Raw genomic sequence first — 44,300 nt, 5'->3', positions numbered from 1 at the left:
ATGGTTAAACGTGGCTCTCCATATCTTAGATGGGCTTTCCTCAATGCTGCTAGGTTAGTAGCTATGAGAGATCCTTGCTTTAAAGAATATTATCAGAGAAAGAGAAAGGAAGGTAAACACCACTTCGTTGCTCTTACACACGTTGCTAAAAAGCTAATTAGAGTTATTTTTAAATTACTTAAAACAAACACTCAATTTGTTCCTCAGACTTAACTTCATCTTTTAAACTAGCCTTTTATTAAGGCTTATTTGTCATGCAAATTTTTATTAAATTGTCTTTTGGTATATCTTTCATAAAGTTATTTATTTTATACTTGACTTCATATAGTTAGTCTTATTTTGATGCATTTCCCGCTACATTTAATGGATCCCATGTAGGTGAGAATGGTGGTGAATATGGGAAATCCATAAATCCTAATTCATCAACAGTAACTTCTTTATGGATTGCTACAACCAATGCTGTAATTCTTTCAATTCCTTTTTTCCCAAATATTTGTCCACCTAATATTACTCTAGTTTCTTTATCATATATTAATTTTATAAATATATCTTCTTGGCCTTTTAAATATGAAGTTTGATTTTTTGCTTTTATAAATGTTGCTTTGTAATTTAATCCAAGCTCTTTAGCTTTTTCTTCTGTAAGCCCAGTAGATGTAGCTCCATATTCTCCAACTTTTATAGATGATGAACCAAGAGCCCCAATATATGATTTTTGATTTTCGGATACTATGTTTTCTCCTACCAATCTTCCCATTTTATTTGCATAAGTTGCAAGTGCTGCATAAAAATTATTTGTAAATTTATTATGAACTGTTGCACAGTCTCCAGCAGAATATACATCTTCAATACTTGTGCGACCGCAATCATCGACAATGATTGCACCATTTTTAATCTTTTCAAGTCTACTATCATCAATAAATGAAGTATTTGGTCTAAAACCTAAAGCCATTACCGCTGCATCACAAGGAATTTCTTCTTTATCGGTAATCACAGCAATTGCTTTATTTCCATCAGTTTTAAAACTTTCATATGTGTTTCCAAACTTGAATTTTATACCATGCTCAATAGCTTTTTCTTTTATCATTTCAGAGATTTCATCATCAAAAATATTTTTCAATAAATCATTTTCTCTATGAACTACTGTAACATTTTTTCCGATTGAAACTAATTGTTCAGCAACTTCTAGACCGATAAATCCAGCACCAATAACTACAATATTTTCTATTTCATCTAGCTTTGCTTTCAATCTATTAGCATCATCTTCTTTTACCATTGTAAATACATTTTCGCTGTCTGAACCTTCTCCAAATACTACAGGTGTAGCTCCTGTACATATAGCTAATTTATCATAAACTCTTTCAAACTCTTCACTATTTTCTAAATTTTTAATATTTACTTTTTTATTGTCAAAATCAATACTCAAAGCTTCATGTCGACTTAAAACTTCAATTCCTTGTTCTTTAGTTTTCTCGATTGATCTAGCATACATTCTATCTGCATTATCAAATTCTCCACCTAAATAGTAAGGAAGTCCACAAGCTCCAAATGAAAGATAGTCATTTTTTTCGATAATTGTAACATTTGCTTCAGGATTTGTTCTTTTAGCTTTCGCTGCTACAGAAGCTCCTGCTGCAATTCCTCCAATAATTAAAATATTCATAGATATTCCTTTCTTTTATCTCTTACATTTAATTATACATTATTGACGATTAAATTGATAATGTAATTTTAAAACTATAAATATAAAAAAAAATGTTAATCTATAATAAAAAAATGATGTTTTAAGATTATTTAATCCTAAAACATCATCTTAAAATTATTTATTCTTAAATCCAAGTAATCTTAAACCATTTAGAATTACCATTATTGTAGAACCTTCATGGAATACTACTCCTAATGGTAGATCTAAAATTCCAAATAGGTTTAACCCTATTAGAGCTATAATTACTGCTATTGAAAATATAATATTTTGATAAATAATTGTATTTAATTTTTTACTTAATTTGTAACTATGATATAGTTTATTCAAATCGTTTTTAACTATTACTATATCTGATGATTCCATTGCTATAGATGTACCTGAACCCATTGAAATTCCGATATCTGCATTGGCAAGTGCTGGAGCATCATTGATGCCATCTCCAATCATAGCTATAGTTTTTCCTTCTTGCATTTTTTCTTCTATAAATTTCATTTTATCTTCTGGATTCAATTCTGATCTATAATGTCTTATATTTAGATACTGCGCAACTTTATTTGCAACCTTTTGATTATCTCCTGTAAGCATTTCTATAATAATATTATCTTTATGAAAATCATTGATTGCTTCTTTTGCTGTTTCTCTAACTTTATCTAATAAAGCTATATATCCTACAACTTCATTATCTTTTGATACAAATGAAATTGTATTTCCTTCATTCTCCATTTCTAAATATTTATTCGGATCTTTATATCCTTCAAACATTGTCTTTTTACCTACTTTGATATCCCCCATTTGGACACCTTTTCCGGCTATTTCTTCAATATTTGATTCTTTAATTTCAGATATATCTAAATCAGAGAATTTGTTTACAATTCCTTGAGCTATTGGATGATTTGAATTATGTTCAATAAATACAACAGTTTTTAAAATCTCTTCATCTAATTTGTAGTCAACAACCTCAAATTCACCATAAGTAAGTGTTCCAGTCTTATCTGTAGCAATAATATCTACATCACTCAATACTTCCATCGCTCTACCATCTTTGAACAATATACCATTCTTAGCACCATTTGAAATTGATGATAATGTAGCTGGTGTAGCCGATGCAACTAATGCACAAGGGCTTGCAACTGTTAAAAGTACTATTCCTCTATAAAATGCTTCTTCAAAACTAAAACCATTTAAATAATATAGAGCCAATATAAATAATGGAACCACTACAAGTACCGATATTACATAAGTTGATTCTATTTTATCGATAATCTTAGCTTTTTTAGACGGTCTATTTTGAGCTTGTTCAACCATTCTTATAATATTGGAAAATACTGTATCTTTATTTTCTTTACTAACTTCAATTACAAATGAATTCCCTTCATTGATAGTTCCAGCAAATACTTCATCTCCTTCTGATTTAGTAACTGGAACTGACTCTCCAGTAAGTGATGCTTCATTTATTAATGATTCTCTATCTATAAAACCGTCAATTGGTAATTGATTCCCTTTTGACACTAAAACCTTATCTCCAATTTTTAGTTCATCTGTGCTTACTATTTCATAGTTTCCATCACTTGTAACTCTCTTAGCCTTATCTGGTAATTGTTGCATAAGCTCTTTGATCGCATTGCTAGATTTACCTGTTACATAGTCTTCTAATACCTCTGCACCAGCAAAAATAATCAAAAGCAATGCTCCTTCTGAAGCATAGTCAATTACTATTGCACCTAAAGCTGCCAGTATCATTAATAAATCGACATTTGGTGATTTATTTTTAATTGTATCTACGACAGCATTTTTAGTTGCATAATACCCTAAAAATAGGATTGCTATATAAAATATATATGTACTTAAGTTTTTATTGCTTGGTGATATAGCAAATCCCAATACGGTTAGTAGTATTCCTATGGAAAGAAATCTACCTTGCCTTTCTGAAATTAAATATTTTAACATTTTTATACCCCCTTGTTATTTTATGTAAAATATATTTCTAAAAAAAAAATCGCACTATAAGACAGTATGCTGTCTCACAGTGCGTTTAATAAACTTTCTGCTGCTACGCTTTTTGTAGCCCGGCTAGTAAACTTATACGTTTACCGCTTGTTTTAAATGAATCCTATCGGATTGTTTGTAACTATATTATAACATACACAAAAATAAATGCAAATTTTATTTAAATGCAAATAATATTGTTTTTATTTTATTAATGGTATAATGTATAAGAAATTATATTTGAGAATGGAGAAAATTATGAATTGTTTAATTGGACAGTCTGGTGGCCCATCTAGTGTAATAAATGCATCTCTTGCAGGTGTTATACAGGCAAGTATAGATAATGATTTGGATACAATTTATGTACTTAGACATGGAATCGAAGGATTATTATCCGATAATATTGCTGAAATAGATAAAGAGAAATATAAATCAAGTTTAGCAAATGACAGACTTAAAAGTCGCCCTTCGTCAATATTAGGATCTTGTCGATATAAATTACCAAATGATTTAGATTCTCCAATTTATGAAGACATATTTAATAAATTAAAAGAATTAAATATTTCATCTTTTATATATATTGGTGGTAATGATTCAATGGATACTGTAAAAAAATTAAATCAATATATTGAATATAAAAATATCGATTTTATAAATATAAATGGTTGTCCTAAAACAATAGATAATGATTTAATGCTTATGGACCACTCTCCAGGATTTGGGTCTGCAGCAAAATATATTGCAAATACAATACTTGATATACGTACTGATGTAGATATTTACGATGTAAATACAGTAACATTTGTTGAAATTATGGGAAGAAATGCCGGATGGTTGGCTGCCTCTGCACTTATAACAAATCTCCATCAAGATAGAGATGTAGTAAATTTACTCTATCTTTCCGAAAAATCTGTACACAAAGATCAGATAATAGAAGATATTAAATTAGCTTTTAAAAACGAAAAAAATCTTATAGTTGTTGTTTCTGAAGGATTTATGGATACCGAAAACTTTTTCAAAGAAGAAGTTTTTAGATCATATGATTTAGGATTCAATCATCCTATAATATCTGGTATATCTAGAAAATTAGCAGACTTTGTATATAAAGAACTTGATATTAAAACTAAAGCAGTAGAATTGTCTATAACTCAAAGAACAAATTACATGATTAGTAAAACAGATAGTGACGAAGCATTTAAATTAGGATATAAAGCTCTTGAACTGTCTATAGACAATACGAATTTAGTTCCTACACTGATAAGAAAAAATGACAGTCCTTATACAGTGGAATATTCACATGCTTATAGCTTTGATATAGCAAACAAGGAAAATTTAATTCCTGAAGAATGGCTATCAAATGAAAATACATTTAAAGAAAATATATATAAATATATACTTCCATTAATACAGGGAGAAATAAATCCTATTATAAAAAATGGACTACATAGTTATATTAAGTTAAACGAATTTACAAAATAATAGAAAAGGTAATCAGATTTCTTTCTGATTACCTTTTTTAATTCCATATATTAATAAGCATATTCATTTCCAGTTATATTGTTTAACCATTCTTTCTTTCTATATAGATTTATCATAAAGAAGAATTTAATAAACTCTTCTAAGCTTACAATTGTAAACACCCATTCTATAGGTAAATTCAATACTAAAACACCTATAAATGACATTGGAATTGCAAATAACCACATTGTGCATAATTCAAATATCAATGGTTTTTTTGTCAATCCACCAGCTCTAAAGAATCCAACAATCAATATACCATTAATAAATCTAAATGGTATGAATATTCCTCTAATAATTAATAATTTTATAGAAATATCATAAACATTTTTTTCTATACCTGTATACACTTTCATCAATAAATTTGGTAAACCAGATAAGGTTGCTAAAGATAAAAGTCCAATAATAACGGTTAATTGTATAAAATATCTAGCATGTCTTTCTACTCTATCTCGCTTAGATCTACCCAAATTATGTCCTATAATAACCGCAGCTGATGAATCAAGTGAGTTAACAATAATAAAGAAAACATTTTGTATGGTTCCTGTAAGTTGTATAGCAGCTGTTGCATCTTTTCCAATTCGTGAATATGCTATTGAAAACAATAATTGTCCCAATGACCAGAACATTTCAGCTACGATTATAGGTGTTGCAATAGGAAAGAATTTCTTTATTCTTTCTGTATCTATCTTTAATAAATCTATTGGTTTTACATTAAATAATTTATAATTATGTCTATTAATAAAAATTGTCAATAATATCACTTCAAAATATCTTGAAATTATTGTCCCTAAAGCTGCACCCGCTACTCCAAGAGCTGGAACTCCCAATTTCCCAAATATAAAAATATAATTAAAAAATACATTTAGAAAAAATGAAAGAACTGAAGCTAATAAAGGTTCTTTAACTCTATTTACTGATCTTAAAACTGCATTTAAACACATGGAAATAGCATTTGGTATAAAAGTTAATGCTACCAATGTAAGATATGAAACTCCATGAATTTTAACTTCATCATCAGGTATCAATATATGCATTATCTGATTAGGAAATATTAAAGAAACTACTGTAAAAATAACGGATACAATTAAAGAAATCTGAATTATTAAACTTAAATATTTCCTTACATTTTCTTCATCTTTTTTTCCATAATATTGTGAAAAGAACACTCCTCCTGCACTCGATACACCAAATATAATTACTGCAAAAAAGAATACATATTGATTGACTAAACCTACCGCTGCTATTTCAGAGCCACCCAATGAAGAAATCATCACTGTATCAGCCATATTAATAGACGTAGATATCAAAAATTGCAATGTTAATGGCAATGCAACGGCAATAAGTTGTCTTAAAAATCTTTTATCTTGAAAAAAATACTTTCTATTATCCATAATACACTCATCTCCTTAAAATATTAAAAAAATAGGCATAATGGATATTATATATTAAATTTATAGATTTATATAGTTTTGTTATTTATTTGTTTTATATTGTAAACGTACGCTTTCATGATACTGTATACTTAAATTTTAACTTTAGTAGTCTTAGGAATAGGAATTATAGAACCAAATAATGAGCTTTCTGTAAGGACGTGATTCTTGATTTTCTAAAGCTTAAAAATCTTATAATACTAATTCCTAAGATCACTAGCAAATTTCATTATGAGAACAAAAAATACATTGTTCAATAATTACTATAAAATAATCTTAAATTTTTGAGATGCCTTTTTTTATTATAAATTTTATTTTGTTTTTTATAATTATTATTCATATATAAAAAAATTCAATAAAACAAAACATATTATTGAAATGATAAAACCATCAAAAATAGGGCTTGCTAATATATATTCTATATTTTGAGATATCGTAATAACATTTGGAATAATCAAAACGCATGCTAAAATTAATAAGTAAATTGGGCTATTTTTTTTAAATTTAGAATCTTTATTAAAATAAATGGTGCTTATAAGTAATATAAAAAGTGGAATTGTATTTTTAAATGGAAAATTTGATTTGTTTAATAAAAAATATGAAAAAATCATCAAAGAAAAAATGATAGAATATATTTTTTTATTCATTATTTTACCCTCGTTATAATATTAAAGGCTTTAGGATAATCACCCTTTAAATTTTGATATATACACTGCCTAATAGCCTTTATTTTTTTAGTTTCTAACAAATAAAGATTTTGCAACCAATATTGATTTTGAGAATTTATAAACGATACACTGATATCTAAAAATAATAAAGGAAGTCCAGCTATAATTGCTTTAGCTCCTAATATACCTTTATAAGCCAGTAATGCTGCTAAACAAGTGATATAATACAACGGACTATTTTTTTAATTTGTGCATATGTCCTTAGTTTTTTTTGAAAATAATAAATTTATTATTTTCAACTTAATCATATAACAATGTTATGAAAATAACAATACTTTTTAATAAGTTTTAATCATCTGTAGAATTTAAGAATAATAGTTTTGAGAATTGACAGCTTGGACAATGAAATTAAAACAAAGTTTACATGTTGTTTACAGTTGGAGTTAATACCTATATGAGATTACATCATTCTCAAACCTGATATCATTATCTTCTCTAACATTCATCGTTTAATACCTATATGAAATTACATCATTCTCAAACATCATCATTGCACCTCTTCAAAATCTGCGTGTTTAATACCTATATGAAATTACATCATTCTCAAACTATCAGATGAGATATTATATGAAATATTTAAGTTTAATACCTATATGAAATTACATCATTCTCAAACTATTGTCTATTAGGTTCCTCCCTAACTCTTGTTTAATACCTATATGAAATTACATCATTCTCAAACAAACGGTCAAGCTTGATAGTGAAGATATAGGTTTAATACCTATATGAAATTACATCATTCTCAAACAATATGACATAATGTTTGGTAAAAAACGTAGTTTAATACCTATATGAAATTACATCATTCTCAAACTATCGTACTCGTTTAATTCATATGGTTTTAGTTTAATACCTATATGAAATTACATCATTCTCAAACTGACAGTAAAGCGTGGAAATCTTGTAGAGAGTTTAATACCTATATGAAATTACATCATTCTCAAACTAATAAAGTATTTGAATATACACATGCAAAGTTTAATACCTATATGAAATTACATCATTCTCAAACGTTGGTGAAGCACCTTTAGCACTTGCAATAGTTTAATACCTATATGAAATTACATCATTCTCAAACCTCAAATCCATGAGTAGAATCACTACATCATAAGTGGTAATTTCATATAAATATATTATTAAACTTCTAAATTATACGACATAAGTCGTTATCAAAAAGTATTCTATTAGAAATACTTTTATTCTCTATATAAATTGTATCATAGTTAATTATCAATATGTCATTTATTTCTATATAGTGTTTCAAATCCATTAATTCTTCTGATGTCAAATAATTAGATAAATTTATTGTATAGAAAATATATGTATTGAATATTTTTTGATACATATCTAAATATGAAATTAATTTATCTAAATACGAATCATAATCTACTTCTAGCTTTAATCCTACTGACTTAAATATATATGAAAAATCGACTTCATCATCTATATCTAAAGAATATGGGTAATCAAAAATAATCTCATTAATATAACTTACAATGTCACTATTTAATTCAATAGTATGTTTATAATGTTCTTCATTTTTAATAGTAGCAAGTAAATCTTTTATTACTTTATTTATTATTTTTTTATCTGAAAAATCTAAAAACAAAGCATTCGGTATAACATTATAATTCTTTACAACACTTTCACCCTCATACAAGCAAATAACTTCTTGATTATCTATATTTTCTACAATTCTTCTAAATTCTAATATGTTTTCCATTGTAAAATTACAATAATCACCATAATTTAATTCAAAACTTTCTGTTAACAATTCATAATACAAATTCATAATATTACCAAGCTCCTATCAGAATCTATAATATTAGTTTGTTTCTCCCCTACTATATATTCCATTGACTGAAACTGTTTTTCAGTTATAGTTAATATCTGGACTATTCCACTTTTAGGCTTTCTTTTTTCTATTCTCTCTTTCACAGTTCTAACATTAGTTTGATTCAAAGATAGCTTACAATATACGGATTCTTGCATCATAATAAAGCCTTCACTTAATAAAAACTTTCTAAAATCTCTATATTGCTTTTTGTCTTCTAATGTTATTGTAGGTAAATCAAAAAATACTATTGTTCTCATAAATCTATAACTCATAATCAATAAACTTTATTAATTCAGCATCTCCTTCTTCTAAAGCTTTAAATACTGACTTACAATACTCACTTATGGCATTTAATAATGTGTATTTTGTAGAACCAATTAATACTTCTTTTTCAAATATTGTAAGAATTTCCATTTTTTCTTCTCTACCAAAATATTCAGGATAACTTAAATATACAATTTTATCTATCATTGGTCTCAATGGCTCCATTAAATCACTTGCTAAATTATAATAATTAAATTGATTATCATGAAATATTCCAATTTGAGTCAAATATCCTGAAGCAATAATTTCTCTTGTAAAACTTGAAAGTAATAAAGTATAGCCATAATTCAACATTGCATTAATAGCATCGTCATCATTTCTTATAAAATCTTTTCCAAATAATGTATTAAAGTGAACTTTTGCTGCATGTCCTTCTCTATTACTTATATCACCTTCTTTGATTTCTAATACATAATTTAATAGTAAATTTGATTTTTCCTTACTTTCACAAGAAACCAAAACTGCCTGATTTTTTATCTTTTCTTTTATTATTTCTGTCCACACTTTTTTCTTAATAGACTCAGTCCAAGATATTTGCTTTCTAATAATCGCAACAGAATTATGCTTATTATAATAATTAACAATTTCTCCGATAGGATTATGATCTTTACCAGAAAAAATAATCTTTATTTTTTCTTCAACTAATCTTTCAATTAAAGCGGTAGTTATTGAAACTGTAGTAGACTCGATGATTAATATTGCAATATCTGGAATATGTACCTTTATTGTTTCATCTTTTCTTATTACCATATTATTTAATTTCAAGTCGAGTTTAGCTCGACCTGAAATTAATACTGTTCTCCAGCCCATTATATTATCCTTATTTTCTTTTCATATATACCTGAAATCGATTTTTGTATTATCATAAAAGAATTATATTTTTCTATATTTTTTGACAGTAAAGTTCTTCCAGATGCCTTAGCTAAACCAATTAAAGATAAATCTGAAGCCATTACAGTCTTATTTAATAAAATTAATAAATTATTTATTATAATAAATAATTCAGAAACTTTAACGTCATCAATTTTACTTTTATCTATCACCGGCATATTAATTCTATTAATATATGGTAATGATGATAATTTTTGTATAAGTTTATTCAATATTAATTTCATATTGAATATATCATTCTCTTCAATTTTATCCGTATTACTAAACATCCCCTTTTCATATTTATTTTGTAAAGTTTTTAATATGTTTAATTCTTCAATATTCCAGAAACTTTGCATATTAGGTTCTAATATAATTTGATTACCAGTCCTACCAGATATAAGATATCTAAAACCATTTACTTCTATTTCAGTTTTATACTTTATTTTTTTTATAATTATTTCAGGATTAATTAACCCTAATTCATCTGTCGAATATTTTAATAGTTTATCTTTATCTTCTTTTATCTCATTTGATAAATGTAATGGCACAAATTCAATAGTTTTTATTCTCTTTCCTTTTACAGTATGTTCTACCAAATAGAAATACGCACCGGTTAAGCTACTGTAACCACCATACTTGCTTATGTCGGATAATCTTTCATCTTTCTTAAGTGGTAGATATTTTGTATTTTTCTTAAAGTCTTTTTTACCTATAATTGTTGCATTATATAACGCACCCTTTTGTTCAAAAGCTTCACTACTAGTTAGAACAGAAGGTTTGTTTAACGTTTTTATAATTAATTCCTTACCCTTATCTGGCTCCCAAATAATTTTATCTCTAACTTTTTGTTGCTTCTCAAATATATGATTTAATGAATAATTTACTTGTTTAGATTTCCTATTTTCTTTTACAAAGTTTAATGGATTTGAAGTATATTTTTTGTTCCATACATCCCCAGCTATTATATTTAAGAATGCATCATGAGCATGATGTAAATCATTTGCTTCTCTAGATTTCAACACATTAAAATCATGTCTCAATTCACTAACTATTCCAGCCTTAACGGTAATAATCTTTATATCTGAATAATACTTTTCAAATAATTCTTTTACGACCTTTGTAGATTGTCTAGTTTCTACTAACTGTCTACTTATAAATCCTGCAAGTTCCTCATTAGTAAGTTCATCTTTTCTAATCAGTCTATTATATTTTTCTTTAGTTATAAATTCCTTATCTACAAGCAATTTCCACAAATTATATACTTTTGGATTATTTCTAATAGTACTTGGTACTGGATATATATCCTTTTTTTGATCCTGATTGGACTTTTTATTAACTAAAACCAAATTTGTTGTTATAGAATCATCTTTTTTCATACGTCTTGGTATTATATGGTCTATATCATATATCGTCTTATCAAACATATGGTTTAGATCAATATTCTCACCTGTATACATATCTTTACCAAGTTGAGAATAGTATAAGAATAAAACTTTACTTCTAAAATCAGATTCTTCTGTAGACTGAATTCCCTTTATTAATTTATCATATTCATAATCTGCTATTAATGATTCCTTATCATTCTTAATTGCTTTATATAGTTCAAGAAGTCTATTCTTTCTTGAAACAGTTTCTTTTTTTTCTTCATCAGATCTTGCCATTTCAATAAATATTTTTTTAGGTTTATATCCTTGCACTTTAACTAATTCTTCAGTTAATTTAAGTACTTGCCAGATCATTTTCTTGACTGAAGGTGATACATATAAAGAATCTATTACATCATAATCTAAATTATCTGAAAGTCCTGACAATCTTTCTTTTTCAATATAGCCTTTGAATGTGTATTTCGGTCCTTCAACGATTTGCATAAAATTATCATTCGTTAGTCGCATAAAATTAATAATGGAATCTTGTCTATTTGTTTCTAAATTAGTTTCTTTTATGCCTACTAAAAGCTTACGAGATAATCTTCCCCAATCCTTATATTTTAAACTAGTTATTTCTTTTATTTCATAAGCGGTTAAATTACTATATGTGTCTTTAATATATTTAGTTAAAAGTTTTTTATTACCTGTATGAATTGTTATTTTTTCAATTAAATCTTCAACCATTTCATAATCAAATTTATCTTTCAAAATATTAGTAAAATCAATATATGATTTTAAGTTTGATTTAATTTCTTGATTAGTTTCTCCTTTTTGAAAATCGTTTGGTTCAGCTTTATTTGTTCTTATTAAATATTCTCTAATTTTTTTCAAACTAACTCTAGGATCTTTTCTGTATAAATTTTCTAGAATATCAGCTTTAACATCAACAGATAAATAACTATCACCTATCTTTAATTTATTTAATTCGTTTAAAACCATATATTCTGAATATAGTAAAGAAGATTTTGGTAACACTGTTTCACTCGGTAAATAAGTGCATTTATTTAGCATACGTCTAATAAACTCATCTTCACTTTTATGAAGATTTACTACTTGTTCAAAATTCCACGGTTTGATCTTTTCATCGTTGTTTCTAAAAATCCACGCATTTCCACCATTATTTTTGTGATAGTCATTTAATGGTCCAACATAATATGGGATTCTAAATGAGAAAGTTTTGGATATTTTATCTCTTTTTGTAAAACCTTCTTCAATCTCATTGAATGAAGGATAGTCTTTTACTAAATTATCAAGTATACGTTCTAATTCAAATTGATGAATTTGATAAGGAATTACTGAGTTTTTAGATGAAATTTGTTTTAGTAGAAACTCATCTTTTTCAATTTTGTTCAAAATATCTTTTACATCATTATCATTTAAATCTGTATTTTCTTTAAGCATCTTTTTGATGTAATCTGCAAATTCTTGATTTGTAATCTTTTTGACTACAGTTTTCTTTCCGTTTTTTTCATGATGACCTAAATATGCCACATAACCTTTTGGATTATCAATACTCTTAAATATCTCGTTATATAACTTTCTTTCTTTAGTATTATCATATCTTTTTATAACTAGTTTTAACTTTTCTAAATATTTTTTATGTTCGTTATATCTTTCAACTTGTGCAAATGATAGAAACTCACTTCCACGTAATATATCTTGCAATAGTGTAAAATCATAAACGCTTTTTATTGTTGTAAATAATAAAATATCTTCACTTAAAACCGATTCGAAATAATCCAAATTTTCTTCATATGCTTCACCAGATAATAAAAAATCTTCTTTCTTATCATCTTTAAGTTTTTCAGCTATATTCTCATCATCAATAATATTTTTAACTTTTCCTTTTCCGGATATTATTAATTCAAAAATATTTTTTAAGACTTTACTTTCATCTTTGGAAAAACTATATCTATTAAGTAATTGTTTGATTTGATTCTTTTTATTTGTTTTCTTTTCATTAATATCGGAAATAATATCAAATGCTTCATCAATAAAATTTTCATCTATTTCTTCAATATATTTATCATTAAGTATGCTTATAAATTGCAATTTTAATGGCTCTATGTCTGTAACATTATTTAATTTTCCATCGATTAGAAAATGCCCTCTTCTTTTCATAATTTGATTAATAGCTAAGAAGTAAAGTCTAATATCAGCTTTCTTTTCATGTTTAATTAAGGATTTTCTTAAATGAAAAATTGTTGGATATTCTTTGAAATAATCTTTATCTGTGTAATTTTTGTCATTAAATAAAGAATACTTTCCACTTACTTTTTTATCTTCAACCCAATATTTACTTTCATCCATTCTTTCATAAAATTCTGGGTCTACTTTTGAAATTTCATCTTCAAAAATTTCTCTTAATATTTGTAGTCTTGAATTTCTTCTCATTAATCTTCTTCTATTAGATTTATGAACTCTTCTATCAGCAGCAGTTTGAGCTTCTTGAAAAAATCTTACACCCCATAAGTCCTTTCCTTTAGATCTCATTAAATTATATTCCTCATCAGTAACTGCCCACCCTATAGTGCTTGTACCTATATCTAACCCAATGTAATAATCTTTCTTTACCATTATTTCTCCTTATCATTGACAAAAACTATTTTATTTGAAATAATATAAGTATCTCATTAATACCTATATGAGATTACATCATAAGTTCAAATAAAAATTTATTCACATCGCTGTGAAGCTCGCATTGGCGGACTAAACAAATCTTCGGATTTGTTTTTTTATTTTAAATATTAAATATTTTATCAGTATAATATATATTTTAACATAATATTAATATATATTTAACTAAAAATGAAAACCTTTGCAATTTTTCAAAAAAATCTTTTTCAATATATTTTAGATAAGTTAAAAAGTAACTATAGTGATTTCTATTTTACTGCAGTTTATTAAGGTTTAAATGCTTAAAATGTAACTTAGAATTCTATTCGTCTCTTACTGTAAGATGTTTTGGATATAAAAAAAGCGTTGGAAATAAATCCAACGCTTTGTAATTTGTAATATAAAATTATCTCTTTGAAAATTGTGACCCTAGTAAACATCAGCATTTCAAAGGTTTTTTGTAACCTATGCGTAGACTATTCATTTTCTACTTCACGCAAATTCTCTTCTCGTTCTCTAATTAATAGTTTTAATTCTTCCAAGTCTTCAAGTGTAGCTCTGTTTCTTATAAAGCTTCTTGCTGATGACCTTTGACCTAAATAATTTCTTCTCTCTTTATTTTTTTCGTTCCATCTTTTATCCGCCTCTGGATTATATACCGCTTCTCTTTTTTTAGTCATATTTTCTCCTTTATATTGACTGTTCATTGCTCTTGATATATAATTTAATCAATCAGGAGGAGCAAGACTCCCGATTGATATTTGTTAAAGATTGAAATTTCTATTTGTTCAGTAGGCTTTCAATCTTTTTTATTGTTTCAGAATTTACATTATCATCTTTTAAGATTTGTATTATAGATTTTATTAACATTCTTACAATTTCATTAGTCATTTCAGTTTCAATTATTTCTCCATTCTCTTGCTCAAATTTCATTTTATCCCCCTTTCTATACTTATATTATATCATAGTAAGTTTACTATGTCAACACTTTTTTTTCAATTTTCGCATAAAAAAAAGAGTAGGGATATAACCTACTCTTTAACATTTTTAGCTATATAATTAATAACATATAATAATCTAAAAAATTTTATTTATGAGTTTTATGTTTAGGATCTATTCTAGTTATTACAAAATAATCGGACTTGTAATAACCAAATATTCTAAAAGGATCTCTATCTTTTCCTAAATGTATTTCTTCAACTTCTTTTCCATTAAATCGTCTACTATTTTTGAATTTTCCTTTAGTTCTTAAAAATAATTTTTCTACTTTAGTTATTGTTAATTCCTTATATATTGTTTCTTCTAAAAAATTGTGGAAAGACTTTATATGCTCTTGTTTCATTTTTTTGAAATCATATCCATTATCAAGCTTTTCTTCAATAGCGATTTTAAAAGTAATATCTTTTTTGCTCGTTAACCTAGTACCTTTTGGGCTTTGTATATTTTGACTTAGTTTAGTCACCCTGTTCACCTGCATAGATAGAGTAATAATAATTTTTCATATCTTCTGGTGATATTATATTGTTAGATAATTCGCTGTCATCAATCCCATTTCTAGCTTTAATCCATGGTGCTTCCTTGTGAGTTAAAGCTTCTAATTCATTTGCACTCTTATCTCCGTATGTTAACCACACAGACTCTAGCAACTCTTGTTCTTTTTCATTAAATTCATATGTTTTACCTTCATACTTAGGTATATAATTCCATCTATACTTTCTATATTTATCATATAAATCTGAATTTACGGGTCCATGTACCCAAGCTTTAAAATCGCAATTTTCTATCATAGGTTCTTCATATAGTGCAAATCCCCAAGCATAATAATAATAAGTTAATTTTTGTATTTTTTTGGGAGTCAAACTATCTTTTGTTAAAAACCAATTAGCCACATCATAAACGCTTGCCATATCTCTCCCTCCTTCTTTATTACTATTCACATTAATAATAACATTAAATTATGATTAATAATAGTACTACATGATGTGCACACTTGATAAACGTTTCTACATATTGTTTAAAACAAAAAAAGAGTAGGAATACAACCTACTCTTTACTAATATTTGTAAACTTACCTATTAAATCATATAAATAATTTGAACCCCTACTTGCAACTATACCAGTTAATACTATATCTGCATAGTGATTAACTTCCATTCCTAAACTATTAAATAGTGTTGCATTGAATAAGTATGCTATCACGATACCAACTGCAACAGTACCTATTAATACTGGTGTTTCTTTTATTTCTTTTGCATAAGTAACTAATGCTTCAATTAATATAGCTATTGATATTATTAATAATGTATTTTCCATAATATTATCTCCTTATTTTATCTTTGTTGTGTATGCAAGATGAATCCAACCTGCACCTGATTTTAACTTGCCCCAACTTCCTTTTACTTCAACAACTGTATATACACCTTTATCTCTAATAACCCCGTTTATTTCAGATTTTGAACTAGGTTTTTTTCTAATATTTAATGCTCTTGAAGTTATTTGATACAACCCAGTTGTATATTTTGAAGTTTTAAAATCTGTCATAGGTAAATAAATCCAACCTACACCCGATTTCAACTTGCCCCAATTTCCTTTTACTTCAACAATTGTATAAACTTCATTTTTCTTAACTACTGTTACTATCTTTGACTTAGTGTTTGGTTCTTTTCTAACATTAAGTGCTGATACTTTGATTGTTGCTAAATTGCTTTTATTTGAATTTGATTTTACTTTTACACTATTTCTCAATTTTAAATTGAAATGTTTAGCAATTACTTTAACAATTTCATTAGCTAACTTATCTCTGTTTTTAAGGTAACTATTAGTATCATTTATATTGTCATGGAAGAAATGCTCTACAAGCAATACACATTTAGCTTTGTTAAGATACAATTCATTCAACCAGTCATTCTTACTTGAATTTGCTTGAGGATATGTTTCGTATGATCCTGTATTTCTATTTTGAAATTTAACTCCACGATTATATATTCCTAAAGTTTTAGAGATAACTTCTGTTAGTTCTTTTGCAAAGTTATAATATTTAATTGACTTATAACTTAAAAACACTTCTACTCCAGTTGCCTGACCGTTAAAAGCGTTGGAGTGTGCTGAATAAAATAAATCTGCACCGCTACCCCAATTTCTTATCGTATCCCAATCTCTCTCAAACTCACCGTTACCTTTTGTATGTCTTAATTCTTTTGCATCTACATCATAGGAAGATAATTTTTCTAATAGTAAACCTGTAAAATTATAGTTTTCGTCACCTTCGTTAAACTTAATTCCACCCCTATTATACTTTTTACCTTTTCCATGACCTGCATTAAATCTAATTACAGTCAATTTTACCTCCTATATTTTTTTTTATATAAAATAGGATAAAAACCACCTTATAAAATCAAGTATAAGACGTTTTTAAATCCTTAGTCATGTATTTGTATGTCTTTTAATTAAAACCCTTTAAATAACTGAATAAACGCTTATACAAGTAAATCTAGTTATTTATCAAATAATTTTCGATTTCTTCTATACTTTCATCAGTTTTTCCATTAATACCATGCTCTTTTAAAGATTTCATCATATTTACTAGTGCTTTCAGTACCAGTTTATTTTGAATATCTTGTAAAACTAGTTTAGGTTCAATTGTATCAATTCTTTGTGCGTTTTTAGTTGCAAGTTCAAGAGCAAGTTTAGCATTTTTAATAGTATCTTCTACTTGCTTTTCTTTTAGTATTTGCTCTTTTTGCATTTTCTTTAAATCTTGTTTGCCTTTTAAATAAGATATATACATTCCCATTACGCCTATTGCAAAAGTGCCTATAGGAAATAGGATATCCATTATAAAATTAATTTGTGCTTGGTTCATTTTCCTTATCCCCCTTTTCTTCCTGTTTTCTTAAAAGGGCTTTTATTTGCACCTTTAACAGTGCATTTTCTTTTGATAAATCACCTATTATTTCTAGTAGATCTTCAACTTTAATTTCCATAATTAAACCTCTCTTTCTTTTTCCCATCCTGTAGGATAGTTTGATGGAGCCCACACATTATTATCAATAAGTGAACTATAGATATATCCATCTTCTATACATTTTTCATTTATCATGTAAGGATTTGTTGCTAAGTTTCTTTTACTGCCATCTAAGTTTTTACCAAACTCTGCTATTACATTTGGTGGTAATATTTTCTTAAAAAGACTAACTGCAACTTGAGGATTCCAATCAAATTGACTCTTTACTTTATCTTTAGAAATCACTTTATATAAACTCCCTGTTTCATAATCTGGATAAACAACATAAGGTATTTCCATATCCGACCAGTATTCTACTCCGTTTGGACTCCATAGAGGATAAGAATTTATTAATTCTATCTTTTCTTCATCAGGAGTCTTTTCAGTTATGATTTTAAGTATTTCTTTTTTTTCATTTTCAAGATTTTCAATTAATTTCTGTTCTTCACTTTTTATAGTTTCAGCAATTTTAACTATTTCATCAATTATATCTTGATATTTTTCTGTATCTGTCTCTTTTTTTTCAGTATAGTCATCATCTCTAACTACACCAATTTCCCATTTATCTTCAAATTTTCTTAAAATTATTGAAACAATTTCAGCCATTCAATCTCTCCTCTAACTTCTTTAGTCTTTCATTTTGCTCTTGTACTACCTTAATTAAATAAGGTGTTAAGAGCTCATAGTTTGCTCCATAAAGTCCTGTAATTTCATCTTGATGTAGAAAGGTTTTAGCCATATAATTTGGCAGTATCTTCATTAAATAATTTGCATTTACTCCAACTTGTGGATTGTGTTTGTCATCTGATTTATAGGTATACTTAATTATTGGTATATCATAGATATATTTATTAAATTCATAATCTAACTCTTTTATGTTTTCTTTAAGTCTAATATCCGAGTTTTCGATTTCCCATTTTCCAATTTTAAGCCTTGCTTTTGTATAATTTCTAAGACCAGGATTATATTCACCTACAATATATCCACCTTCTAAATCAATGTATTTTGTTATTAAACCACCTGCTCTTACCGTCCCTGCAAAAACAGTCGTTGAGTCTGCACTACTGAAATTACTTCCCCCAAGTCTTCCATTTGAAGAATATAGAGATCCTGTATAGCTACCACTACTAAAATTAGCACTTCCACTAAATGAACCTGAACCGTTAGCACTATTCCAACTGCCACCACTCATATATGAGCTATAGACATTAGTTCCCCCAACTTTTCCACCTTCAAGTGTAAAAGCACGAGCGAGTACCGTACCTGTTTGTGTTACTCTAAACCTTGAATTGTTTGAATCTGTTCCAAAAAATATTGGGTAATTATTTGTAGGCATAATATGAACGTAATAGCCATTGCCTGAACGATATATTCCATTATCATTAATATTCCAATTACCTATACTCCCTGACTTAGCTGTTATAGTCCCTGAAATGTTTGCACCTTCTGCCTTTAATGTTCCAGTACTAGATACTGCAAATTTGGCACTATTCCAATCAGAACCACCAGCTAAGATAGTGGTGTAACCACTTGCTCCAGATATTCTTACATAAGAAGATCCGCTACCAGCATATAAAGTATTATTATCAATGTTAAACCCACCGATAGTTCCACTTTTAGCGTTGATAGTTCCTGAAACATGAGCGTTAGTAGCTTTTATTAATCCATCTGAGGATACTGCAAAAGATGCACTACTCCAATCATCTCCACCTGCCAAAAATGGAGCATATCCATCAGCACCAGAAAATCTTACATAATTGCTACCACTTCCAGACCATAAAAATTTATCGCTAATATTCCAACTTCCTATCTGACCAGATGTAGCTATCACATTTCCTTTGTTATCAACCTTAAAACCACCATTTATAGTAGTATAACCTTCAAGCTTGATATTATCTGCAGTAACTTTATACGTACTTATCTTATCGTCTATATATAGCTTTGTTTCAGCAAATCTAGTATCAATTTTGTTATTATTAGAATTATAGGTTGATAGACTTACTTTTTGAGCAATACCTTCATTTGTAATAGTTTGATAAGCTTCAAATTCCGATATAGCTACTGTATCTTTCGGATTTGGATAATAATCTCTTTCTTTCTTTTCTCCAATTTCTAGCATAGGCTTTGAGTCATCAGGATATGATATTCTCATAAAAATAGCATTACTTGGAGTAGTAATACTAAATAAATCCATATCAGTTTGTGATTGGCTAATATATCGTTTATTAGAATCATAGAACGCATATCTTAAATATTGGTCTGATGTTACTCTAGATGTGTCTTTGCTTAAAGTATATAATTCGCTTGGTTTAATAGGAATGTATGAAGATGTATTATGCTTAAATGCATTAGTTCTAGTATTACCCCCATACAAATGGTATCCTTTTTCTTGATTAATCAAGCTAACTAAGTTAAATTCTGCATCTTGTCCATCTTTACCATCTTTACCATTTAATCCTTGTATTCCTCTTTGACCTTGAGGACCTCTTGGTCCTTGTGGACCAGTATCTCCTTTAAGTTCATCTTTATTTTCTTCAATAACTGTCTTAACTCTTTGAGCAATACCTTTTTCATCAAGTTTTAATTCAACAACTTTATTTTCAACTTCATCGCCTATTTTTGCTACAATTTCATTTTTAACCTTATCTACATACAATTCTGTATTAATAGCTAAGTTTTCAATGCCTTTTGCTTTCTTGAAGTCTGTTTCAGTTTTTTCTGCAATTTGTGATTTTAGAATAGATCTTGACATAGTGATTTCATGTTCTAAAACTAAAACAGCTTTATTTCCCCAGAAAACCAAATCTCCAATTTCTAAAAGTGGATTAGATTGCATTTCTAAGATTTCAAGTCCATAATGAGGTGGTATTCCTATCGCTGTACCAAGTAAATAATTTGCAAAAAACTCTCTATCCAAATCCAAAATTGGATTATTAGAGAGTTTTACTTCTACTGAATTTACTTGATATTGACTCATTTTTTGTACTACATCATCATTTTGTGGCTGTCTACTTATTACTACTGCATCATAATTGTCTTGATAATTTTTAATCCTAGCCTTAAATACATTATTTGCACTAAGTGATGTTACTACTCTTTCTGGTCTTTTAAATTTCAATATATTGTCATAATCTAGATATGCAAAACATATATTCATCTGTGCTATTGCATTTATCAATTCAATCACAGTCTTATCTTTTCCAAAAAAGATTTCTTTTTTAATTGTATAATCTAAAAACATTAAGTTTGTTTTATCTACTTGTACTTCTAATTTTGAAGCTATTAAATCAACAATATTATTTATTGTAGTAGGATATGATATATCTCCATATTTAAGTGTTTGAGCTTTTTTGAACTTATCATATGCTGCTACTTTTATTATTTTTCTATCTTCTGTTAATTCTGGAGTTTGAGCATAAAACGTACCCACATTTATATATTTATAAGAGTCTCCTATTTTAACACCAAAATAAGGTTTAATCTCATCTCCTGCATTTATAACATCCCCATTATTAATTATTTCTGCATTTAACATTTTAGGAATTGCTCTACCTATCCAGATACCATCTTTATCGGCTTTTATATTTACTTTTAAGTCTTTTAATAAGTCTATAGAGCTATACTTAAATCCGTTTATTTCGATATAATAATCTAATTCTCTTTCGATACTTGTAAATCCCATTTTTAGTTCATCATCAATTATCATTAAATACCCCCAAACCCTTTAAGACTTATAGTCATAGCTTCAAATTCTGGATACCCTTTACTTGTAGAATAGATACTTCCACCTTTAATTTTCGCATAAAAATAATGCTCGTTTAATGTTCCTACTTCTGGATTATAAAATTCACATCTTATCCTAGCTGGCTTACATGCGTTTCTTATTTTAGCAACATCAGCTTGTTTAAGCATAGACACAGTTGTAACTTCAATTATTGGAACTCTAGCTACCCTATCTCTAGTCAAAGTTCCAGACATAGACCTTTCAGCACTCGCATCTAAATCTTCAATACTGAAATTATAACCTTTTAAAGCAATATAAGGAGTAATATCTACTCCATTAATTACTAATATTTTCATAGTATTACTCCTTTCTAATAAGCGTATCCATAACGCTCAAATTCTTGTCTTTTTCTTTTCTCATTACTTTGATGTAATTTGTCTCCATCAAGATAAACTGAGTTATCTTTTTCAAGCAACAATCTAAGTAATGAATTTTGTTCTTTTAATAATTCAATTTGTTCATTATTTCCATTAATTGCTGGATTGTATTTTTTTGGAACTACTGCTTCACCTTCGTGAATCATAGCAAGTCCATCACGAGCAACATAGTTTGTTCCTACATCCAAATATGGAATTTGTGGAACTGGAAGTGGATTATATCCTATCCAACCAAATGGACGACCGCCTAATATACTAAATTCAGAAATACTATTTAATATTCCATTTAAGAAACTAAATGGTTGGGCTATTACCCAGTTAATTCCTGATATTAAACCATTTACAATGTTTACAAATACTCCACCTATTGACTCGGCAATTCCACTAAAGAATTTACCACCTTTTGTAAACAATCCTAAAATCCAATTCCATTTATCTGAAATAAAATTACCTATAGAATTAAACGCATTTGTAAATACTGAAGTTATAGGACTTAAGACGTTATTGTAGAACCATGTTCCTACTCCTACGAATATATTTAAGATAGAATCCCAAACTCCTTTTATATATCCCTTTATGCCATCCCACAATTCTGTAAATGCTTTTTCTAGGCTTTCCCAAGCTTTATCCCAGTCTCCTATAAAGACGTTTTTAACAAAATCAATTAGACCTTGTAAGAAATTACTTATACCTTTAATTAATATACTTATTCCATCAAAATATGGCTTTATTGCAGTCAATACAAATTCCCATGCTTTTACAAATGCATCAGTCACAAATTTTACTACTGGACTTAATATATCTATTAACCATTGAATTAGTGGTGCTAATATTTCATTCCATAGTTTTAGAACCACTTTCATAGTTTCACCTAATTTAGTTAGTGTTTTTTTAAACAGAGGTTGTAATTTATTAGTCCATAATATTTCTAACATTTCTATTCCTGCATCAACAATGGGTTTTAATATACCTTGCCATAAACTATCAACAATATTAACAAAGTTTTCCCAAGCATCAGATAATCCCTGCATTATAGGTTGTCCGTATTCTTCCCAGAATTCCATAAGTTCTTTTTTGACACCTTCAAATACAGTTGTGAATAAATCTTTTATTTTTTCCCATGTATCAAGTACTGAATTTCTAAAACTTTCGGATGTTTGCCATAAATAAACTACTGCACCAACAACTAAAGCTATTGCTCCAGCTATAAATATAGTAGTTGTTGACAATGCAGTAATTGCACCTTTTATTGATTCAATACCCATAAACCATATACCCTTAGCTGATTTTATTGGATGAGTTAAAGCCCATGTTAGTGTCGGGAATTTTGATAAAACTATAATAGTTATAAAAGTTACTATTCCTGCAATAGCACTTATAATACCAGCCTTATGTTCATCAAAGAAACGTTTTGCTTTTTCTAGACCGTTTCTAATCTTTTCTACATACTTATCAACCCATGAAGTATCTATATTCGGTGCTTTTATTCCTTCGCTTAAGTCTGGAATATTTCCTAATGTTCCAATACCTCCGACTCCATCAGTTCCTATTCCACCAGCTCCAATTGTCGGATTTTTAAGATTGGTATTTTTTTCTGGATTGGTTAAAACATTTAAGTCATCAAATCCTGCCAAGGCTCCTTTTGCTTTCTTACCAGCTTGTTCTGCAGATTTACCTAAATTGTTTAATCCTTTAGTCCCTTTTTTATCTATATCTCCTAATGTATCATTTAATGTATTTACAGAAGTATTTACAGGGTCTATTACTTTAGACGTTTTTTCAGAACTACCTTTCATTCCAAATATACTTGAAAATACTTGACCTACTACTTTACCTAGTGCAATCAAACCACTCATTATTTTGTTTATAAATCTTAAAACTGGAAGTAAAACAACTGTAAGACCTTGACCTATTATAGTTAGCAACTCTTTCCATTGCTCTCCTAGTATTTTAGTTTGAGCAGCCCATCCTTGACTTTCTCGGATAAAGTTTCCATTTGCTATGGACATTGAGTTCATTACATATGAGTATCTAAGCATTACTTGCTCTTGTTGAGTCATATTAGCTATTTTAGTTTTAATACCTTGAGTATATGCATACTCTTGTAAGTTAGCTTGTGTCATTACAACACCGTATTTTTTAAGAGCTTCTGTTTCCCCTGTCCAAATACCATTAAGAGCAGTCTTTGCCATATCTTGAGATGTATTTTTAAGTGAAGCCATATCTGCTGAAAGTTTAGCTACATTTACTGACATCTTAGCTGCATTTTCATCAACCATGCCCATACCCTTTGACATGAGCATATAATCTCCTGCAGTTTGTTTAGCAGATAATGCACTCATACCATGAGTTCTAATTGAATTTTTAGCAAAATCATCAACGTAGTTTCGCATATTACCAAAAGCAAGTTCAAGAACCGCTTCTGTTTCTTCAACATCTGAAGCAAGGTTTAATGCTTGTTTTCCAAACTTAACTAATCCAAGTCCAATTACTGCTCGTTTTATATAGCTTCCCATAGATTGAAAAGCCTTTTTAATATTTCCAGTTTCTTTTTGAATTGCATTTGATGTGTTTCTAGTTTCGTTAACTATTTGCTTCATCTCTTTTTTATAAGGATCTAATTCAGCATGAATTAAGACTCTTAGTTCTTCTAAAGTTTCCATTTACACCTCCTTTCTTCTTGCGTTAAATCTAGCCATAAAAGCATTCATTTTTGCTTTATGGACTTCTAAATCTATCTGTTTTTGTTTTTCTTTAGCTTTCATTAAATCTTCTTCGAATATATCTTCGTACATATCGTATACTGATATTTTTTCTACTTTATCTGATCCATTTAAACAAATAGCGACACCGTTTGTAATCAGTGTCGCTAAGGTTTGTATATCATTTAATTCTTTTTTTCTATTTATTTTGATTTGTTCAAAGTATAGATCTATTTCATCTAAAGACATTTCCCAGAACTTTTCAGATGTCATGCCAGATTTTACGCATTCATCATGAAGTAAGTAGATTGATTCTAAATTAGAGCGACTACTTACTCTTGAGGTGTTTGAATTTCTCCCTTTTTTTCGCTCTGACTTGGGAAAAAACCAGATGTTCTAAATATATCCATAACTACTTTTATAAGTTCAGTTTGATTCCCACCTGTATCTAAATAATCATCGTATAAATCTGATACATCAATCCTTGAATACCCATGATGATATTTTTGAAGTGCTCCATGAATTATGTCAAGCATGTATACAAGTGATGGTAATTGAGTTTCTCCTGCACTTAGCATAGGATTCATAATATTACCTATGCCATATTGCCTTTCAAGTCTTTCAATCTCACTTGTTTTTAGTTTTAATTTATATTCTTTTTCACCTATCTTCCAAATCGCAAAAGGCGCTCTAATTTGTTCTATCATATTATCTCCTTATTATCTAATTACATTCCTACTGGGTCTTTTCTTGTCAAATCTGTGGATATTGCTATTTTAAGTACTAACTCTACTGGTGTATTAAGCTCTCCACCTACAAGTCTTGCTGATGGTGTTCCACCAAATTGGAACGCTGTTCCATCTGGAAGTTTATGTTCCCAATACACTACTTTTTTAGCGTCTGACATTTCTAAAAGTGTTCTAATTTCAGATTCTTTAGTATTGTCTAAATACTTAAATGTATATTCAAATTCTCCAGCATCTCCAACACCAATTTCATATTGTTTATTTTTTGCATTTAATTGAGTATTTTCTACCATCTCTGGATCAGTTCCTAAATCTGGTACTTTTTTCAAACAATCAATTAATGTATATGGACCTTCTGCTGATTTAGCATGTCCTAATGTAATCCCATTTGCTAACATATTTTAATCTCCTTTAATTTTTATATATTTTATTATTATCTAAATCAATTACACCTTCATATCGCATTATCGTATGACGTCTATTGCTTATATCGTTTGTATCTAAACTAAATGCTCTGGTAAATCCAGCACTTGTCATTTCATCGTTTATTTTCGATTTTAAGACACTTGTAGATTCATTTGAGTAAATGTCTATCCTATACCTTAAAAGCGTCATAGATTCGCCTACAGACGTTGTGGTATGTGGTGTATTGTTTTCTTCTTCATAAATAATAATCGGAAGCTTAGTCCAATCATCTGGATAAGTTTCCGATACGTTATTTGTTATTTTTTTTAAAATCTTTACTATTTCAGGCTTAAAATTTATCATTTTGATGCCTCTCTTAATTCTTTTTTAATTCTATACTTAATAAACTTTTTAATCTTATCTTTATTGTCATGAAGTGCAGGATATAAGAATGGTTTTGCAGGTTGACCATGAGTATAGAAAAATTGTTTCTTATCTTTATCATAGTAAACCCAAGGAGATGGACTATACATTGGTTTAATCTCAGGACTAATTCCAATATGATTAGCTTCTCCAACTGGTCCCGTTCCTAATTCAACGTACAAACCATGTTCTTTATTTGTAAAGATTACACCTCTCCAATTTCCGTTACCTTTATCTTCCAACCTATAAGTTATTGAATTTTGAAGTTCTCCTGTATCAACTCTTACATTTTTTCTAGCTTCATCTCTAACTCTTGCACTAGCATCTTCAATTATAGGTTTTATGTTAATATCTCTAAGTTGTCTGAATTTACGTTCTAAATTATTTAAACCTTTGATACTCATATCTTTTTAATCTCACATAAAAAATGGTTTGTGTAAGGCTTAATGCTAACTACTTTGTAATTAACTTCATCAGAGTTAAAAGCAATGCCATACCCCTCTTTTAACTTATCTTCATTAGTCAACAAATTAAAGATGTATGGTAATTCCTTACCCCATTGTTCTACCTGTACTTGCCCACCTGCAGGATAAATATATGCATTAATATCAAACATTTCTTTATATACAACTTTTTTATTTGCTTCTTCATCTTCGATTACAACATTTGGAGAATACTTATATTTTTTATCAAATCTTACTTCCATATTATTCTCCTTTATGCTTTGCGATATGAAGAATTACATATCTATCTAGTCTATTTTTAAGAAATGCAGGTACTCCACCAGTCGTTGATAAATCTTCATAAGATTCAGAAATTGCACCTTCACTCCTTGAACTAATTCCTTTTCTTTTTTCTTCAAAAACATAAAAATTAGCAAGTTCTGCAATTAATGGTTTCATCGTATTCAAAGGTTCAATTCTATTAGTATAATCAAGTATAGCTTGAGTAGCCAGCTGAATATATAATTCAGCCAGCGTATCATCATCAGTTCTAATTATTTTTCTATAGGCTTCCATATAGCCTCCTACTTCTTATCTCCTGCCTTTTTATTAGATTTAGTACTCTTAGCTTTAGCTTTATCATCTTCAATCAATTCAAAGAAATCAGGCTTAGCTTTGAAATCTTCTGCTCTTTTTCCTGTTCTTTCAATTATTTCATCTTTTTTTAAGATTTCAGAAATTTCTAAATCTTCTATAGGTTGTAATACTCTAAATTTCATATACTATCTCCTATAAAGCCGCTTTAGTTGAAACGTATACTCCTGCTGTTTTATTTTCATAAACTTGAGTTACGCTTACGATTCTATAACCAAATTTCCAAGCATCTGCATCTTGGTTTAATTCTGGGGTAACTACTTTAGGTGCTTGGTGTTTTGGATATTGGATAGTTGCGTCTTGTGCAACGATTAAGAAGTTAATATCTTTTGCATCTGATTTTTTACCAAATCCTTTTTCTTTCAATTCAATTTCTGTAAAGAACCTTTTTTGTGGTACTGATACTACATTTGTGAACCCTGATAGTACTTCTCTAGACTTATTAGTATCTAAATCGTCAACCATTCCTTTTAGAGTTGGTGTAATGAATAACACTCTTTCTTCTGGAACTTCTTCTTCATCCATTTTATTTGCAGCTTCTCTTAATGCTTTGATTACAGCTTGACCATCAGTCAATGTTTCTTCTTTATTGTTTGTTGCAGTAATTGCAGTAGTTGCATATTTTGCAAATCTCATTGCATCGATTTCTGGAACTACTTGAGTTCTAATAAATTCATCTGATAATTGACCAAATGCCAAATCTGCAGAGTCTTGATTGTCTACATTATCAACTGTGAACATTCTACCTCTATCATAATCAGCTTTTATTGTTTCCCATGTTAATGTTACATCGCCTTTTGGATAACCATTTGTTCTATCATAGTTACCTAATCCATCAACTACCATTTTTGCTACTAGTAACTCTCCTGCATTAGCCCCTTCTCTTGCTAATTCTGGATTACCATCAAGCACTGATGATAAAGATCCTGTTTTATATATTTTATCTAATACTGGTATATATTTTTTTGCTGCTTGTATATTGTTTGCCATAATTTAATCTCCTTTTTAATTAACTTTTGCTCCTCTTTCAAAGTAATTTATTCCTTCACTTGTTCCTATTGATTTCTTAGGAGCGTTTCCTTTTAGTCTGTCTTCTACTGCTTTTTCAACAGCTTTTTGGATTGCTTTTTCAACAACCTTTATACTTTCATTCACAGTGTCTGCTGATTCATAATTTAATATAGTATGTAGATTATGTGGAAGCCCTTTTTCTGCAAGTATATCTTTTGCAGTAGCTGTTAATTCTCTTTTGTTAAGCTCTGCTTCCCTTCTTGCAAAATCAGCTTCTTTTTTCTCAAGTTCATACTTCGCTTTTTCATCAGCGTTCATCTTAGCTAATCTTTTAGCTTCTTCTTGTTTTTCTTCAGCTTCTTTAGTTGCTTTTGCTAAAGCTCTATCAACATTAGACTTAATAATTTTGTCTAATTCTTCTTGTGTAAATGATTTAACATCTTTGTTTTCAGTTTCCTTTTCTTGGTTGACGTCTTGACCTTCTGTTTTAACTGAGTTATTTTCGATATTTTCATTTAACACTTCTTGTGTATTTTCCATATTTTCTCCTTATCTCGTTTAAAGTCATGTCTGACTATATATTTTTGAAGTCTTGCACAGTTTATAGACTTTAGGCATGTTCTGGTCTTTTATAAACATTAAAAAGCGACTAATCTTTATTGATTAATCGCTTAAAAATAAAAACATTTGTCTTAAAGTAGAGAAATGCTTTCTCGAGTTGTTCCGACCATTGCATTTTAACCCTATCGCTTGGGAGATAGTATGGATCACCTCACTTTCTACTTTTGAATAGTAACAATATCGGTAACCCCCTTTCTTATTTAAGTTTTCCAATTAAAAAAAGCTAGCAACTTATTTGCTAACTTAATAAACGGTAATAATATCTTCTGATGTAGTTTCATATTTTTCTCCTATTCTTATATATATATCATAACAAAAGGTTTAATATAGCCGTTGTTACGATAAAACCAATGATATACCAGATATAAAAATAATCATTTGAATTATTCTTCATGGTTATTGCTCCTTTATAATTTCAATTTCTTCAAATACCATTCTGATTGAAACTCTTCCTGTCATTGAGATAGGTGTTATATCTTCAATTTCTATGTCCATTGTATTTTTTGAAATATTAAAATCGTCAATAAATACTCGTTTTCCAATTTTGTTTTTGTTTTGTATTACTTTTAATTTCATAATTTTCTCCTATTCTCAACTCTACTCTGAAATACTCCGAACTACTCCGAAGCAAATTCAAGCATTAAAAAAGCACCTGTAACTTCTTACATCTGTAAGTTGTTAAAGTGCTTTTAGTTAATAATTTCAATTTTTTCAATTGCATTAAATGGAATCTCTTCCTCTCCTATTTCTATATAGTTGCAGAAAGGTTCATCATCATAAGTATAACCATCTATTTGTGTCTCTAGAACTTCACCATCTTTCAAATAAATTTTGCAATTCAATCCAACGTATCTATTTTCGAGTACATCAAGCTCTAAATCTTTAATTGTGAGTGTTTTCATTTTATTTTTCCTTTCTAGGGTAATCAGGATACATGTGCCATCCTTTTTTCTTATTGTACCTAATGACTGATCTATCAGTTTTAACTTTTTTACCTGTTATGTTATTTACCACATAAGCTTCTAAATTATCCCCAGATATAACTTTTTCTTTAGCTAAATCACTATTGTTTTTATCTATAACTAATTCTCCAGTTCCAATCAGTTTTGAACCCACTTTTTCAATAGTATCTATTTCGTTATTATAGTATGAAGGTTCAATGTTATTTTTTATCCTTTGCTTAAATTCGTTTGTCCCATAAACATGATTAAGTTGTTTACCTAAATCTAAATCTTTATTTATATTATACCCATCTTTTGAATTAACTTCAATGTTTACATTATTATTTTCTAATTCTTTATTACCTTTATACTCCTCACTAATCAACTCTTCTAATTCTTCATCCGTTTCATAATCCCAGCCTTCTAATACATCAGCCAAGAAACTCCTACAATAAGGATGTAGTGGAGGAGCATTTTCTCCTATCTTTATCTTATCTATTGGTATTATCTTCTGATTATGTCTTCTACAAACCTTAGATGTTCTACTATCCAAAGTAGCTTCGAATTTCTTTGCTTTTATCCCTCTTTGTTTTGAACTTTCAAGGTCTGCAGAGTTTACCATGTATGATGTTTCTGTTCTTACTAGTCTATTTGCTGCATGTCTTCCTAAATTTGTAAGGGATTCTAATTCATCCACTATTTGTTTGTTTGATTTTCCAGATATAAAAGACTCAAATAGATTTGTTTCTATTCTCTTTGCCAATACTTTATTGTTATGCCATACCCTTTTAGAATAATTAGATCCAGCCCAGTTATGCTTCATTGCTTCGTCTATTAAGTTTTTGTTTACTCCCTTAAATCCAGTTTCATTTAATGTAGACTTATAAACATTTCTTAAATGACTACCAAAGTTATCCAGTTGACTTCCTGTCATAGCAAGTCTTTCCATCTCGATATCTCTTAGCATTGCTTCTTTTCTTCTAATCCTAAATCCTGTAGCATTAGCTTTTATAAGCTTTTCCATTTCTTTTTTTACTGCTTTATCTTTTGTAGTTTTGTATATTTGTAGCCACTCATTATATCTGTCATAACTAATATGTCCATTTAGAAAATCTCTTATTTCTTCTGGTTTCATACCGTCAAACTCTTTTGTAAGTGATCTAATTTCTTTTTTTAATCTGGATAAGCTATTATCATATGCTTTATTGACTCGTACCATAGATACAGTAGCTTTGTCATGAGCCTTTTTCATTCTCATTTCAGAACGTTTTTCAAAGTACTTACTACTGTTCATCTTCTATACCATCATCAGAAATGTCATAGCCACCAAATGTGTTTTGAGCAAGTTTAATAGATTCCATCTTTTGATTGTTTACTCTTTCAATTTCTGATTTTACATCGTCTACAAATGGTAATTGTCCAAGTAGTGTTTCTTGAGAAACTATATCTTTTAGACTTAATACTAGATTACCTATTTCAGTTTCGTTTGCTGGAAGTGATCTAGTGAAATCTATTGTAATATCATCTACAGCTATTTGTATATTTTTTATATTTAATACTTCAGAATATAGTTTTATACGTTCTTTAAGTCCTATTCTGTAGTATCCCTCTTTAGTCTGAGCTAATTGTTCTAGTCCTAAAAGCTTGTATCTCATAGCTACCCCAGATGAATTACCTGCAAAGTTCTCATCAGTTAAATTAGGTACTTTAGAAACCTTGTGAATATCACTTACTATAGATTGTCTTAATAACTCTACATCTGTTTCGTGGAATGTCTTAGATAAGTATTCTGCTCTATTATCGTTTGATAACTCTAATAATCCCATTTCTTTTAGTCTCCTTGCTGTTTCTATCTTTTCGTCTGTAGTATCTCCAGCAAGTGTTCCATAAAGAACCAGTAAAGAGTCAACAAATTGTTCTTTATCATTTACTCTATCTGATTGAAGTACATTGTATGCATCCATCAAAGGTATTACCGACTCAAAGTCTCCTTTTTGATTGGATTTGTTCCAATATTCAATCATCGGTACCATTTTGAATATATTTTCTTTTGTTTCATCTTCTAGAAGAGATAATTTGTTATTTTTATAAGTGTATACATACTCAGTCGTTTCTGTTATAACTCTTACTTCTTCATCTATTTCTTTATTGTCTTCATCTCTTTTTATAATTCTATGGACACCTATCAATGTGTTTTCTTCAACTGTATCATCTACTACGACAAATGCTTCTGTTGGACTTAGGTTAGTACTTCTAGTGTTCCCATTTCTATCTTGATATATGTATTCTATTCCTATTCCATATATTGATAAGTCCCTTGATAATTCTGTATCTACTTGATCTATATTCGCAATTCTAAAAGCTTTTAATAATTCGTCATCATCTTCTCTTTCATCAGCATTTGGAAATGTATATTTGATTGGATTCCCTATAAAATACGCTGTTGAGAAATCTGTTATATATTCAGCATGATTTATTACAAGCCTGTTATTTGATAGATCCTTTTGTTTCTTTCTACGACTTAAAATTGCTTGCTCTCCATTGTAATAGTTTAGTAGTAATTTATATCTATCTATCGATTCAGTATGTTCTTTTAAACATGAAATAAGAGCCTTTTCATTTAGGCTCCCATCTTCATTAAATAATATTATTTCACTTCTTTTTATTGTCATAACCCCAGTAACACTCCTCTATTTCCTACTTTAATTTCGTTTGTAATGATTTTATCTTCTAGTGCATACCTCATAGCATCAAGTAAGTGATTAAAATCATCTACAGGCTTATTTAACACTTTATCGAACCTATCTTTCTTCCATTGATAGTTACTAATCTCAGTTAAAAAATTAGTACATCTAGGATGAATTATAATTTCTAAGTCTTGTATCCACTGAATACCATTTAATATGCTATCTGGACCTTTCTTAGCTGACTTAATTCTTAATCCATAACCATATAGCTCATCTATAGACTTAGGTTCTGCACTATCAGCAGTAATTCTCTCTTTTTCATATCCTGCTCTTTTAATTTCTTCATATATTGCCTTATTTGAAAGTCCTTTTTTATATATTTCATCCCATACAAATAGTTTTTTGTTCTCTTTATCTAAAAATCCAATAAAAAAAGCAGTTGGATCATTGGTATAACCAAAGTCTAAACCTGCTACTGTGATACTTTTCCCAGTATCCTCTATATTAAATTTTTGTTCTCTCCAATTTTCATAAACTAAGCCGTCTACAATTCCCCATTCTCCAAGTCCAGCTACTTTATATCTTTTAGGATTGTTCTTTTTCATCATTTCAAATACTTTTATATCTGAACTATCAAGCCATTCATTACACATATAATTTGTTGTTATAGCTAATATGTCATCGTCTTTATAATCAAAGAATCTTTTCTTAATCCAGTGCTTTTCATTCCATGGATTTAGCGTTAAGGTTATTTGCTTAAATAAACCATTTGGAACTTCCCCTCTTATAGACTCGTCAAGCATATTAAAATCTTCTTCTTTCATTATTTCATAGGCTTCTTCTATCCATAAAAAACAAAGTACTCCGACATCTACCGTTACAGATGTTACTTTTAATGGATCGTCTAATCCTCTAAATAGAATTTTTTGTCCTGTAGGTCGATATATTATTTCTAATGGAGCAAGTCTAAAATCAAAATAATCTTCTACACCTAATTTATTGCATGCCCATTTTAATTGAGCATAGCAACTATCTTGTAATGTTCTATAAGTTTTTCTTATAACTAAAGCATTTGAGTTAGGATATGCCATTATTCTATAAATTAAATTAAGAGCTGTTGTTGTAGACTTCTTGCTTGCTCTAGATCCTTTTACAATTCTATATCTTCCATCATAATTCCAAAATGTAGCATATCCCTTTCCTACAATTTCAGGAAGATAAATTTTATTAGTCTTCAAGTTTGTCACCACCTGATATGATAATAGGCTTAATATCAATCTCTTGCTTTTCAGTAAATTTACCATTTATTTTGTAATAATGCTCTAGTGCTTTTAGACTATCTGTATAATTTGGTGATTCTAAAATATTTAATATTTCTGGATTTCCACCTTCATATCCTATTGTCTTTTTTACTATTCTAGGTTCTCCACGTGCAATACTTGCAGTAATCTGTAAAGCTTCTTCCATCGTTAAGAATTTAGAAGCTTCTATCTCTTTTAATCTATCTTCTATGTATTTTTTTATATTAGGTTTTATTAGGTTTTCAGCTCCAATTACAGAAGCCGTTTTTTTACTATATCCCGCTTTTTTAGCCGCTTCTGTAGCATTACCACTGATGATATATTCATCAGCAAATTTTTTTTGTTTTATTGTCAATTTAGTCATATCATCAGCTCCTTTCTATGTACTAAAAAAGAGACTGCAGGAGGGGCAATCTCTTATAAAGTATATGATATAGAAGTAATAAAAGACTGATAAACTCTAGTCTATACATCTATTCTTCTTATATGTTGTAATTTTCTTTCAGTCTTTAATCTTCCACACTACTATAATATCATAGGTCAATCGGACATTATCGGACATCTTTTAATCGTTTCTCTTTTTCATCTATTATTTTTACTAAGTTTTCTATAGCTTTTTGATAAATTCTTCGGCATTGTTTTTCAGAATAATGCATATATTTTTCAATCTTATTCCATTTATAGTAATTAAAGTGTCTAAGTATAATAACTTTCCTTTGAAAATGATCATCAAGCATATCAATACTTTTTGCTATTTCTTCTTTTACTTCTTCTTTTTCAACTATCCTATCTTTTATACTTTGTTGGATTTCATCAAGCCTTATTACTCTATCTTCAAAATTAGCACTTTTAGGAGCAGAAGTTTGAACGTTCGGCTTGTCTAGATTACTACCACCAACTGAATTTTTAACATCATCAAGTCTAATATATTCTTTTTTTTCTCTTTCGATTTCCTCATCTATTCTATAAGCTCTATTAAGCCAAACCTTCACTTCTTCTACCGTCATTTTTCACTCCATTATACTCATCTATCATAGACGCAATTTCCTTTTGATCTAATCTTAGCTGTTCAAGTTGTCTAACAAGAGCCAAATCATTATCACTTTTTATTAAATCTTCTAAGTAAGTGATCTCTGTTGTAATGCGTATATATTTATCTGCAAGTTGAAAATACTTCATATGTCCTCCTTTGGTTGAACTATTAGGAAATTCCCAATAGTTCATTTTTTACACTTCCTTAAACTCAAATTCATAGCCATATAGTCCGCTTCTCATATTGTGAATTAATAATTTTCTTTTAATTTGATATACATCAGTCTTAAACCCTTTAACATCTTCAACTATTATTTGACCTTTTTTATTCTCGTATTTGAAATCAGCCTTATAAATTGTTTTTCTATCAGTTTTCTGATTTTCATATCTTAGTGTTGGTATAAGTAAAAACTCAGGCTGTAGTTCTAGATTCTTTATAGCCTTACCTTTTTCTAATAGTTTTAGTTCTCTATATCGATTCATTTCTTTTTTAGAATCAAATGTTATTCCATCATATGTAGATTTTTTATTTTTATATTTGTTGTATCTCAACCTAATATCCTTTATTAATTTATAATCGCCTATTTTATACCTATTTTAGTTTATTTAAGGGCTTTTACCCTTTAGTCATATAATCATACACCTAGGTAGGTAAAAGCCTTTAAACTTTAATTTAGATAGTTAATCATATCTATTTGTTGCTCGTCTTCTTCCTTTAACATTTCATTTACTGCTAAGTTGTAGAATTTCTTATCAACTTCAAATCCATAAGAATTTCTATTTAATTTCTTTCTTACTTCAATTCCTCATAGTTTTCCATTGATAATGGTCTTAGCTTCGGTTATTCCAATCTTCTAAAGACTGTGTCTCGTCGCTCCACATAAAACTTGCTTTTAATCCACAATTACCACATTCAAAAAATCTTACTCCGTTATATGAAACATTTGTGACTATTGGTGTTTCACAAAATGGACACCCCTTTACTTTAGGTCTGCATAAATCATGATATTTTCTCACTTTATTAATCTGCTGTGCTTTGTGTCTTTGCTTTTCTTGCATTTTCATATCTCCTTTTAAATGTTTCGGCTATTTCAATTAACGCATTTATAAAATTTTCTGTTCCACTATCTTTACCAAAAGTTTCATACAAAAATAACCTTGTTTCTAATTTATTTTCCAAATTTTTAATATCTATTTCATTTAGCTCCCTTTCAACCAAATCTATGTCAACAACTTCTTTCTCTACAGGCTCTCTTGCGTAATCCCATTTGTCAGGATTAATTTTTATAGACTCTTCATAAATTAATTTGTTTAGTTTACAGTCAAATATAGAACTTTTTACATCATCAATTTCTTTTTCTTTATCAATGACAAGAAATAAAACGCTTATATTTGTATCTTCAAATGCATTTCTAATTTCGTTTATCTCAACAAGATTATTTCCTACCTCTCGCCTAAATCTTAACTCCGTCTTTCTATATGCTACTCCTGGGAAGATTATAAAGAATCCGTATTTTTTAGAATATTTCAACCCTTTAAGTATAAATATATCGTCAAGTTTGCCAGACTTCTTCCATGGAAAGTCCATTGCTATATTTATTTTTTCTTTTTCACTTAAACTTTTATACTCTAACGAGAATGGCGGATTCATTAAAGTTACATCAGCTTCAATATCTTCATCAAACTCAAAGAAGCTCATATGGTAAGTAGTCACATTATCGTAATTTTCTGCAAGAGCTTCTAATGATTCATTCTGCACATCAACACCGTAAATGTGCCTAGCATCAAGGTATTGCTCTAATTGACCACTTCCCACCGCTCCATCAAATACACTTATAGCTCCTTTTACATACTCATTTATCTTGTCTCTACAATACTTTCTTAAATTATCTCCAGTAATGTATTCGGCTAATTTATTAGCTTTTTGCCTATTATTATGTTCCTTAAATTGTTTATTATTCCTTCTTTGTTCCATGATGACCACTCCTAAAATGGAATGCGACCTCTATCTTCTGTTGGGTCAAAGTCATCTGGATAGTCTAGTTGCTCTTCAAATGTTGCATTATTTGCAACGGTTGAGTTATTTCCATTTTGGAAATTACTGTCTTTCCAATCTATAAATTCAATATTATTAGCTAATACTTCTGTTATATAAACTCTTTGTCCATCTTTTTCATAAGAACTTGTTTGTATTCTTCCATTTACTAATACTCTTAATCCTTTTCCTGTATATTTAGTAATATTTTCTCCAAGTTTTCCCCAAGCAACACAGTTTATAAAGTCTGCAGTTGGTTGGTTTCTAGATTCCATCTCTTGTTTTTTTTCTCTTGATAGGTTTTTATCTACAGCTATATTAAATCTAACTACAGCTGTATTACCATTAGTTTGTACATATCTTATCTCTGGATCTCTGGTTAGCCTTCCAGTAAGCGCTACTATGTTTGCCATATTTTACTCTCCTTTTTACACTATATGTTGTGTTTCTTTTTACACTCTGTACTATATATATTTATTTTTTAGTCAAATTTGATATAATTTATAATGAGTACATCCTCCTAAGATAAACTTCTAACCAGGAAAGGAGGTTATATGGGAAAAGTTAAGGTAACTAGAGAAACTAAGTCTGGAAGAAACTTAAACTTTAAGGACACAACCTCAAATAGATACATGAATAGAAAAACCTTTGTAAAAGCAATTGAAGCTGGAAACTATAATAACTATCATATTAGGATTATAAATGGTGTTAAAACTCCTGTATCAAATCCTGATAAGTCTAATAAAAATAATTTAGGTTAGATCTAGTGGGATGTACTCAATTTTATAATCATTGTTTACTATTGTCTTTGGATAGGATATAGATGCTATTAAATTATCGTGAGTATCAGTAATGACTATTTCTTGAAACTTTTCATCACCAATCAATATTGGCAAAGGTTCTAATAACTGTTCTACGTCATCTATATATACATCTTTTAACTTCTCTAATTTCTTCAATGTCTTTTTACCACATGATATGTTTTTTTTCATCATTCCATCAAAATGAGATCTTGATATATTTATAAATCTGCAGAAATCACTTACTGATTTGAAATTATTGATTATAGTTTCTTGAACTTCGTCTTTGTCTAAATATCTTTTCAATTCCTATCTCCTAATCCCTATAATAATTTCTATACTGTTTTTCTAATTCTCTTCTAAATTTTTCTACTGCTTTTGTTGATTGAAGTTTCCAGTCAACAATATGCTTGCTAAGCCTTTCATCTTCTTGCACTCTTCTTCTTTCTCTAGATATTGAAGAAAATGAAGGAAGGTTATAATCTTTATAATTCAAAAAAGTATCAGCATTCATCTCATATCCTTTTAACCTTAATATCTCTAGATACAATAATTCGTCTTTATCTCGAGTACTTGGATAGTTTAATAAAACATATCCAACCAAATCTCTTAAATCTTTTAGATCTTTCATTTTTCTATTTCTCCTTGTTTTTAATTTTTATCGGTAACTTCTGGTTTAGTTTCATTTGAACGAACGCTTCTTTTTCTTTTACATCATCTCTTTTATCTTTACTGTGTAAATTTATATGATTATGATTTTTTGAATCATCATAATTCCCCTCTAGCACCTTGATAAAGTTATTAGGCTTTATAAACCAATCGAATGTAATCTTCCAAGATTTCTCATAGCCTTTTAAGAAACTAGAATTATTTATATTTCTAATGGCTTTTACTATGTTTTCTTTTCCATACTCATTTTCTCTAGCTTTTAATAACTTATATCTTTCAGTTCCTGAATTAATGTTTTGAATCTTAGGTATATTTTTATCCAGGTTATTCCATTCAGAAATGACATAATCGAATTGAGTGCTATGAGTACTCTTATTATCTTTATTATCTTTATTATCTTTATTATCTTTATTGTTCTTGTACCGTCTGCTGTCCGTCTGCTGTCCGTCAGTTGTACCGTCTGTTGTATCGTTTGTTGTACTATTTGTTGTTCGGCCACCTTGCCATTTGTCGTAATTTACAATGGTTATCATTGTTCCATATATTGTACTTTTTGTTGTCTCAATCATTGTATCGTTTTCGAGATATTCTAAAAATCTTCGAACCTTCCCTCTTGACCATTTCCACTCTTTTGATAAAAAATCTTCATTAGTTAGTCTTTGCCCTCTCTTAACTAAAATGTTTTTATTTTTTACGAAGACATAATTATCTTTCCAGTTGGCAAGCATTAATAAGTCTGTCCAAGCTTGTCCTTTACTAAAGGGTTCAGCTTTCCAAATAGGATGGTCTCTTATCTCTCTATTGAGACTGATATGCCCCATTCCATCTGTATTCATTCTTACTCCCTACTGTCGATTTCGTTTTCAAGCAATTTTACAATGATTTTCTGTTCTAACTCTTCTAAATCTTCCCCAAAACCAAAATACTCTCCGTGACAATATGTTATTCCTAACTTTCCGCTTTCGATTTTTGATTTTAAATTTTCAATAAATTCTTTTGAAATCTCATATTCTATTTTCATATTAGCTCCTACTCAATAACATCTTCTTCAACATCATCAACATAAGACCAATCTACATCGACAAATTTATCTTCATTTTTACTTTTGATATTTTCTTCATTCACAACTCTTTCATCTATAGCAGTTGCTTCTTGTAACTCAGTACTCATTGGAGCATATTTCAACACCTTTTTAAGTACAGTTTTCTTTGCCATTTCATCAAAATCAGTTTGCCATGGACCATTTCTATATGTTTTAGAAAACTTTTGAGCATGTTTTTCAACTTCTGCTCTTGTCATATATTCAAAACCTTGTCCGCCATTTATTAGGTTATAAACTGCATAATATCCAATAGCTTGTCCTCTATCTTCTTTCATGTTTGGGATATGTTTTAGCTTAGGGTTTAATCCATATTCAATATCAAATTCATCTTTTTCATAAACTATATTTGCTTGAATGTTTTTGTATTGATTAGTCCTATGAGCAAGATCTAGCATTCCCTTATAACCAACTTGGAATTGAACTTCCTTAATATTTTTCTTGCTATTGTTATAAGGTATTAAATAAGCTTGTCCTAATGGTGTGTTAGGTTCAAGTCCTAATTGTGCAGATTGCATCATTGCTGCTAAAAATGATGTAGGTTCACATTGTTGTAAATCTTTATTACCATTAAATGCAGTTAAAGCTATTCTTCTAAACCTTTCAGATTTTACATTTTCAGGAAGTGCTTTTTTTATCTCATCAGCCATTAAGGTTAGTAAATTTTCCATTGTTTGTTTTTCAGACTTTTTAACTGTATTATTTGTTTTGTTTTCTAATAATTCTTTTGCTTGTGCCATTTTAAGCTCCTTTATTATTTAATTTTATTGGTTCTAAATGTTCTAAATGTGCTTATTTTTAAGTATTTATCATATATATTTGGATTTTCTTCTCTTAGCTTTTTAGTATCAATTGACGTTCTAGTTTGAGTTTTCCAGGTAAACTTATATGAATCTGTAGTAGCTACTTCATAGTCTCCCATTTCTACTTGAATTTCTTGTTCTATCTTTTTAATTTGAGACTTTATTTCTTTCTCCATTTTCTTTAATTCTTCTAATCTTGTAAGTCTTTCTTCATCAATTAAAAGATCTATAGAATCTTCAATTCCGCCTTTATATTTTTGCCTTAACTCTTCAGAGTATGAGTCGCTTCCATCAGCTTCTGGTAATTGTTTTTTTAATACATTTTCAGTCCAGAAATTCTTTTCTAATTCATAAAGCATTTTAATTACATCTTCATCTCTTGGGATCTCTTTATATACAAATTTTTCATTTCCAATTAAAACTGCAATATATGCTTTGTCATATCCTCCTACCATCATGTAGTGATGACATTGCAATTCATAATGCACTGGAATGCTATCTTCTTCCCAGTCATCTTTAGCATACGAATTAGTAGTTTTACATTCTAAAACTGCATTTTCTCCAACAACTTCTCTGTCAACATTTGCTGACATAAAATCTTCTTTTATCATCATAAAATTATTTCTTCTTACTTTTTTACCTGTAGCTTCTTCAAATCGTTTAGCAACATAATCTTCTAAGTCTCTTCCTATTCTCATTCGTTCATTATCTTTAGAAACTAATTCTTTTTGTCCAGTTTTTTCTAAATATATACTTAATAAGCTTTTCCAAGGATTAAGACCTGCTATAGCTCCAGCATCTGATCCACCTATATATTTGCTTCTTGTACTTAACCATTCATCATGACTCATTTGTCTTGTATCAATTTTTTCTACCATAACTCTTTATCCCTTTCGTATTCGTATCTATCATCTGAATCGTCATATTCTTCCATCTCTTCATCTTCTTCTTGATAGTCATAAGGTTTAAAAAGCCAATTATCATAATCTCTTTCATAATTTCTCATTTGTATTCCTCCTAATTTCTGATATAATTAGGTTAGTAAGAGTGGAATTTTACTAACCATGAGTTGTCAAATACTCTTTGACAGCTCTTTTTTTTATTATTGAATTTCGCATCTTTCTAAAGCCCATGAAACCAATTCAGACAGTACTTCTTTATTGGTTTTATGTGTGCTTTCAGCTATCTCAATGACTTCTTTTGCAAGTTCAGAAGGTAGTCTAAATACTTGTTCTCCAGATCCATATGTTTTTACTTTTTTAATAATTAATGTTTCTTGATTTTTGTTGTCGCTCATTTATTCCCCTTACATCATGATTAAATATAAAAACCAAATACCAGCCATACTCCAACCTACAAATGCAAATCCACCGATTAATATTGATAATATTTGTAAAGTTGGATGCATTCTTTCAATTAAACTTCTACGTCTTTTTCTTCTTCTCATAATTCCCCCTTTAAGTACTTTTCTAGTCTTACTTTGTAAATGTAGTATTCATAATTTTGTTTATGTTTAACTGCGACTCCAAAAGGAAATACGCCTTGTTGAAGTGCAAATCTTAACCCTTGCTCTGATATGTTAAGTAGCTTAGCTGCTTCTTTTGTAGTGACTGTGAGAAATTCTTTCATCGTGTTCTCCTTTCTATATAATTTTGTTTATCTCCTGATATAATTAAATTATGGTATTGCAGTACCAAATAATTATAAGGAGGTGATATTATGAAAAATATAAAATTTAACAAAGAATCTTCATTGCGTTTAGCTTCAGAATTAGGTAAATTAGCATTAGAAAATGACTTATTTAATCATCACGCTAATCCAGAAGATACCGCTAAAGATATCGCTAATTTTATATTGACTTTGGCTGATGAATTATCTTCAGATAACCCATCTACTCAGCAAGTAAGATATTAGGATCTATTTCTATTAAAAGAGTACATGACAGTGTGTGCTCTTTTTCTAATTTATCTATCTTTTTTAATATCTCCTCTAATTTATTGACATCTGATACTTTAATTTTTATTTCAGTTCGTTTTATTACTTTACTCATCTCTTCCCCTCCTTTCTATTTATTAAAAGTTTGTCTCTAACATTTTTTTCACGATTTCAAGAGTTGTTTCTTTAATATTCTCAAGCAACTCTTGAAATTCTTTTTCTTCAATTTTCTTTCTTTTTACATGATAATCAGTTATTTTTCTCATATGGAATTTAATTATCACGAATCTAGTTATGATACTTGTTATTGTAGAGATAATTATTTCTTCCATTATTCCCTCCTACTCTTCATATAATTCCCACCAGTTAACATCAAATATATCTGCCATACTTCTTGCTAATTTAATCGGCATGTTTCTTCTTCCTTTTTCATAGTTTTGATATCTTGCTTCACTTATATTTACATACTTAGCTAATTTAGCTTGACTTAACCCTGATTTTTCTCTTAACATTTTTAACTTATCCACATTTTGTACTATTGACATATTTTTTCTCTCCTTATATAATAAAGTTATCCACAACTATATGTTGCGTTTAGTTTTGTTTTCTGTACTATATATTGATTTCCGCCTTAAAGTTATCAACATTTGGTTTGATTTCAAAGTTATCCACATAGGTTATGGAAATATTTTTGAAAGGAGTTTTATATGAAAACCTGTTTTTTAGTTTGTCCTATTGGGAGCTCCAACTCTCCAGATAGAATACGTTCTGATAAGCTTATGCGTTTAATTCTTCAACCTATTTGCGACGACTTAAAAATCAATCTAATTAGAGTTGATAAAATAAATCAAGGGACAAAGATTACTGATGATATACATCAACATCTTGACCAATCAAAATATTGTATAGTGGATATCACTAATCTAAACCCAAATGTTTTTTACGAATTAGGTTATAGAATCAGGTCAAACTTACCTACAATAATCATTAAATCTAACAATGATAAAAATACAATTCCTTTTGATATATCAGGCATTAGAGTTTTTACATATAGCTTCGATGTTGAAGATATTGAAGACTCTAAATCTAAAATCAAAGAAGCTTTAATTAATACACCTGATAGAATTGTTAAAGAAGTTTATAGCGGCCCAAATACTAAACTTACAGCACAAGAAATCGGTAATGGATATATTGCATTTAATGTTATAAATAAATGATTTTATTCTTTTTCATATCTTTCATCGCACTTGATAACCACTGTTGTTAGTAATAGCTTATTAACTACATTTTCTAAATAATCAAGCTCTTGTAAGTTTATTTTTCTAGCTTCAAGGGCTTTTTTTAATTCGTCAAATGCCTTTTTTAGTTCTTTATGTGCTACTGGA

The 44,300-nt window shown here is 28.8% G+C and carries 59 protein-coding genes and 1 CRISPR repeat array (1 of these 60 only partly in view); of the genes, 5 read left to right on the top strand and 54 right to left on the bottom strand.

From position 1 onward, the window contains the following. On the top strand, positions 1–213 hold a 213-nt coding region (locus G534_RS0101295; RefSeq protein ID WP_027347514.1), incomplete at its 5' end, for a transposase. 121 nt (positions 214–334) lie between these two features. On the opposite strand, the gene G534_RS0101290 is transcribed toward G534_RS0101295, so the two are convergent. Together G534_RS0101290 and G534_RS0101285 are read right to left on the bottom strand one after the other, a co-directional pair. Then, complete coding sequence (locus G534_RS0101290) at positions 335–1,660, bottom strand: CoA-disulfide reductase (protein WP_027347513.1); 1,326 nt, start codon at positions 1,658–1,660, stop codon at positions 335–337. Positions 1,661–1,816: 156 nt separating this feature from the next. Continuing rightward, positions 1,817–3,649, bottom strand: a complete 1,833-nt coding sequence (locus G534_RS0101285; RefSeq protein ID WP_027347512.1) for a heavy metal translocating P-type ATPase — start codon at positions 3,647–3,649, stop codon at positions 1,817–1,819. 297 nt (positions 3,650–3,946) lie between these two features. Here G534_RS0101285 and G534_RS0101280 point away from each other — a divergent pair, with 297 nt between their 5' ends. Continuing rightward, on the top strand, positions 3,947–5,167 hold the full coding sequence (locus tag G534_RS0101280; RefSeq protein ID WP_027347511.1) for a diphosphate--fructose-6-phosphate 1-phosphotransferase: 1,221 nt from the start codon (positions 3,947–3,949) through the stop codon (positions 5,165–5,167). A 50-nt stretch (positions 5,168–5,217) separates the two neighbouring features. On the opposite strand, the gene G534_RS0101275 is transcribed toward G534_RS0101280, so the two are convergent. The 38 genes from G534_RS0101275 to G534_RS0101070 all read right to left on the bottom strand — a co-directional run bounded on the left by G534_RS0101275 (position 5,218) and on the right by G534_RS0101070 (position 38,022). After that, positions 5,218–6,600, bottom strand: coding sequence for an MATE family efflux transporter (locus tag G534_RS0101275; RefSeq protein ID WP_034595824.1), 1,383 nt, complete (start codon positions 6,598–6,600; stop codon positions 5,218–5,220). A gap of 1,148 nt (positions 6,601–7,748) precedes the next feature. Beyond that, positions 7,749–8,445: a CRISPR direct-repeat array (repeat unit 36 nt; unit sequence GTTTAATACCTATATGAAATTACATCATTCTCAAAC). Positions 8,446–8,511: 66 nt separating this feature from the next. Continuing rightward, a complete protein-coding gene (gene csn2, locus G534_RS0101260; protein WP_027347507.1) occupies positions 8,512–9,159 on the bottom strand; it encodes a type II-A CRISPR-associated protein Csn2 in 648 nt (215 codons plus the stop codon). After that, positions 9,156–9,476, bottom strand: coding sequence for a CRISPR-associated endonuclease Cas2 (gene cas2 / locus G534_RS0101255; protein ID WP_240470407.1), 321 nt, complete (start codon positions 9,474–9,476; stop codon positions 9,156–9,158). The genes csn2 and cas2 overlap by 4 nt, the downstream gene beginning before the upstream one ends. After that, the gene (gene cas1 / locus G534_RS0101250) at positions 9,466–10,338 is read right to left on the bottom strand and encodes a type II CRISPR-associated endonuclease Cas1 (protein WP_027347505.1); all 873 of its coding nucleotides are present in this window, start codon (positions 10,336–10,338) and stop codon (positions 9,466–9,468) included. Before cas1 ends, cas2 begins: the two co-directional genes overlap by 11 nt. Then, positions 10,338–14,405, bottom strand: a complete 4,068-nt coding sequence (cas9, locus tag G534_RS0101245) for a type II CRISPR RNA-guided endonuclease Cas9 (protein WP_034595823.1) — start codon at positions 14,403–14,405, stop codon at positions 10,338–10,340. The genes cas1 and cas9 overlap by 1 nt, the downstream gene beginning before the upstream one ends. A 515-nt stretch (positions 14,406–14,920) precedes the next feature. Next, a complete protein-coding gene (locus G534_RS0101240; protein ID WP_027347503.1) occupies positions 14,921–15,124 on the bottom strand; it encodes a hypothetical protein in 204 nt (67 codons plus the stop codon). A gap of 100 nt (positions 15,125–15,224) precedes the next feature. Beyond that, complete coding sequence (locus G534_RS08665; protein ID WP_156896557.1) at positions 15,225–15,377, bottom strand: hypothetical protein; 153 nt, start codon at positions 15,375–15,377, stop codon at positions 15,225–15,227. A gap of 154 nt (positions 15,378–15,531) precedes the next feature. Then, positions 15,532–15,906, bottom strand: coding sequence for an MAG6450 family protein (locus G534_RS0101230; RefSeq protein ID WP_051177368.1), 375 nt, complete (start codon positions 15,904–15,906; stop codon positions 15,532–15,534). After that, on the bottom strand, positions 15,899–16,351 hold the full coding sequence (locus tag G534_RS0101225; protein ID WP_027347501.1) for a Panacea domain-containing protein: 453 nt from the start codon (positions 16,349–16,351) through the stop codon (positions 15,899–15,901). Before G534_RS0101225 ends, G534_RS0101230 begins: the two co-directional genes overlap by 8 nt. A gap of 136 nt (positions 16,352–16,487) precedes the next feature. Beyond that, the gene (locus tag G534_RS0101220; protein WP_027347500.1) at positions 16,488–16,757 is read right to left on the bottom strand and encodes a hypothetical protein; all 270 of its coding nucleotides are present in this window, start codon (positions 16,755–16,757) and stop codon (positions 16,488–16,490) included. Positions 16,758–16,769: 12 nt separating this feature from the next. Further along, the gene (locus G534_RS0101215) at positions 16,770–17,783 is read right to left on the bottom strand and encodes an N-acetylmuramoyl-L-alanine amidase (RefSeq protein WP_027347499.1); all 1,014 of its coding nucleotides are present in this window, start codon (positions 17,781–17,783) and stop codon (positions 16,770–16,772) included. A 151-nt stretch (positions 17,784–17,934) separates the two neighbouring features. Then, positions 17,935–18,306 carry a hypothetical protein gene (locus tag G534_RS0101210; RefSeq protein ID WP_027347498.1) on the bottom strand — a complete coding sequence of 124 codons (372 nt, stop codon included), beginning with the start codon at positions 18,304–18,306 and terminating at the stop codon, positions 17,935–17,937. Beyond that, complete coding sequence (locus tag G534_RS08660; protein ID WP_156896556.1) at positions 18,287–18,427, bottom strand: hypothetical protein; 141 nt, start codon at positions 18,425–18,427, stop codon at positions 18,287–18,289. The genes G534_RS0101210 and G534_RS08660 overlap by 20 nt, the downstream gene beginning before the upstream one ends. Before the next feature lie 2 nt (positions 18,428–18,429). Continuing rightward, positions 18,430–19,053 carry a hypothetical protein gene (locus tag G534_RS0101200; RefSeq protein ID WP_027347497.1) on the bottom strand — a complete coding sequence of 208 codons (624 nt, stop codon included), beginning with the start codon at positions 19,051–19,053 and terminating at the stop codon, positions 18,430–18,432. Beyond that, positions 19,046–22,153, bottom strand: coding sequence for a tail fiber domain-containing protein (locus tag G534_RS0101195; protein WP_027347496.1), 3,108 nt, complete (start codon positions 22,151–22,153; stop codon positions 19,046–19,048). The genes G534_RS0101200 and G534_RS0101195 overlap by 8 nt, the downstream gene beginning before the upstream one ends. Then, positions 22,153–22,527, bottom strand: coding sequence for a DUF6711 family protein (locus G534_RS0101190; RefSeq protein ID WP_027347495.1), 375 nt, complete (start codon positions 22,525–22,527; stop codon positions 22,153–22,155). Before G534_RS0101190 ends, G534_RS0101195 begins: the two co-directional genes overlap by 1 nt. A 14-nt stretch (positions 22,528–22,541) precedes the next feature. Continuing rightward, a complete protein-coding gene (locus G534_RS08310) occupies positions 22,542–25,271 on the bottom strand; it encodes a phage tail protein (protein ID WP_027347494.1) in 2,730 nt (909 codons plus the stop codon). Beyond that, positions 25,272–25,583 carry a hypothetical protein gene (locus tag G534_RS0101180; protein ID WP_156896555.1) on the bottom strand — a complete coding sequence of 104 codons (312 nt, stop codon included), beginning with the start codon at positions 25,581–25,583 and terminating at the stop codon, positions 25,272–25,274. A 59-nt stretch (positions 25,584–25,642) separates the two neighbouring features. Then, a complete protein-coding gene (locus G534_RS0101175; RefSeq protein ID WP_027347492.1) occupies positions 25,643–26,017 on the bottom strand; it encodes a DUF6096 family protein in 375 nt (124 codons plus the stop codon). A 20-nt stretch (positions 26,018–26,037) separates the two neighbouring features. Then, entirely contained in the window at positions 26,038–26,454 is a 417-nt protein-coding gene (locus G534_RS0101170; protein WP_027347491.1) for a hypothetical protein, read from the bottom strand. A 13-nt stretch (positions 26,455–26,467) separates the two neighbouring features. Further along, the gene (locus G534_RS0101165) at positions 26,468–26,824 is read right to left on the bottom strand and encodes a hypothetical protein (protein WP_027347490.1); all 357 of its coding nucleotides are present in this window, start codon (positions 26,822–26,824) and stop codon (positions 26,468–26,470) included. Next, on the bottom strand, positions 26,821–27,288 hold the full coding sequence (locus G534_RS0101160) for an HK97 gp10 family phage protein (RefSeq protein WP_051177367.1): 468 nt from the start codon (positions 27,286–27,288) through the stop codon (positions 26,821–26,823). Before G534_RS0101160 ends, G534_RS0101165 begins: the two co-directional genes overlap by 4 nt. Then, positions 27,285–27,590, bottom strand: a complete 306-nt coding sequence (locus G534_RS0101155; RefSeq protein ID WP_051177366.1) for a hypothetical protein — start codon at positions 27,588–27,590, stop codon at positions 27,285–27,287. Before G534_RS0101155 ends, G534_RS0101160 begins: the two co-directional genes overlap by 4 nt. Before the next feature lies 1 nt (position 27,591). After that, positions 27,592–27,903, bottom strand: coding sequence for a phage head-tail connector protein (locus tag G534_RS0101150; RefSeq protein WP_027347487.1), 312 nt, complete (start codon positions 27,901–27,903; stop codon positions 27,592–27,594). 8 nt (positions 27,904–27,911) lie between these two features. Further along, complete coding sequence (locus G534_RS0101145; RefSeq protein ID WP_027347486.1) at positions 27,912–28,106, bottom strand: hypothetical protein; 195 nt, start codon at positions 28,104–28,106, stop codon at positions 27,912–27,914. A 10-nt stretch (positions 28,107–28,116) separates the two neighbouring features. After that, positions 28,117–28,971 carry a hypothetical protein gene (locus tag G534_RS0101140; RefSeq protein WP_027347485.1) on the bottom strand — a complete coding sequence of 285 codons (855 nt, stop codon included), beginning with the start codon at positions 28,969–28,971 and terminating at the stop codon, positions 28,117–28,119. A 15-nt stretch (positions 28,972–28,986) separates the two neighbouring features. Further along, positions 28,987–29,532, bottom strand: a complete 546-nt coding sequence (locus G534_RS07595; protein WP_034595819.1) for a DUF4355 domain-containing protein — start codon at positions 29,530–29,532, stop codon at positions 28,987–28,989. 477 nt (positions 29,533–30,009) lie between these two features. Further along, positions 30,010–30,189, bottom strand: coding sequence for a hypothetical protein (locus G534_RS0101125; RefSeq protein ID WP_027347484.1), 180 nt, complete (start codon positions 30,187–30,189; stop codon positions 30,010–30,012). Positions 30,190–30,302: 113 nt separating this feature from the next. Beyond that, positions 30,303–30,515, bottom strand: coding sequence for a hypothetical protein (locus G534_RS0101120; protein WP_027347483.1), 213 nt, complete (start codon positions 30,513–30,515; stop codon positions 30,303–30,305). A 1-nt stretch (position 30,516) separates the two neighbouring features. Beyond that, positions 30,517–31,812 (bottom strand): minor capsid protein, encoded by a 1,296-nt coding sequence (locus tag G534_RS0101115; RefSeq protein WP_169513539.1) that lies wholly within the window; start codon positions 31,810–31,812, stop codon positions 30,517–30,519. 25 nt (positions 31,813–31,837) lie between these two features. Next, positions 31,838–33,226, bottom strand: coding sequence for a phage portal protein (locus tag G534_RS0101110; RefSeq protein ID WP_034595818.1), 1,389 nt, complete (start codon positions 33,224–33,226; stop codon positions 31,838–31,840). Next, positions 33,223–34,479 carry a PBSX family phage terminase large subunit gene (locus G534_RS07590; protein WP_034595817.1) on the bottom strand — a complete coding sequence of 419 codons (1,257 nt, stop codon included), beginning with the start codon at positions 34,477–34,479 and terminating at the stop codon, positions 33,223–33,225. Before G534_RS07590 ends, G534_RS0101110 begins: the two co-directional genes overlap by 4 nt. Next, the gene (locus G534_RS0101100; RefSeq protein WP_027347480.1) at positions 34,469–34,906 is read right to left on the bottom strand and encodes a terminase small subunit; all 438 of its coding nucleotides are present in this window, start codon (positions 34,904–34,906) and stop codon (positions 34,469–34,471) included. The genes G534_RS07590 and G534_RS0101100 overlap by 11 nt, the downstream gene beginning before the upstream one ends. Before the next feature lie 187 nt (positions 34,907–35,093). Continuing rightward, a complete protein-coding gene (locus G534_RS0101095; protein WP_027347479.1) occupies positions 35,094–35,549 on the bottom strand; it encodes a hypothetical protein in 456 nt (151 codons plus the stop codon). Then, entirely contained in the window at positions 35,518–35,721 is a 204-nt protein-coding gene (locus tag G534_RS0101090) for a hypothetical protein (RefSeq protein WP_027347478.1), read from the bottom strand. Before G534_RS0101090 ends, G534_RS0101095 begins: the two co-directional genes overlap by 32 nt. Before the next feature lie 48 nt (positions 35,722–35,769). Continuing rightward, positions 35,770–36,126 (bottom strand): DUF1064 domain-containing protein, encoded by a 357-nt coding sequence (locus G534_RS0101085; protein ID WP_027347477.1) that lies wholly within the window; start codon positions 36,124–36,126, stop codon positions 35,770–35,772. Between the two features lie 469 nt (positions 36,127–36,595). After that, a complete protein-coding gene (locus tag G534_RS07585) occupies positions 36,596–37,549 on the bottom strand; it encodes an N-6 DNA methylase (RefSeq protein ID WP_051177365.1) in 954 nt (317 codons plus the stop codon). 11 nt (positions 37,550–37,560) lie between these two features. After that, positions 37,561–38,022 carry a single-stranded DNA-binding protein gene (locus G534_RS0101070; protein WP_027347475.1) on the bottom strand — a complete coding sequence of 154 codons (462 nt, stop codon included), beginning with the start codon at positions 38,020–38,022 and terminating at the stop codon, positions 37,561–37,563. A gap of 141 nt (positions 38,023–38,163) precedes the next feature. On the opposite strand from G534_RS0101070, the gene G534_RS0101065 reads away from it, so the two are divergent. Further along, positions 38,164–38,370: a hypothetical protein gene (locus tag G534_RS0101065; RefSeq protein WP_027347474.1), complete on the top strand. Its 207-nt coding sequence runs from the start codon at positions 38,164–38,166 to the stop codon at positions 38,368–38,370. Here the strand turns inward: G534_RS0101065 and G534_RS0101060 are convergent. The 10 genes from G534_RS0101060 to G534_RS0101010 form a co-directional block, all read right to left on the bottom strand. Then, positions 38,362–38,715, bottom strand: coding sequence for a hypothetical protein (locus tag G534_RS0101060; RefSeq protein WP_027347473.1), 354 nt, complete (start codon positions 38,713–38,715; stop codon positions 38,362–38,364). The genes G534_RS0101065 and G534_RS0101060 overlap by 9 nt on opposite strands. A gap of 10 nt (positions 38,716–38,725) precedes the next feature. Then, on the bottom strand, positions 38,726–39,040 hold the full coding sequence (locus G534_RS0101055; RefSeq protein ID WP_027347472.1) for a hypothetical protein: 315 nt from the start codon (positions 39,038–39,040) through the stop codon (positions 38,726–38,728). A gap of 4 nt (positions 39,041–39,044) precedes the next feature. Then, complete coding sequence (locus G534_RS08305; RefSeq protein WP_051177364.1) at positions 39,045–39,914, bottom strand: hypothetical protein; 870 nt, start codon at positions 39,912–39,914, stop codon at positions 39,045–39,047. A 2-nt stretch (positions 39,915–39,916) separates the two neighbouring features. After that, positions 39,917–40,099 carry a hypothetical protein gene (locus tag G534_RS0101040; RefSeq protein ID WP_027347471.1) on the bottom strand — a complete coding sequence of 61 codons (183 nt, stop codon included), beginning with the start codon at positions 40,097–40,099 and terminating at the stop codon, positions 39,917–39,919. Between the two features lie 8 nt (positions 40,100–40,107). Continuing rightward, on the bottom strand, positions 40,108–40,917 hold the full coding sequence (locus tag G534_RS0101035) for a recombinase RecT (RefSeq protein WP_027347470.1): 810 nt from the start codon (positions 40,915–40,917) through the stop codon (positions 40,108–40,110). Between the two features lie 14 nt (positions 40,918–40,931). Beyond that, entirely contained in the window at positions 40,932–41,858 is a 927-nt protein-coding gene (locus G534_RS0101030) for a YqaJ viral recombinase family nuclease (RefSeq protein WP_027347469.1), read from the bottom strand. After that, entirely contained in the window at positions 41,852–41,986 is a 135-nt protein-coding gene (locus G534_RS08875; protein WP_276195769.1) for a hypothetical protein, read from the bottom strand. Before G534_RS08875 ends, G534_RS0101030 begins: the two co-directional genes overlap by 7 nt. Positions 41,987–42,082: 96 nt before the next feature. After that, positions 42,083–42,277 (bottom strand): hypothetical protein, encoded by a 195-nt coding sequence (locus G534_RS0101020; protein ID WP_027347468.1) that lies wholly within the window; start codon positions 42,275–42,277, stop codon positions 42,083–42,085. Between the two features lie 9 nt (positions 42,278–42,286). Then, positions 42,287–42,427, bottom strand: coding sequence for a hypothetical protein (locus tag G534_RS08655; RefSeq protein ID WP_156896553.1), 141 nt, complete (start codon positions 42,425–42,427; stop codon positions 42,287–42,289). After that, positions 42,424–42,609 carry a helix-turn-helix domain-containing protein gene (locus G534_RS0101010; protein WP_027347467.1) on the bottom strand — a complete coding sequence of 62 codons (186 nt, stop codon included), beginning with the start codon at positions 42,607–42,609 and terminating at the stop codon, positions 42,424–42,426. Before G534_RS0101010 ends, G534_RS08655 begins: the two co-directional genes overlap by 4 nt. Positions 42,610–42,699: 90 nt before the next feature. On the opposite strand from G534_RS0101010, the gene G534_RS0101005 reads away from it, so the two are divergent. After that, positions 42,700–42,894 carry a hypothetical protein gene (locus G534_RS0101005; RefSeq protein WP_027347466.1) on the top strand — a complete coding sequence of 65 codons (195 nt, stop codon included), beginning with the start codon at positions 42,700–42,702 and terminating at the stop codon, positions 42,892–42,894. Here the strand turns inward: G534_RS0101005 and G534_RS08650 are convergent. Genes G534_RS08650 through G534_RS0100990 form a run of 3 tightly spaced genes read right to left on the bottom strand, consistent with a single transcriptional unit; the run spans position 42,872 to position 43,460 of the window. Next, positions 42,872–43,030, bottom strand: coding sequence for a hypothetical protein (locus G534_RS08650; RefSeq protein ID WP_156896552.1), 159 nt, complete (start codon positions 43,028–43,030; stop codon positions 42,872–42,874). The two genes, G534_RS0101005 and G534_RS08650, sit on opposite strands and share 23 nt — an antisense overlap. Positions 43,031–43,052: 22 nt before the next feature. Continuing rightward, complete coding sequence (locus G534_RS0100995; protein ID WP_027347465.1) at positions 43,053–43,247, bottom strand: hypothetical protein; 195 nt, start codon at positions 43,245–43,247, stop codon at positions 43,053–43,055. A gap of 9 nt (positions 43,248–43,256) precedes the next feature. Continuing rightward, positions 43,257–43,460: a helix-turn-helix transcriptional regulator gene (locus G534_RS0100990; RefSeq protein ID WP_034595814.1), complete on the bottom strand. Its 204-nt coding sequence runs from the start codon at positions 43,458–43,460 to the stop codon at positions 43,257–43,259. 162 nt (positions 43,461–43,622) lie between these two features. Between G534_RS0100990 and G534_RS07575 the strand changes: the two genes are divergently transcribed. After that, positions 43,623–44,132, top strand: coding sequence for a hypothetical protein (locus G534_RS07575; protein WP_051177363.1), 510 nt, complete (start codon positions 43,623–43,625; stop codon positions 44,130–44,132). A 2-nt stretch (positions 44,133–44,134) separates the two neighbouring features. Here G534_RS07575 and G534_RS0100980 read toward each other — a convergent pair whose 3' ends face one another. Beyond that, positions 44,135–44,300: the 3' portion of a hypothetical protein gene (locus tag G534_RS0100980; RefSeq protein ID WP_027347463.1), read on the bottom strand. Its footprint extends 104 nt past the window's final position; the window shows 166 of its 270 coding nt (coding positions 105–270); its start codon lies off the right edge, out of view; the stop codon is at positions 44,135–44,137.

Origin of the sequence: Helcococcus sueciensis DSM 17243, from assembly GCF_000423145.1 — a bacterium.
Classification (GTDB): domain Bacteria; phylum Bacillota; class Clostridia; order Tissierellales; family Peptoniphilaceae; genus Helcococcus; species Helcococcus sueciensis.
The sequence above is the reverse complement of the archived record's forward strand: the minus strand, read 5'-3'. Positions and strand labels throughout refer to the sequence as shown.

Coding starts and splice junctions, on each gene's coding strand:
- G534_RS0101290 (WP_027347513.1), bottom strand. CDS start 1,660: ATGAATATTTTAATTATTGGAGGAATTGCAGCAGGAGCTTCTGTAGCA.
- G534_RS0101285 (WP_027347512.1), bottom strand. CDS start 3,649: ATGTTAAAATATTTAATTTCAGAAAGGCAAGGTAGATTTCTTTCCATA.
- G534_RS0101280 (WP_027347511.1), top strand. CDS start 3,947: ATGAATTGTTTAATTGGACAGTCTGGTGGCCCATCTAGTGTAATAAAT.
- G534_RS0101275 (WP_034595824.1), bottom strand. CDS start 6,600: ATGGATAATAGAAAGTATTTTTTTCAAGATAAAAGATTTTTAAGACAA.
- csn2 (WP_027347507.1), bottom strand. CDS start 9,159: ATGAATTTGTATTATGAATTGTTAACAGAAAGTTTTGAATTAAATTAT.
- cas2 (WP_240470407.1), bottom strand. CDS start 9,476: ATGAGTTATAGATTTATGAGAACAATAGTATTTTTTGATTTACCTACA.
- cas1 (WP_027347505.1), bottom strand. CDS start 10,338: ATGGGCTGGAGAACAGTATTAATTTCAGGTCGAGCTAAACTCGACTTG.
- cas9 (WP_034595823.1), bottom strand. CDS start 14,405: ATGGTAAAGAAAGATTATTACATTGGGTTAGATATAGGTACAAGCACT.
- G534_RS0101240 (WP_027347503.1), bottom strand. CDS start 15,124: ATGACTAAAAAAAGAGAAGCGGTATATAATCCAGAGGCGGATAAAAGA.
- G534_RS08665 (WP_156896557.1), bottom strand. CDS start 15,377: ATGAAATTTGAGCAAGAGAATGGAGAAATAATTGAAACTGAAATGACT.
- G534_RS0101225 (WP_027347501.1), bottom strand. CDS start 16,351: ATGGCAAGCGTTTATGATGTGGCTAATTGGTTTTTAACAAAAGATAGT.
- G534_RS0101220 (WP_027347500.1), bottom strand. CDS start 16,757: ATGGAAAATACATTATTAATAATATCAATAGCTATATTAATTGAAGCA.
- G534_RS0101210 (WP_027347498.1), bottom strand. CDS start 18,306: ATGAACCAAGCACAAATTAATTTTATAATGGATATCCTATTTCCTATA.
- G534_RS08660 (WP_156896556.1), bottom strand. CDS start 18,427: ATGGAAATTAAAGTTGAAGATCTACTAGAAATAATAGGTGATTTATCA.
- G534_RS0101200 (WP_027347497.1), bottom strand. CDS start 19,053: ATGGCTGAAATTGTTTCAATAATTTTAAGAAAATTTGAAGATAAATGG.
- G534_RS0101195 (WP_027347496.1), bottom strand. CDS start 22,153: ATGATAATTGATGATGAACTAAAAATGGGATTTACAAGTATCGAAAGA.
- G534_RS0101190 (WP_027347495.1), bottom strand. CDS start 22,527: ATGAAAATATTAGTAATTAATGGAGTAGATATTACTCCTTATATTGCT.
- G534_RS08310 (WP_027347494.1), bottom strand. CDS start 25,271: ATGGAAACTTTAGAAGAACTAAGAGTCTTAATTCATGCTGAATTAGAT.
- G534_RS0101180 (WP_156896555.1), bottom strand. CDS start 25,583: ATGACATCTGAAAAGTTCTGGGAAATGTCTTTAGATGAAATAGATCTA.
- G534_RS0101175 (WP_027347492.1), bottom strand. CDS start 26,017: ATGATAGAACAAATTAGAGCGCCTTTTGCGATTTGGAAGATAGGTGAA.
- G534_RS0101170 (WP_027347491.1), bottom strand. CDS start 26,454: ATGTTAGCAAATGGGATTACATTAGGACATGCTAAATCAGCAGAAGGT.
- G534_RS0101165 (WP_027347490.1), bottom strand. CDS start 26,824: ATGATAAATTTTAAGCCTGAAATAGTAAAGATTTTAAAAAAAATAACA.
- G534_RS0101160 (WP_051177367.1), bottom strand. CDS start 27,288: ATGAGTATCAAAGGTTTAAATAATTTAGAACGTAAATTCAGACAACTT.
- G534_RS0101155 (WP_051177366.1), bottom strand. CDS start 27,590: ATGGAAGTAAGATTTGATAAAAAATATAAGTATTCTCCAAATGTTGTA.
- G534_RS0101150 (WP_027347487.1), bottom strand. CDS start 27,903: ATGGAAGCCTATAGAAAAATAATTAGAACTGATGATGATACGCTGGCT.
- G534_RS0101145 (WP_027347486.1), bottom strand. CDS start 28,106: ATGAAATTTAGAGTATTACAACCTATAGAAGATTTAGAAATTTCTGAA.
- G534_RS0101140 (WP_027347485.1), bottom strand. CDS start 28,971: ATGGCAAACAATATACAAGCAGCAAAAAAATATATACCAGTATTAGAT.
- G534_RS07595 (WP_034595819.1), bottom strand. CDS start 29,532: ATGGAAAATACACAAGAAGTGTTAAATGAAAATATCGAAAATAACTCA.
- G534_RS0101125 (WP_027347484.1), bottom strand. CDS start 30,189: ATGAAATTAAAAGTAATACAAAACAAAAACAAAATTGGAAAACGAGTA.
- G534_RS0101120 (WP_027347483.1), bottom strand. CDS start 30,515: ATGAAAACACTCACAATTAAAGATTTAGAGCTTGATGTACTCGAAAAT.
- G534_RS0101115 (WP_169513539.1), bottom strand. CDS start 31,812: ATGAGAATGAAAAAGGCTCATGACAAAGCTACTGTATCTATGGTACGA.
- G534_RS0101110 (WP_034595818.1), bottom strand. CDS start 33,226: ATGACAATAAAAAGAAGTGAAATAATATTATTTAATGAAGATGGGAGC.
- G534_RS0101100 (WP_027347480.1), bottom strand. CDS start 34,906: ATGACTAAATTGACAATAAAACAAAAAAAATTTGCTGATGAATATATC.
- G534_RS0101095 (WP_027347479.1), bottom strand. CDS start 35,549: ATGACGGTAGAAGAAGTGAAGGTTTGGCTTAATAGAGCTTATAGAATA.
- G534_RS0101090 (WP_027347478.1), bottom strand. CDS start 35,721: ATGAAGTATTTTCAACTTGCAGATAAATATATACGCATTACAACAGAG.
- G534_RS07585 (WP_051177365.1), bottom strand. CDS start 37,549: ATGGAACAAAGAAGGAATAATAAACAATTTAAGGAACATAATAATAGG.
- G534_RS0101070 (WP_027347475.1), bottom strand. CDS start 38,022: ATGGCAAACATAGTAGCGCTTACTGGAAGGCTAACCAGAGATCCAGAG.
- G534_RS0101065 (WP_027347474.1), top strand. CDS start 38,164: ATGGGAAAAGTTAAGGTAACTAGAGAAACTAAGTCTGGAAGAAACTTA.
- G534_RS0101055 (WP_027347472.1), bottom strand. CDS start 39,040: ATGAAAGATCTAAAAGATTTAAGAGATTTGGTTGGATATGTTTTATTA.
- G534_RS08305 (WP_051177364.1), bottom strand. CDS start 39,914: ATGAATACAGATGGAATGGGGCATATCAGTCTCAATAGAGAGATAAGA.
- G534_RS0101040 (WP_027347471.1), bottom strand. CDS start 40,099: ATGAAAATAGAATATGAGATTTCAAAAGAATTTATTGAAAATTTAAAA.
- G534_RS0101035 (WP_027347470.1), bottom strand. CDS start 40,917: ATGGCACAAGCAAAAGAATTATTAGAAAACAAAACAAATAATACAGTT.
- G534_RS0101030 (WP_027347469.1), bottom strand. CDS start 41,858: ATGGTAGAAAAAATTGATACAAGACAAATGAGTCATGATGAATGGTTA.
- G534_RS08875 (WP_276195769.1), bottom strand. CDS start 41,986: ATGAGAAATTATGAAAGAGATTATGATAATTGGCTTTTTAAACCTTAT.
- G534_RS0101020 (WP_027347468.1), bottom strand. CDS start 42,277: ATGAGCGACAACAAAAATCAAGAAACATTAATTATTAAAAAAGTAAAA.
- G534_RS08655 (WP_156896553.1), bottom strand. CDS start 42,427: ATGAGAAGAAGAAAAAGACGTAGAAGTTTAATTGAAAGAATGCATCCA.
- G534_RS0101010 (WP_027347467.1), bottom strand. CDS start 42,609: ATGAAAGAATTTCTCACAGTCACTACAAAAGAAGCAGCTAAGCTACTT.
- G534_RS0101005 (WP_027347466.1), top strand. CDS start 42,700: ATGAAAAATATAAAATTTAACAAAGAATCTTCATTGCGTTTAGCTTCA.
- G534_RS08650 (WP_156896552.1), bottom strand. CDS start 43,030: ATGAGTAAAGTAATAAAACGAACTGAAATAAAAATTAAAGTATCAGAT.
- G534_RS0100995 (WP_027347465.1), bottom strand. CDS start 43,247: ATGGAAGAAATAATTATCTCTACAATAACAAGTATCATAACTAGATTC.
- G534_RS0100990 (WP_034595814.1), bottom strand. CDS start 43,460: ATGTCAATAGTACAAAATGTGGATAAGTTAAAAATGTTAAGAGAAAAA.
- G534_RS07575 (WP_051177363.1), top strand. CDS start 43,623: ATGAAAACCTGTTTTTTAGTTTGTCCTATTGGGAGCTCCAACTCTCCA.